Raw genomic sequence first — 54,463 nt, 5'->3', positions numbered from 1 at the left:
GAACGCGGCGGTCGCGGCACTCTGGAGCTGCGGATAGTCCGGGTAGGAGGAGCCGATCATGTACTCGTCGGCGCCCATGTGCCAGGTGCGGGTGTCCCACACCTCCAGGGCCTCGTCCACCATCGAGGTGTAGTACGCCAGCGCCTCGGGCCGCGAGATGTCCAGCCGGGGCGGGGACGCGACCCCGTCCCTGTCCTTGAGCTGGAGCTCCGGGTGATTCTCCAGGTACGTGTCCATGTGGCCGGGGGAGTTGATCTCCGGCACCAGGTCGATGTGGTACTTCTTCGCCATCGCGACCAGCGCGCGGACCTGCGGCTTCGTGTAGTAGCCCCAGAACGCCGACTCCGGGTCGGTGTCGCTTCGGACCTTCGCCTCGATCCAGAGCTGGTTGAGCTTCTGGGAGGCCATGTCCTTCATCAGCCGCTCGAACCAGGGCAGCGAGACGTTGATGTAGCACGCGCACACCCCGACCCCGCGCTCGCGGTACGCGGGCACGTCGGTCGCCGAACCGCGCGCGGCCCGGCCGTCGTCGTTGAGCAGCTGGAGCACCGTGCGCGAGCCGTAGAACACACCGGTCGACGTCGCGGCGGTGACCGTGACCCGGTCGCCGACGTCCAGGCGGTAGCCCTCCGCGCCCAGCGAGCCCTTCAGCGACGGGTCCTGGCGCAGCACGATGTCACCGGAGCGGGCCCTGCCCCGCGACACCGGGGCCTTCCCGGCCAGCTCGCCCGCGAACCGTGCCGCGTCGGCCGCTGTGCGCTGCTCCCGCACCCCGTCCAGCACGATCCTGGCCCGGTCGGTGAGCGTGAACTCCCCCTCGCCGGGCTGCCACTGACGCAGGGAGGGCAGCACCTCGGGCGGCGGGGCCGCGGCGGCTCCGTCCCGCGCCGCGGCGCTCTGCAGGGGGAGCAGGGTGGCGGCGAGCGCCGCCACCACGGCCCCGATGGTCCTTCGTCCAGTCATCCGGATGTCCATGCGCCCGACCCTGGCGTGCGCTCCTCGGCCCGGTCCATGGACAGGAGAGGACAGAGCTTGGACGAATCATCCGACGTCGGATCCTCGGACGGTCAGGCGACTTCGCCCAGTTCGGCCGGGCCCCGGAAGGTCCGCCGGTACGCGTTCGGCGTGGTGCCCAGCGAACGTACGAACTGGTGGCGGAGCGCGGCGGCGTTCCCGAAGCCGGTCCGGCCGGCGATCGTGTCCATCGTTTCGTCGGATGTCTCCAGCAGATTCTGCGCCAGCAGGACCCGCTGGCGCAGCAGCCAGCGGTAGGGCGTGGTGCCCGTCTCCTGCTGGAAGCGGCGGGCGAAGGTGCGCGGGGACATGTGCGCCTGGGCGGCCAGCTGCTCGACGGTCGTCTCCTGGTCGAGGTGGCGCTCCATCCACGCGAGCGTGTCACCGACCGTGTCGCAGCGGTTGCGGGGCAGCGGGCGCTGGATGTACTGCGCCTGCCCGCCGTCGCGGTGCGGCGGCACCACCATGCGGCGGGCGATGGTGTTGGCCGCGGCGATCCCGTACTCCTGGCGTACCAGGTGCAGACAGGCGTCGATCCCTGCGGCCGTGCCCGCCGACGTGATGACCGCGCCGTCGTCCACGTACAGCACGTCCGGCTCGACGATCGCCTGCGGGAAGCGGCGGGCCAGCTCGGTGGCGTGGCGCCAGTGCGTGGTGCAGCGCCGGCCGTCCAGGAGGCCGGCCGCGCCCAGGACGTACGCCCCCGAGCAGACGCTCAGCACCCTGGCCCCCCGGTCCACGGCCCTGCGCAACGCGTCCAGGACCTCCTCGGGATACTCCCGGTCCATGAAGTGGCTGCCCGCCGGGACGGCGATGAGGTCGGCCTCCTCCAGGCGGTCGAGGCCGTGGGGGGTGCTGAGGGTGAACCCGGCGTGGGTCCGCAGGACCGGACCTTCGGCGGAGACCACGGCGAAATCGTGCACCGGCAGGCCCTCGTCGCTGCGGTCGAGTCCGAAAACCTCGCACAGGACGCCGAGTTCGAAGGGATGGACCTCGTCGAGCAGCAGGGCGGCGACATTTTTCAGCATGCCTCCAGTATGGCAGTAATTCGATGCTCTATGACAGTCCTGCCACTGCCGGGGCCGGCCGGAACCGACGACAGTAGAGGCATGAACACATTCCTGAACGGCCTGGGCATATCCGTTGTTATCGCACTCGTGCTGCTGCCGGCGCTGCTCGGCATCGCACGCGAACGCCGCATCGACCGCGAGCTCCGGGAAGCGGAATACGCCCGGAGCGCCGAACCCCCGCAAGCGGCGGACGCCGCGCAGCCCGCGAGGGCCGCACGGCGTCCGTACGTCAGAAGCTGGGCGAGGGTCTGAGGACGCCGCCCGGGGGAGTCTCCTCAGAAGTCGTCGTCGAAGCCGACGGTGCCCTCGACGGCCACCTGGTAGGCGGACGGGCGGCGCTCGAAGAAGTTCGTGAGTTCCTGGACACCCTGGAGCTCCATGAACGAGAACGGGTTCTCCGATCCGTACACCGCGGGGAAGCCCAGCCGGGTGAGCCGCTGGTCGGCGACGCACTCCAGGTACTGGCGCATCGACTCGGTGTTCATACCGGGCAGGCCCTCGCCGCACAGGTCGCGGCCGAACTGCAGCTCCGCCTCGACGGCCTCCTTCAGCATGTCGGTGACCTGCTGCTGGAGGGCGTCGTCGAAGAGCTCCGGTTCCTCCTTGCGGACGGTGTCCACGACCTCGAACGCGAAGTTCATGTGCATCGTCTCGTCACGGAACACCCAGTTGGTGCCCGTGGCGAGGCCGTGCAGCAGACCGCGCGAGCGGAACCAGTAGACGTACGCGAACGCGCCGTAGAAGAACAGCCCCTCGATGCACGCCGCGAAGCAGATCAGGTTCAGCAGGAAGCGGCGGCGGTCGGCCTTCGTCTCCAGCCGGTCGATCTTCTCGACCGAGTCCATCCACTTGAAGCAGAACTGCGCCTTCTCGCGGATCGACGGGATCTCCTCGACCGCGTCGAACGCGGCCGCCCGGTCGTCCGGGTCGGGCAGATAGGTGTCGAGCAGCGTCAGATAGAACTGGACGTGCACGGCCTCCTCGAAGAGCTGCCGCGACAGGTACAGCCGCGCCTCGGGGGAGTTGATGTGCTTGTACAGCGTCAGCACGAGGTTGTTGGAGACGATCGAGTCGCCCGTCGCGAAGAACGCGACCAGCCGGCCGATCATGTGCTGCTCGCCCGGCGAGAGCTTGGCGAGGTCGGCGACGTCGGAGTGGAGATCGACCTCCTCCACCGTCCAGGTGTTCTTGATCGCGTCCCGGTAGCGCTCGTAGAAGTCCGGGTAGCGCATCGGCCGCAGGGTCAGTTCGAAGCCCGGGTCCAGCAGGTTCTTCTCAGGGGTGGAGCTCATTACTGGCATGCCTCGCAGGACTCGGGGTTTTCGAGGGAACAGGCGATCGCGTCCGCGTCGGGCGCGGGTGCCTGCTCCGGGATCGGGGCGGCGGACGCCGCACGGGCGATCCGGGTCGCCGGGCGGGAACGCAGGTAGTACGTCGTCTTGAGTCCCTGCTTCCAGGCGTACGCGTACATCGAGGAGAGCTTGCCGATGGTCGGCGTCTCCAGGAACAGGTTCAGCGACTGGCTCTGGTCGAGGAACGGCGTACGGGCCGCCGCCATGTCGATCAGGCCGCGCTGCGGGATCTCCCACGCCGTGCGGTACAGCGCCCGCACCTCCTCGGGGATCCAGGCGAAGCCCTGCACGGAGCCGCTGGCCTCGCGCAGCGCCTCCCGGGTGCGCGCGTCCCACACGCCGAGCTTCTTCAGCTCGTCCACCAGATACGCGTTGACCTGGAGGAACTCACCGCTGAGCGTCTCGCGCTTGAAGAGGTTGGAGACCTGCGGCTCGATGCACTCGTACACACCGGCGATCGAGGCGATCGTCGCCGTCGGCGCGATGGCCAGGAGCAGCGAGTTGCGCATCCCGGTCGTCGCGACCCGGGCCCGCAGCGCGTCCCAGCGCTCCGGCCAGTTCAGCTCGGTGTCGTAGTGGTCGGGGTGCAGCACGCCTCGGGCGGCACGCGTCTCGGACCACGCCGGCAGCGGGCCCGAGCGCTCCGCGAGGTCGCAGGACGCCTCGTACGCCGCGAGCATGATGCGCTCGGAGATCTTCGTGGACAGGGCGCGGGCCTCGGGGGAGTCGAACGGCAGCCGCAGCTGGAAGAAGACGTCCTGGAGACCCATGGCGCCCAGCCCCACCGGACGCCAGCGGGCGTTGGACCGGCCGGCCTGCTCGGTCGGGTAGAAGTTGATGTCGACGACCCGGTCGAGGAACGTCACGGCGGTACGGACGGTGGCGTCGAGGCGCTCCCAGTCCATCGTGCCGCCCCCGACGAACGCGCCGAGGTTGACCGAGCCGAGGTTGCAGACGGCCGTCTCGCCGTCGTCCGTGACTTCCAGGATCTCGGTGCACAGGTTCGAGGAGTGCACGACGCGGCCCGGCTCGGCGGTCTGGTTCGCGGTCCGGTTGGAGGCGTCCTTGAACGTCATCCAGCCCTGGCCGGTCTGGGCCAGCGTCCGCATCATCCGGCCGTACAGCTCACGGGCCGGCAGGGTCTTGCGGGCCAGGCCCCTGGCCTCGGCCGCACGGTAGACGGCGTCGAACTCGTCGCCCCACAGGTCGACCAGTTCGGGCACGTCGGCCGGGGAGAACAGCGACCAGGTGCCGTCCGCGTCGACGCGGCGCATGAACTCGTCCGGGATCCAGTGCGCCAGGTTGAGGTTGTGCGTACGCCGCTGGTCCTCGCCCGTGTTGTCGCGCAGCTCCAGGAACTCCTCGATGTCCGCGTGCCACGTCTCCAGGTAGACGGCGGCCGCGCCCTTGCGCCGGCCGCCCTGGTTGACCGCCGCGACGGAGGCGTCGAGCGTCTTCAGGAACGGCACGATGCCGTTGGAGTGCCCGTTGGTCCCCCGGATCAGCGAACCGCGCGCACGGACACGGGAGTACGAGAGACCGATGCCGCCCGCGTGCTTGGAGAGGCGCGCCACCTGGTGGTAGCGGTCGTAGATCGAGTCCAGTTCGTCCAGCGGCGAGTCCAGCAGGTAGCAGGAGGACATCTGCGGGTGACGGGTGCCGGAGTTGAAGAGGGTGGGGGAGGAGGGCAGGTAGTCCAGCCGGCTCATCAGCCCGTACAGCGCGGCGACCTCGTCCAGGGCGCGCGCGGAGGTGTCCTCGGCCAGTCCGGAGGCGACGCGGAGCATGAAGTGCTGCGGCGTCTCGATGACCTGGCGGGTGATCGGGTGGCGCAGCAGGTAGCGGCTGTGCAGGGTGCGCAGGCCGAAGTAGCCGAAGCGGTCGTCGGCGCCGTCGGTGAGCGACCGCTCCACCAGGGCGTCCAGCGCGGCGGCGTGGAGGGTCACGAACTCGGCGGTGCGGTCCGCGATCAGGCCCTCGCGGTGTCCGACGGCGACCGACGCGGAGAACGATGTCGCGCCCTGCCCGGCCGCCTCGTCCGCGATGGTGCGGGTGAGGAGACGGGCGGCGAGCCGGGAGTAGGCGGGGTCCTCGGAGATCAGACCCGCTGCGGCCTCGGTGGCCAGCGAGCGCAGCTCCGCCTCGTCCGACCGGGCGTTGCGGCCGCGCAGCGCGGCGGCGGCGACGCGCCCGGGGTCGGTGTCGGGCAGATCGGCGGTGAGGTCGGTCAGGGTCCGCAGCAGTACGGTTCCCGGTCCGTCGCTCGCGGTTCCCGTTGATGCGGCCGCTGAAACCGGATCGGCTGGCGCGATGGTCACGGTGGTGCTCTCCCTCGCTCGGCTCGGGGCCTTCGGGGAGCGGGGCAGCCGGGCGGGGCGGGGCCCGGGGCAGGGCGGCACTCCGTGCGGCGTCCACCGGCCCATCCACGAGGCCCGGACGTCTGGGCATCCGGATCGGTCGAGCCGGATGCGCTGTCGGCAGGAGCTCGGACTCCGGGTGCGCAAAAGCGCACCGAACACACCGTTGCGGGACAGTTCCGGATTCGCACCGGATTTCCCTGCGGCGACAGCGAGCATGAGCATACATGTGGGGGCTGCCGGATGAGGCAGCCCCCACATGTTGTGTCGTGCTTGCTCTCACACCGGAGGATGCAGCTCCAGGCGGTACGTCAGCAGCTTCAGGCCGGCGATCGGGTTCCAGTCCTTCTCGGGGGTCCGTACGAAGCCGAGGCGCCCGTAGATCCTATGGGCGCCGAGCATCGCCGGCTGCGTCGAGAGAACGATCCCCGTGACGCCCCTGGTGCTCCGCGCGCGGTCGATACAGGCCCGTACGAGCGCCTCGCCCGCCCCGGCGCTACGGGCCTCGCGGGAGACCGCCAGCATCCGGAACTCGGCCTCGTCCGCCGAGGCGATGTCGGCCCACGGGTTGCCGGGCGGGGCGTAGGTGACCCCGCCCAGGACGCGGCCCCGCGCGTCGGCGGCCACCAGCACCTCGGCCTCGGCGGCCCGGCGGGGTACGTCGCGCAGTCGCACGAGGTACGGGTCGTCGGCGCCGTAGTCCAGGAGCCCGTCGCCGAGGTAGGCCTCGGCGGTGATCTCTCCGAGGAGCGCGTGCTCGGCGGGCTCGACCGGCCGGATCGTCATGTCCATGGGCGGCAGTCTCCCGCATCCACGGGCCGGGGCCGCAAGGGGTTTTCGGCGGCACGCGCGAAGAGGCCGCCGCATCCCCCGGGGAGGGCGCGCGAAGGGCCGCCGTACCCCTCCGGCAGGGGAGTACGGCGGCCCGTTCGCGTACGCGGCGGTCAGTGGCCGCCGGGTGCACCGGCGGTGGCCGGCGGGAGCTCCGTCTTCACACCCGGGTCGCCCGCGTCCGCCGTGTAGTCGCCCGGAGCGGTCTCGTCTGCCCCGGCAGGCGCTTTCATGGCGTTCAGGACGAAGGTGAGGACGACGGTCACCACGAGGTTCAGCACGAAGGCCGTCAGACCGATGTAGCCGATCTCCCCGAGGCCCGGGATCTCCTTGGAGGAACCGCCGAAGTGCTCCTGGGTCGGGCTGGCGACTCCGTACGCGGCGGCCGTTCCGTAGACCATGCCGACGGCCCAGCCCCCGAGCAGTGCCCAGCGGTGGAACCACCGGGTGAACAGCCCGCCGACCAGGGCGGGCATGGTCTGGAGGATCCAGATTCCGCCGAGCAGCTGGAAGTTGATCGCGACCGTCTTGTCCATGGTGAGGACGAAGGCGAGCGCGCCGACCTTCACCAGCAGCGACACCAGCTTGGAGATCTTGGTCTCCTGCTCGGGTGTCGCGTCGGGCTTCAGGAAGTCCTTGTAGATGTTCCGGGTGAACAGGTTCGCCGCCGCGATCGACATGATCGCGGCGGGCACCAGCGCGCCGATGCCGATGGCGGCGAACGCCACGCCCGCGAACCAGTCGGGGAACATGTTCTCGAACAGCTGCGGGATCGCCAGCTGGCCGTTGTCCACCTTGATGCCGGCGGCGATCGCCATGAAGCCGAGCAGCGCGAGCAGCCCCAGCATCAGCGAGTACAGCGGCAGGATCGTCGTGTTGCGGCGGATCACGTCACGGCTGCGGCTGGAGAGCGTCGCCGTGATCGAGTGCGGATACATGAAGAGCGCCAGCGCCGAACCCAGGGCCAGGGTGGCGTAACCCCACTGACCGGCCGCCGCGGGTGCGAGCGCACCGGTCGGTTTGCCTCCCGGCGGACCGGCGAACTTCTCCTGTGCGGCGGCGAAGATGTCGTCGAAGCCGCCGAGCTTGATTGGGATGTAGATGATCGCCACGGCGATGACCAGATAGATCAGACCGTCCTTGACGAAGGCGATCAGCGCGGGCGCGCGCAGCCCGGAGGAGTACGTGTACGCCGCGAGCACCGCGAACGCGATCAGCAGCGGCAGGTCCTTGATGAACCAGTGGGTGTTCTCGCCGCCGCCGACGCCCATCACGTCCAGCACCGCCTGGATGCCGACGAGTTGCAGCGCGATGTACGGCATCGTGGCGAGGATGCCGGTGACGGCGACCGCGAGCGAGAGCCCCTTGGAGCCGAAGCGGCCGCGTACGAAGTCCGAGGTGGTGACGTAGCCGTGCTTGTGCGACACCGACCACAGCCGCGGCAGGAAGGTGAAGATCAGCGGATACACCAGGATGGTGTAGGGCACCGCGAAGAAGCCGGCCGCGCCCGCCGCGTAGATCGCCGCGGGAACGGCGACGAAGGTGTACGCGGTGTAGAGGTCGCCGCCGAGCAGGAACCAGGTGACCCAGGTGCCGAACGACCGTCCGCCCAGCCCCCATTCGTCGAGGCTGGCCTCGTTCTCGGCCTTGCGCCACCGGGCGGCCATGAAGCCGATGACCGTGACGGCCAGGAAGAAGAAGATGAAGACGCCGAGCGCGACGCCGTTCACGCCGTCCTTCATGCTGACGCACCCCCCTTGCGGGCGCGCTGGTCACGCTGCCACAGCTTGTACGCGATCATCGTGAGCGCCGTGGAGATCAGTACCCAGAGCATCTGGTACCAGTAGAAGAACGGGATGCCGATGAAGGCCGGGTCGACCTTGGCGTACGAACTCACCCACAGCATCGCCACGAACGGCGCGATGAGACAGAGGGCGATGACCACCCGCGTCGGTGTGACGGTGGGTGGCTTTCCTTCTGGTTCTTCCGGCATGGCGGCGACTCCGTCCCCTCGCTGATCACCTCTTGCGATGCGCAGGAAATCTAGGCGAGGGTTCCGCCCACCGTCACCCCCCGTCCGCATTGCGGTCTGGCAACGGTGTTGCGTTATCGGACAGTTGGTCGCAATGGCGTCAAACATCGGGACGTTGGTCCGGACCAGCGGGGGAAGGGCGGCGAACAGCCCCCGCGGGAAGGGTTCCACGGGGGCTGCGAGGCCGAGAGGTGATGCGGGCGGTTCAGTCCAGCGGTCGCTTCAGGCGGGCCACGAACTTGTAGCGGTCGCCCCGGTAGACCGAGCGCACCCACTCGACCGGCTCGCCCTGTCCGTCCAGTGAGTGCCGGGACAGCATGAGCATCGGCAGGCCCACGTCCGTACCGAGCAGACCGGCCTCGCGGGGGGTGGCGAGGGAGGTCTCGATGGTCTCCTCGGCCTCGGCCAGCCGTACGTCGTACACCTCGGCCAGGGCCGTGTAGAGGGATGTGTACTTCACCAGCGAACGCCGCAGCGCGGGGAAGCGCTTGGCCGAGAGGTGGGTGGTCTCGATCGCCATCGGCTCACCGCTCGCCAGTCGCAGCCGCTCGATCCGCAGCACGCGGCCGCCGGTGCTGATGTCGAGGAGTCCGGCGAGCATGTCGTCGGCGGTGACATAGCCGATGTCCAGGAGCTGGGACGTCGGTTCCAGTCCCTGGGCGCGCATGTCCTCGGTGTACGAGGTGAGCTGAAGGGCCTGCGAGACCTTCGGCTTCGCGACGAAGGTGCCCTTCCCCTGGATGCGCTCCAGCCGGCCCTCGACCACCAGCTCCTGGAGTGCCTGGCGCACGGTGGTGCGCGAGGTGTCGAACTCGGCGGCCAGAGTCCGCTCCGGGGGTACAGGGGTGCCCGGCGGCATCGTGTCCGTCATGTCGAGGAGGTGTCGCTTCAGCCGGTAGTACTTCGGGACGCGGGCGGTACGCGTACCCGCGCCCGTCTCGTTCCCCGTACTGCCCCCGTCGGCACCCATGGCCCGCCTTCCCGACTGCTGCGTTGCTGCCGTCACCGGCTCCTCCGTCTGTCGCGGCTCACATGGTGGCACGGTCCGGTCACGGCTCGTCGACCTCTCTCAGGTGTCGGTCCTATAACGGACGCGAGTGCACTTCTTATACACCCTTGACACCCATAAAGGTCTAGGCCAAGCTCCCGGTACTGGTCTAAACCATTAAAGACCAGGTCCCAGCCCCAGTAGTACTCGTCGACGAATTTGGCGCGGTGGGCGGGGTTGCAGCATCCCTGAGGAGGGTGGCGTGAAGCGCAAGCTCATCGCGGCGATCGGCGTCGCGGGCATGGTGTTCGGCATGGCAGCGTGTGGTTCGGATGACGACGGCGACGGCAAGAAGGCCGGAGCCGAGGGTTATGCCGGCCAGACCCTGACTGTCTGGACGATGTCCGGCTCGAACCCCCCCGGTTGGACCAAGACGGTCACCGAGGAGTTCGAGAAGAAGACCAAGGCCAAGCTGAAGATCGAAGTCCAGGAATGGAACGGCATTCAGCAGAAGGTCACCACGGCCCTCTCCGAGTCCAACCCGCCCGACGTTCTGGAGATCGGCAACACCCAGACTCCGGCGTACGCGAAGACCGGCGGCCTCGCCGAGCTCGGTGACGTGAAGAAGGAGATCGGCAGCGCCTGGGCCGACGCGGTCAACGCGCCCTCCGTCTACGAGGGCAAGCAGTACGCGCTGCCCTGGTACTTCGGCAACCGCGTCGTGATGTACAACAAGAAGGTCTTCAAGGACGCCGGTATCACCGAGACGCCGAAGACCCGCGCCGACCTCTTCAAGGCCTTCGACGCCATCAAGGCCAAGGGCGACGCCGAGCCGATCTACCTGCCCGGCCAGAACTGGTACTTCTTCGACGGTCTGCTCGTCGGTCAGGGCGTCGAGCCGGTCAAGAAGGAAGGCGACAAGTACGTCTCCAACCTGTCCGACCCGAAGGTCGGCGCGGCGATGGACGTGTACAAGCAGTACCAGGCCTACTCCAAGGCCCCCAAGGACAAGGACGAGGCCACCCCGCAGCAGGCCGAGGTCTTCGCCAAGGGCAAGACCGGCGCCATCATCGCGATGGGCTACGAGGCCGGCACCGCGATCAAGGCCAACCCGAAGCTCAAGGACGACATCGGCTTCTTCACCATCCCCGGTGAGACCGCCGACAAGCCCGAGGGCGTCTTCCTGGGCGGTTCCAACTTCGCCGTTGCCGCAGGCAGCAAGAAGCAGGACCTCGCCAAGGAGTTCCTGAAGATCGCGCTCAGCGAGGCGAACGACGGTGCTCTCGTCAAGGAGGCCGGCTGGACCCCGAAGTCCGAGGCCGGGCAGAAGTACGCCGTCGGCCAGCCCGCCGCCGAGGCCGCAGGCCCCGCCGCCGCCAAGTCCGGTGGCACGACGCCGCTGATCCCGGAGTGGGCGCCGGTGGAGAACCCGCCGAACCCGATCAAGACCTACATGACGCTGGTTCTGCAGGGTAAGTCGTCGGCCGACGCCGCCAAGCAGGTCGAGGGCGAGCTCAACAAGCGCCTCTCCCAGCAGCAGTAGTAGATGTAGCGCGATACGTGCCGGGGCAGCGGGTCCACCCGCCGCCCCGGCCGTACGCACCGTTCCGGTAGGGCTCTGTTGGAAGTGATGGCGAGCATGGCAGTGCACACCAATCCGTCGGACGTGGCGAAGTCGGCCACAGCCAGCGGACAGGGCGGGAAACCACCCGCCGCTCGGGGCGGGGGACGCAAGCAGAAGCCGGGTCTGGGGATCGCCCCCTACCTGCTCCTGGTACCCGCACTCGCCGTGACGGCGGTTCTCCTCGGCTATCCCCTGGTGAAGAACGGCATGCTGTCGTTCCAGAACCTCAACATGGGACAGCTGATCCAGCACGTCACCGAATGGAACGGGTTCAAGAACTACGAGGAGATCCTCGGCGGTGAGGACTTCTGGCGCGTCACCGTCCGGACGATCGTCTTCACCGGTGTCAACGTCGCACTGATCATGCTGCTCGGCACGCTGATCGGGCTGCTGCTCGCCCGTCTCGGCAAGAAGATGCGGCTGACCCTGATGCTGGGCCTCGTGCTCGCCTGGGCCATGCCCGTCATCGCGGCGTCCACGGTCTACCAGTGGCTCTTCGCCTCACGCTTCGGCGTCGTGAACTACGTGCTCGACAAGGTCGGCTTCCACTCCATGGCCGACTACAACTGGACGGGTTCACAGCTCTCGACCTTCTTCGTGGTCACGCTGCTCATCGTGTGGCAGTCGATCCCGTTCGTGGCGATCAACCTCTACGCCGCCACCACGACCATCCCCAAGGAACTGTACGAAGCCGCCTCGCTCGACGGAGCCGGCGTCTGGAAGAGCTTCACCTCGGTGACCTTCCCCTTCATGCGGCCCTTCCTCTACGCCACGACCTTCCTCGAAGTCATCTGGGTGTTCAAGGCGTTCCCGCAGATCTTCACCATCAATGAGGGCGGCCCCAACCGCCTCACGGAGACGTTGCCGATCTACGCCTTCGTCGAAGGGGTCGGCAACCAGCACTACGGTATGGGCGCCGCCATCTCGCTGCTCACCATCCTGATCATGCTGGGGCTGACTTCGTACTACCTCCGCATCGTTCTCAAGCAAGAGGAGGACGAGCTGTGAAGCGCTCCCTGCTCGGCCGCATCTGGCCCAACGCAACGGCGATCGTCCTCTTCGCCGCCCTGGTCTTCCCCGTCTACTGGATGTTCACCACGGCGTTCAAGCCGACCGGCGACATCATCACCGAGACACCGGTCTGGTTCCCGACCGACGTCACGTTCGAGCACTTCAAGACCGCGTACAACGCGCCGGACTTCCTCACTCTGGTCAGGAACTCGCTGACCGTCACGGTGTGCGCCGTCGTGTTCTCGCTGATCATCGCGCTCTTCGCGTCGTTCGCGCTCGCGCGGATGCGGTTCAAGGGCCGCAAGAGCATGATCCTGGTCTTCATGATCGCGCAGATGGCCCCGTGGGAGGTCATGGTCATCGCGATCTACATGCTGGTCCGCGACGCGGACATGCTCAACAGCCTGGTGCCGCTGACCCTCTTCTACATGGTCATGGTGCTGCCCTTCACCATCCTGACGCTGCGCGGCTATGTCGCCGCCGTGCCCAAGGAGCTGGAGGAGTCCGCCATGGTCGACGGGTGCAGCCGCCCGCAGGCGTTCGTCAAGGTGATCCTGCCGCTGCTCGCCCCCGGTCTGATGGCCACCTCGCTCTTCGGCTTCATCACGGCGTGGAACGAATTCCCGCTCGTCCTGATCCTCAACAAGGATCCCGAGGCCAAGACGCTGCCGCTGTGGCTCTCCCAGTTCCAGAGCCAGTTCGGCGACGACTGGGGTGCCACCATGGCGGCGGCCTCGATCTTCGCGGTCCCGATCCTGATCCTCTTCGTCTTCCTGCAGCGTAAGGCCGTCAGCGGTCTCACCGACGGCGCCGTGAAGGGATAACGCCTCCCATGACCATCCTCACCTCCACCACGGACACCGTCACCCGCGACGCCCTCGCCGTCCTGCAGCCGGGCTTCACCGGCACCACCGCGCCGGACTGGCTGCTGCGCCGGGTCGGCGAAGGCCTCTCCTCCGTCGGTCTCTTCGGCCGCAACATCGTCACGCCCGAGCAGCTTGCCGCGCTCACCGCGCAGCTCCGCGCCGAGCGGGACGACGTACTCGTCGCGATCGACGAGGAGGGCGGCGACGTCACCAGGCTGGAGGTGCGTCACGGCTCGTCCTTCCCCGGCAACCTGGCGCTCGGCCACGTCGACGACGTCGCACTGACCCGCGCCGTCGCCCGGGAGCTGGGCCGACGGCTCGCCGACTGCGGCGTCAACCTCAACTGGGCGCCCTCCGCGGACGTCAACTCCAACCCGGGCAACCCGGTCATCGGGGTCCGGTCCTTCGGCGCCGACCCGCACCTGGTCGCCCGCCACACCGCCGCCTACGTCGAGGGCCTCCAGGCCGCCGGGGTGGCCGCCTGCACCAAGCACTTCCCGGGGCACGGCGACACCGCGGTCGACTCGCACCACGCGCTGCCCCGCATCGATGTGGACCTGGAGACCCTGCACGCCCGTGAGCTGGTGCCCTTCCGGGCGGCCATCGCGGCGGGTTCCAAGTCGGTGATGAGCGCGCACATCCTGCTCGCGGCGCTCGACCCGCACCGCCCGGCGACGCTGAGCCCGCAGATCCTCACTGGTCTGCTGCGCGACGAACTGGGCTACGACGGCCTGATCGTCACGGACGGCATGGAGATGCAGGCCATCTCCGCGACGTACGGAATCGAGCGCGGCTCCGTCCTCGCCATCGCCGCGGGCGCCGACGCGATCTGCGTCGGCGGCGGTCTCGAGGACGAGGCCACCGTGCTGCGGCTGCGCGACGCGCTGGTCGCGGCGGTCCGTACCGGTGAACTGCCCGAGGAGCGGCTGGCGGACGCCGCCGCCCGGGTACGGGCCCTCGCGTCCTGGACGCAGCGGGCCAGGGGGGCTGTCACGGAGCCGGGCGCGGCAGTGCAGGAGGGGATCGCGCCCGGCACCGGAGACAGCACGGGCATCGGCTCGGACGTCGGTCTGACCGCCGCACGCCGTGCGGTGAAGGTGACCGGTACGGCCGGCCCCCTCACCGGGCCCGCCTACGTCGCCGCGCTCACCCCGGTCGCGAACATCGCGGTCGGCGACGAGACCCCGTGGGGCGTCGCCGCCGAACTGGCCCGGCTGGTGCCCGGAACCGGGACCGACACCTACAGCGGCGAGACCGAGGCGCCCGCGGCCGCCGTGCTGCGGGCCGCGGGGGAGCGGCGCATCGTCGCGGTCGTCCGCGACGCGCACCGCCACCCGTGGATGACCGAGGCCCTCGACGAGGTGCTCGCGGCGCGTCCGGACACGATCGTGGTCGAGATGGGCGTCCCCCAGGCCGAACCCAGGGGCGCCCTGCACATCGCCACCCACGGCGCGGCCAGGGTCTGCGGCCTGGCAGCGGCAGAGGTCATCGCCGGCCACTGACGCGCCCCTCCCGGGCCGGCCCGCTCCCGGCCCGGGAAAACCCGTCGGCCCGGGCCCGGTCGAGCCCGTCCGGGCCCATCCCCGGCCCGGTCGGGCCCGTCCGGCGATCGAGGACGGACACGTCCGGCGGGACGGCCCCGCACACATGAGGGGCCCCGCACACGCGGGAGGGCCGGGACACCACACGGTGTCCCGGCCCTCCCGCGTACGTACGGAGACTAAATGCCCTGCCACAGCGGCTTCGCCGCATACGTGGCGCGGAAGTAGTCCGCCAGCTTCAGCTTGGACGCGGCGGCCTCGTCGACCACGACCGTCGCGTGCGGGTGCAGTTGCAGCGCCGACGCGGGCACGATCGAGGCGATCGGGCCCTCGACCGTCTGCGCCACGGCGTCGGCCTTGCCCTCGCCCGTCGCGAGCAGGATCGGGTGGCGGGACTCCAGGATCGTGCCGATGCCCTGGGTGATGACGTGGTGCGGCACCTGCGCGATGTCGTCGTCGAAGAAGCGCGCGTTGTCGACCCGGGTCTGCTCGGTCAGCGTCTTGATCCGGGTGCGCGAGGCGAGCGAGGAGCACGGCTCGTTGAAGCCGATGTGCCCGTCCGTGCCGATGCCGAGCAGCTGGAGGTCCACGCCGCCGGCCTCGGCGAGCGCCTTGTCGTACGCCTCGCAGGCGGCCTGGACGTCCTCGGCGGAGCCGTCGGGGCCCATGAACGACGCCTCGGAGAGCCCGAGCGGTTCGACGACCTCGCGCAGCACCACGGAGCGGTACGACTCCGGGTGGCCCGCCGGCAGCCCCACGTACTCGTCGAGCTGGCAGATGCGGGCGCGCGAGGCGTCCACGGCGCCGGAGCGGACCTTGTCCGCCAGCGCCTGGTAGATGGGCAGCGGGGTCGAGCCGGTGGCAACGCCGAGAAGGGCGTCGGGCTTACGGCTGAGCAGGGCGCCGATGGCCCCTGCGATCAGTTCGCCGCCTGCCTTGGCGTCCGGGACGATGACAACTTCCACGCGGGGCCTGCCGATCTGAAGTGAAGATATGTGGTATAGACCAATCTAAGGTCAATCTAGCAGACGCCGCGCCCCCGGACACGGCCCACGGCTGCCCATCGGGGACACGTTTCCGGAAGCGCGGGTGCGGCGGGGCCGGGAGGCTGTCCGCTGGCGGGTCCCCGGTGCGCCGTGTTCGACTTGACCGACGCATCGTGACACCCCCGGGAGGCTCCAGACATGTCCGCCACGTACCCGGCCGGCGAGGGTGAGCAGCGGGGCCGGATCATGTCCGGCGAGATGGCCGAGCAGCCCGGAATGCTCCGCCGCATCCTCGACCGGGGGGCGCCCGCCGTCCGGGCGGTTGCCGCCGAGATCGCCGCCAGGAAGCCGCGCTTCGTCCTGCTCACGGCCCGGGGCACGTCGGACAACGCCGCGCTCTACGCGAAGTACCTGCTGGAGATCACGATGGGCCTGCCCTGCGGTCTGGCCTCGATGTCCACGACCACCGCGTACGGGGCGAAGCCGGACCTCAGGGACGTCCTGGTCATCACCGTGAGCCAGTCCGGCGGATCGCCCGACCTGGTGGCGTCGACCAGGGCGGCCAGGGAGGCCGGGGCCGTGACGCTGGCGGTGACCAACAGCCCGGACTCGCCGCTCGCCGCGGTCTCCGAGTACCACATCGACATCCTGGCGGGGCCGGAGAAGGCCCTGCCCGCCACCAAGACGTACACCGCCTCGCTGCTGTCGCTGTACCTCTTCGTGGAGGGCCTGCGTGGCGGCGACGGCGCGGCGGCGGCGATCCTGCCGGAGCTCGCCGAGGCGGTCCTGGCCCGCAGGGGCGAGGTCAGGGCCCTGGCGTCCCGCTACCGCTTCGCCGAGCGGATGGTCATCACCTCGCGCGGCTACGGCTATCCCACGGCCAAGGAAGCCGCCCTGAAGCTGATGGAGACGAGCTACATCCCCGCTCTGGCCTACTCGGGAGCCGATCTGCTGCACGGTCCGCTCGCCATGGTCGACAACATCTCCCCGGTGATCGCCGTGGTCACCGACGGCCGGGGCGGCGAGGCCCTCCAGCCGGTGCTGGACCGGCTGCGGGGGCGAGGGGCGGACCTCTTCGTGGTCGGCCCCAAGGCCCAGGTGGAAGCGGCCTCCGCGGGCTTCGTGCTGCCGACGGCCGGCGTCGCGGAGGAGGTGCAGCCGATCCTGGAGATCCTGCCGCTGCAGATGCTGGCGTACGAGGTGACCATCGCCCGGGGCCAGGACCCGGACGCGCCGCGCGCGCTCGCGAAGGTCACCGAAACCCACTGAGGGGCGTGTGGTCCGCCCCGGAAAAACCCGCGGGCCGCGGCGCCGGGCCGGGACCCTCAGCCCGACCAGCACCGCAGCCCGGAGCAGGACCGCCCGCTACGGGCGATCGTTCCGGCCGGCGGTGTGCGGTGCCCCCGGCCGGGGGAGAGACACCGGCGCAGTCAGGGCAGAGAGCGCGGGTATCTCGTTCCGCTCTCCTGTGCGGGGAGAGCGGAGGCTCTGTACTGAGCATTGTGGACTAGACCATTCACCGTGTCCATCCATGGCGCCCGGTGAATTCCAGCCCTTCTTCCTGCACGTGCGGGTGGGACGTCCGGTTCGAAACCTGCGCACATCCACAGGTACGCTCGCACCCGTGCCCTCCATGAACGACCTCGTCCGCCAGCACACCGCCCTGAGCGACACCGACCTCGAGTGGCTTCATCTGCTGGTCTCGGAGTGGCAACTGCTCTCCGACCTGTCCTTCGCCGACCTCGTCCTGTGGGTTCCCACGCGTGACGGTACCCGTTACGTGTCCGTGGCCCAGATGCGCCCCAACACCGGCCCCACCTCCTACCAGGACGACATGGTCGGCCACCTCGTCCCGCGCGGCCGCCGTCCGCTGCTGGACGCGGCGCTGGACGAGGGCCGGATCGTGCGCGAGGGCGACCCGGAGTGGCGCGAGGAGGTTCCCGTACGGGTCGAGTCGATCCCCGTACGCAGGGAGGGCCGCGTCCTGGGCGTCATCGCGCGCAACACCAACCTGCTCACGGTCCGCACGCCGTCCCGGCTGGAGCTCACCTACCTCCAGTCGGCCTCCGACCTGGCCCAGATGATCGCGGCCGGCGCCTTCCCGTTCCCCGGCCAGCAGGTCGACATGGACGCTTCGCCCCGGGTCGGCGACGGGCTGGTCCGTCTCGACGCCGACGGGGTCGTCCAGTACGCCAGCCCCAACGGCCTCTCCGCCTACCACCGCCTCGGCCTCGCCTCCGACCTGGTCGGACAGCACCTCGGCGGGATCACCGCCGAACTCGCGCCCTCCCGGGGCCCGGTGGACGAAGCACTCGTCAAACTCGCCAGCGGATACGCCCCCCGTGAGTTCGAGGTGGAGTGCGCGGGCGGGGTGATCCAGCTCCGGGCGATCCCGCTCAAGCCCAAGGGGGTCCGCATCGGCTCCCTGGTGCTGCTGCGTGATGTCACCGAACTGCGCCGCCGTGAGCGCGAGTTGATCACCAAGGACGCCACCATCCGGGAGATCCACCACCGGGTGAAGAACAACCTCCAGACGGTTGCCGCCCTGTTGCGCCTGCAAGCGCGCCGGATGGATTCCCCGCAGGGCCGCGAGGCGCTCAACGAGGCGGTGCGGCGCGTCGGTTCGATCGCCATCGTCCATGAGACGCTGTCCCAGAATCTGGACGAGCGGGTGGAGTTCGACGAGATCGCCGACCGTGTCATCGCCATGGTCGCCGAGATCTCGCCGGGCAAGGTCACCTGTCGGCGCACGGGACGCTTCGGCATTCTCGACGCCGAAGTGGCCACACCGCTGGCGATGGTCCTCACCGAGGTGCTGCAGAACGCCCTGGAGCACGCGTTCGGCGTGGCCGAGACGGGCACGGTCGAGGTGTCCGCGGTGCGTGGCGGTTCGCCCACCGAGGGCCGGCTGCTGATCACCGTGCAGGACGACGGCTGCGGTCTGCCCGAGGGGTTCGATCCCCAGCGTGCCGGAAATCTGGGACTCCAGATCGTACGGACGCTGGTCGCGGGCGAGCTGGGCGGCTCGTTCGGCATGGTGCCGGCACCCGAGCGGGGTACTCAGGTCGTCCTCGACATCCCGGTCCGCGCCGACAAGTAGGACCTGCGTACAGCAGAGAGCCCGGACCGTTGGTGAACGGTCCGGGCTCTCTGGTCAAGCATGCGCTTCGGGGGTACTGCGCGCTGCGACTCGGGGGGCGGGGTGATGCGTACGCTCTGTACGCGCCGCCTGGCTGAGGTTCGCGGTGGCGTCGGTCAGGCGCTTGCGTTACGCGCCCGGTTGCGAGCGGCGCGGCGCTTCATTGCGCGGCGCTCGTCCTCGCTGAGGCCACCCCAGACGCCGGAGTCCTGGCCGGACTCGAGCGCCCACTGCAGGCACTGCTCCATGACGGGGCAGCGACGGCAGACGGCCTTGGCTTCCTCGATCTGCAGCAGCGCAGGACCGGTGTTGCCGATGGGGAAGAACAGCTCCGGGTCTTCCTCACGACAAACGGCGTTGTGACGCCAGTCCATGGCTGCTACCTCTCCTTGGTATACGTACTGTGGCTTGTGAATGTGAACGCTTTCACGAATCCCCCCGCAGATGTCGGGCCTACGCCCAGATGAACTGGTTGTGGTCCTGTGCAGTGAGGAGGGGTTCTGGCTCTCAGTGGAGGCCGTTGTTGCGGGCCGTCCCGATCGCCATGTAGAGATTCGCAAACCTCGGCGACGGATACAACCCCTTCTGGAAAGTTTTTTTTGATTCCTCGGTGTCGGCTAGGTCACAGCCGTACTTCTAGAGGGTGGAAGCCAGTCCAAACGTTCGAGTTAAAGGACTTTGGTCCCTTCCACTCACACAATCACACGCAGTGCACGGCGTACGCCTGTGAACGTCACACTCGTACGCAGCCCCAGGTGGTCACCGTCCATCTGGAAGGGCAGTGGAGCCTTTGAATGCAAGGTGAAGTCCGTGAGGTCATGCAGTGAAACGGCGTGCTTGCCGCGAGGGCCCTTCTCGGGGCTGGAAGTGAGCAGCTGGGTGGCGTACCGGGTGACGGCCGCGGTGGACAGTCGCTGCAGGCCGAGGACGTCCAGGCCGGTGTCGAACGATGCCTTCGGGGAGGCGTACATCGGCCGGTTTCCCAGGTAGGTCCAGGGGGCCGTGTTGCAGATTATGGAGAGCGCGAGGTCGGTGACCGGGTCCTGGCCGGGTACGTCGAGCGTGATCAGCCCCTGTCGCCGGTGCGGCTCCTCCAGGAACTGGCGCATCACCTGGCGTACGTACAGCGCATGGGTCGAACGCTTGCCGCGCTCGCGCTGCTGTTCGACGCGGCCGATCACTCCGGCATCGAATCCGAGGCCGGCGCAGAAGGTGAACCAGCGCTCCGGCACCGATTCGTCCTCCGTGCCGGGGGTGCCGGCCGCCAGGCCCAGCCCCACGGTGCGCTCGGTGCGGTTGGCCAGCGCGTCCAGGATGGCGCCGGTCGCCTCCACCGCGTCGTTCGGCAGGCCGAGGGCGCGCGCGAAGACATTGGTGGAGCCGCCGGGAACCACCGCGAGCTTCGGCAGGTTGTCGATGTCGGGGCCGTTGTGGAGCAGGCCGTTCACGACCTCGTTGACCGTGCCGTCACCACCGAGCGCGACCACGAGATCGATGTCGTCGCTGTCGGCGGCCCGCCGGCCCAGATCACGGGCGTGTCCGCGGTACTCGGTGGACACGGCCTCCAGCTTCATCTCGCTGGCCAGTGCATGAATCAGCACGTCACGGGTCCGCGCACTGGTGGTGGTGGCAGCTGGATTGACCACAAGAAGTGCGCGCATGACCGCCAGACTACCTACCGCGAGGTATCGGCCTGAAGTCCTGCCCGGTCACCTTCACGCTGGGTGATGGGACCGGTGCGGTGCGATGGGCTGCGCGCCGGCCGGGGCGGTCCTGCGGTGTTCCGACCCCGGCTTCCCTTTCGTGCGCCGGGGATGCCAACCTGCAAGGGTGAGTACTCAGCAGAACGCGCCCTCGTCGACGCCCCTGGCCGAACCGCCGAAGCCGGCCAGGATCACGCTCGTGGCCGGACTCAGCGCCCTCGAAGGCGCGGCCCTGGTCATCGGTGGTGTCTACATGCTGGTCATGGGACTGCTCGGCCGCCCCGACAGTCCCACCCAGGCCGAAATGGGCGGCCTGACGGTGATCGCGCTGGGGCTGATCCCGCTCTTCGCCGCCCGCGGGCTGCTTCGGCGGCGCAGCTGGAGCCGCGGGCCCGCGCTCATCACGCAGATCATCGCGCTCCCGGTGGCCTGGACTCTGCTGCGGTCCCACGGGGTGCTGATCCCCGCCGGGATCGTGCTCGCCGCGGTGTCGCTGACCGCGCTCTACCAGCTGGCGCGGCCGGCGACCATCGAGGCGCTCGGCATCCGCCGGCCGGGCGCGAAGCCCGACGCGGAGACCGGCGACACGGGGAGTGCCGACGCCTGAGAGGCCGACGGGGCAGCCGACAGCCGTCGCCCGGCCAGGGGCGAAGGCGGTCCGCCGGTCCGGTGAGGGGTGCGGTCCGTCCGGCCGGTCACGGGGAAGGGGACCGTCCGGACGGTCCGGATGAACGCGGTCCGGCCGTCCGCGGCCTCGCCTACTCCTCGACGAGCAGCCGCTCGCGCAGCTGCGCCAGCGTGCGGGCCAGCAGCCGCGAGACGTGCATCTGCGAGATGCCGACCTCCTGCGCGATCTGCGACTGGGTCATGTTGCCGAAGAACCGGAGCAGCAGGATCCGTTTCTCCCTGGGGGGCAGGTCCTCCAGCAGCGGTTTGAGCGACTCCCGGTACTCGACGCCCTCAAGTGCCTCGTCCTCGGAGCCGAGCGTGTCCGCGACCGCGGGGGACTCGTCGTCCGTGTCCGGCACGTCCAGCGAGAGCGTGCTGTACGCGTTGGCCGATTCCAGGCCCTCCAGGACCTCTTCCTCGGAGATGCCGAGCCGCTCCGCCAGTTCGTGCACCGTGGGTGAGCGGCCGTGCTGCTGGGAGAGCTCCGCGGTCGCCGTGGTCAGCGACAGCCGCAGCTCCTGGAGCCGGCGCGGCACACGCACCGCCCAGCCCTTGTCGCGGAAGTGCCGCTTGATCTCGCCGACGACGGTGGGTGTCGCGTACGTCGAGAACTCGACGCCGCGCTCCGGGTCGAAGCGGTCCACCGACTTGATCAGACCGATCGTGGCGACCTGGGTCAGATCGTCCAGCGGCTCGCCGCGGTTGCGGAAGCGCCGGGCCAGATGCTCCACGAGCGGCAGGTGCATGCGCACCAGCCGGTTGCGCAGCTCCGCCTTCTCGGGCGAGCCGTCCGGGAGCTTGCCCAGCTCGATGAACAACGCCCGCGCCCCGCTGCGGTCGTGTGGATCGTGGTGCCTGTGCTCGCTCATCTGGCCTGCCCGCTCCGCCTGCGACTGCTCCACCGCGACCGTAATGCCGGCAGGCCCGCCCGCCCCGTCCACCGGATGAGGCAGGGCCTGCTGTTCCGGGATGCCTGCTGAGCGCACCACCTCTGGTCGGATCGTCTCGTCCCGCACAGGACCGTCCCCGTTCCCGTTGCTCACGCCGGCCCGGGTCCCGCGCCGCGCTGTTTGTACAGGCTGATGCTGACCGTACGGTCAGCGGCGACCGAGGAGTCGACCTTTCCGGCCAGTGCGGAGAGCACCGTCCAGGCGAACGTGTCGCGCTCCGGCGCCCGGCCGTCCGTCGTGGGGGCCGAAACCGTCACCTCGAGAGAATCGTCGACGAGCCGGAACACGCAGCTGAGGACGGAGCCGGGCACGGCCTGCTGGAGCAGGATCGCGCAGGCCTCGTCGACCGCGATGCGAAGATCCTCGATCTCGTCGAGAGTGAAGTCCAAACGCGCTGCGAGGCCGGCCGTGGCCGTACGCAGCACCGACAGGTAGGCACCCGCAGCGGGCAGCCGGACCTCTACGAAGTCCTGATTCCCGGGCTCGCCTGCGATCTGGGACACCCTCACCTCCAAGGTGGCACAAACTCTTCGAGGATCCGGGAAGGGGCACCCGGAGCCATGTGGTACGTCTTCGGTTCTTGGTCCGGCGACGCTATCGCGATCCATGATGCCGTGTCGCCGGGACCCCAACCCATGACTGTCACTCATGGTAAACCCATGAGTACACACAGTGGCTAGAGGTCTGTGGCTGTCAATTACGAACAACAGGCGCCGGTTTGACGTACCCAGACGTCAGACGATCGAACCGTCCTCGAAGCACCAGCGCCAGCTCTCGCCGGCCTCGAAGCTCCGCATCACCGGATGGCCGGTCTCCTCGAAGTGCCCCGTGGCGTGCCGCATGGGCGACGAATCGCAGCAGCCGACATGGCCGCAGGTCAGGCAGAGTCGCAGTTGCACGGGGTTGGTGCCCGCCGCCAGACATTCGGTACAGGTCCCGGAGAGGGCTGCGGGTTCGGGGCGCGGCAGGTCCGGTACATGCGGGCACTCGCTCATGATGGCCAGGTTACGACGGATGCGAGGACCGTGAGATGGACGCATTGCCACTGGTGGCACTGGTCGCGGCCAGTGCGGCGACAGCCGGTCTGGCCCGCAGGACGCCGGTGCCGGCCCCCCTGCTGCTGGTGGCCCTCGGGCTGATCGGCGCCTACCTGCCGGGGGTGCCGGACTACACGCTGGACGCGCACATCGTGCTGCCGCTCCTGCTGCCGCCACTGCTCTACACGGCGGCCGTGGACAGTTCGTACCTGGACCTGCGGGCCAATATCCGTCCGGTCGCCCTGCTCTCGGTCGGCTACGTGCTGTTCGCCACCGTCGCGGTCGGCTGGCTGGCGTACCGGCTGGTGCCGGACCTGCCGCTCACCGCGGCACTGGTGCTGGGCGCCGTGATCGCCCCTCCGGACGCCGTGACCGCCGCGGCCATCGCCCGCCGGGTCGGCCTGCCCGCCCGGGTCACCACGATCCTCCAGGGCGAATCCCTGGTGAACGACGCGACCGCGATCACCGCCTACAAGGTGGCGCTCGCCGCGGCCGTGGGCGAGGGCATGAGCTGGGGCGCCGGGATCGGCGAGTTCCTGCTGGCCTCGGTGGGCGGTGTCGGGGTCGGCCTGGTGCTCATGGTTCCGCTGCACTGGCTCCGTACGCACCTGAAGGAGCCGCTGCTCCAGAACACCCTGTCGCTCCTGATCCCGTTCGTGGCCTACGCCGCCGCCGAGCACGTGCACGCCTCCGGAGTGCTCGCCGTGGTCGTCGTCGCGCTCTATCTGGGCCACCGTTCCTGGCAGGTCGACTTCGCCACCAGGCTCCAGGAGGCCGCCGTCTGGAAGATGGTCGCCTTCATCCTGGAGTCTGCCGTCTTCGCTCTGATCGGCCTCCAGCTGCCCTTCGTGCTGAAGGGGCTCGGTACGTACGCCGTGACCGAGGCGCTCTGGTACGCGGTGGCGGTGTTCCTGGTGGTCGTCGTGGTCCGGTTCATCTGGGTCTACCCGGCGACCTATGTGCCGCGCCTGCTGTCGCAACGCATCAGGGAACGCGAACCCGAGACCAACTGGACCTCTCCGCTGATCGTCGGCTGGGCCGGGATGCGCGGCGTCGTCTCGCTCGCCATCGCCTTCTCCATCCCGATGGTCACGAGCGACGGCGAGGCGTTCCCCGCGCGCAACCTGGTGCTGTTCCTGACGTTCACCACGGTCATCGGCACCCTGGTCGTCCAGGGGCTCACGCTGCCCGTCATGGTGAAGGTCCTGAAGCTTCCGGGCCGCGACCGGCACGCCGAGACGCTTGCCGAGGCGCAGGCCCAGAGCACGGCGTCCGCGGCCGCCGAGGCGCGCCTGGAGGAGCTGCTGGCCGACCGGCGCAACAGCCTGCCCCAGCCGCTCACCGACCGGCTGCGCACCGTCCTGGAGCGGCGCCGCAACGCCGTATGGGAACGGCTCGGTGCGGCCAATCCGGTGACGGGGGAATCGGCGGACGAGACCTACCGGCGGCTGGCCGGCGAGATGATCGAGGCCGAGCGCGAGGTCTTCGTGCGGCTGCGGGACGAGCGCAGCATCGACGACGAGATGATGCGGACCCTGCTCAGGCGTCTCGACCTGGAGGAGGCGGCCGCCTACCGGGAGGAGTCGGACGGCTGATCCCGAGGGGGTTCGTCCGGGCGCCCCGTGACGACGGCCGCGAGGGTGGTCCCGGCGGGGAACGCGCCCTCCTGGGCCAGTGCGGTCAGCGCGTACAGGAGTTTGGCCACATAGAGCCGTTCGACCGGCAGTCCGTGGCGGTCCTCGAAGTCGTCGGCGAAGGCGTGGAGCGCGGGGGTGGTGCGGGCGTACCCGCCGAAGTGGAAGCGGTCGTCGAGCGACCAGGTGCCGGCCGGGCCGCCGAACGCCTCCCGCTGGAGGTTTCGCACGGTGTCCCCCAGAAAGCCGCCGCGCAGGACCGGGATGCCGAGGGCGCGCTGTCCCGTCGCCAGCCCCGCGGCGAGACCGGCGAGGGTGCCGCCGGTACCGCAGGCCACGGCCGCCACGTCGGCGGCTCCGCGCAGCTCGTGCCCGAGCGCTGTGCAGCCGTGTGCGGCCGGAGCGTTGCTGCCGCCCTCCGGGATCACCTCGCACTCCCCGTAGGTGCTCAGCAGGCCCGCCAGGACCTGGGGATCGGCCTTGGCGCGGTACGTCCGCCGGTCCATGAAGTGCAGCCGCATGCCGTCGGCCGCGCACCGGGCGAGCGAGGGGTTGAGCGGGCGGTGGGCGAGTTCGTCACCCCGGACGACGCCGACGGTGCGGAAGCCCAGCAGCCGGCCCGCCGCCGCGGTGGCCCGCAGATGGTTGGAGTACGCGCCGCCGAAGGTCAGCACGGGGCGGCCGGCGGCGGCGCGGAGGTTCGGGGCGAGCTTGCGCCATTTGTTGCCCGGCAGGTCCGGGTGGATCAGGTCGTCGCGCTTGAGGAGCAGCGTCACGCCGTGACGGGCGAAGCGCTCGTCCTCGGCCGGCCGCAGGGGCGAGGGGAGTACCGGCCGCAGGCGGGAGAGGCCGAGCGCGTCGGCGGGCGTGGAGGACATGGCTCCATTGTGGCCGCGCTCCGGGCGGGTGCGGGGCGCGGCCCGGGTCAGGGCCGCGCTGGGGCCGGTGCGGGTCCCGGACTACTTCAGGCGGTCCTGGATCCGTGCCCGCATGGAGGTCATCGAGAAGCCGAGCGGATCGATCTTGCCCGGCTGCCACTCCCGGTGGCCGATGACGGACCTGGAGTTCCACTTGTGGTGGCGGCAGACCGCGGCCGCGGCCTTCTCGATGGCTTCGAGCTGGGCGGCGGGCCAGGGGTCCTCGCCGTCGCCGAGGTTCTCGCACTCGAAGCCGTAGAAGTGCCGGTTCCCGTCGGTGTTGGCCTCGTTGTCCGACGGGAGGCGTTTCTCGGCGATGACGGCGCGCAGCACGTCGTCGTCGCCCATTCCGGCGTGGTTGGCCCGTCCGTGGCCGACGAGGTGGACCCGGCCGTCCTTGGCGATGACGCCGTGACACAGCGGCCCCGGCAGCGCGGTGTGGCCGTCGCGGCACATCCGGACGGTCGCGGCGGTGCCCCTGGTGGCGGTGTGATGGATCATCACGCCGTTGACCGGTCCCCAGGGGCCCTTGTGGTTGCGGTTGTGAGTACGCCAGTCGCCGACCTGGACGACGGTGAGGCCTTCGTCCTTGAGGGCGTCGAGAAAGGCGCTCGCGGACATGGGTGAGGACATGACCGACTCCTTCGTGCGTGGGGGGAGTACGTCCGTACAGCGCTTGTACCCGACGCACGGGGCCCCGGACCAGTCACGGAGTGATTCCGGGGCCCTGTTCGGGCGCTGTGCGAGCCGATTCGGTCAAATCCCGGCCAGCGACGGGCAGGTTCAGTCCTGGGCGAGCCACAGGTCGGGGCCGAACACCTCGTAGTGGATGTCGGCCGCGGGTACCCCCTTGGCGAGCAGCTGGGTGCGCACGGCCCGCATGAAGGGCAGCGGGCCGCAGAGGTAGGCGTGGGTGCCGGACGGGATCACCACTCCGGTCAGGTCGACCAGGCCGGTGCGGTCCGCCGGGTGGCCGGGTGCGGGGGTCTCGTACCAGAAGTGCGCCTCGGCGTCGGGGAGTCCGGCGGTGAACCTGACATGCTCGGCGCGCAGCGCGTGGTCGGCGGGGGAGCGGTCGCCGTGCACCACGGTCACCGGTGCGCGGTGCCCGGAGTCCGCGAGGTGCTCCAGCATCGACAGCATCGGGGTGCAGCCGATGCCCGCGGACGCGAGCAGGAGCGGGGCGTCGGTGGACTTGAGTACGAGGTCGCCGTACGGGGCCGAGACCCGGAGCCGGTCGCCGGCCCCGACCCGGGCGTGCAGGTGCCGTGAGACCTCGCCGTCGGGGGCGCCGTCGCCGTGCACCCGCTTGACGGTGAACGAGCGAACCGCCGAACCGGGGGCGGAGGAGAGGCTGTACTGGCGTATCTGGTGGGCGCCGTCGGGGAGTTCCACCTGTACGGACACGTACTGGCCGGGGCGGAAGGCGGGGGCGGGCGAGCCGTCGGCGGGGCGGATCCGGAACGTGGCGACGTCCGCCGTCTCCTCGGTACGGGAGACCACCTCCCACGCGCGCCACACGTCACCGGCGACGACACCCTGCTGCGCGTACAGCCGCTCCTCGATGGCGATCAGCGCGTTGGCCATCAGCCAGTAGACCTCGTCCCAGGCGGCGGCGACCTCGGGGGTCACCGCGTCGCCGAGCACTTCGGCGATGGCGGCGAACAGATGGGTGTGCACGACGTCGTACTGGGCAGCCGTGACGCCGAGCGAGGCGTGCTTGTGCGCGATGCGGTCGAGCATGACGTCGGGGCGGGTGCCGGGGTGCTCGACCAGCTGGGTCGCGAACGCGGCGATGGAGCCCGCGAGCGCCTGACGCTGGGCGCCGGAGGCCTGGTTGCCGCGGTTGAACAGGTCGCGCAGCAGCTCCGGGTGGGCGTCGAAGAGCTTGCGGTAGAAGAGATCGGCGATGTCCCCGATGGCCGCGCCGACGGCGGGCAGGGTGGCACGGACGGTGGCGGTCGACGGCTCGGAGAGCATCGTTAACTCCTCGGATTCATAATTGGCATCTGAGATGCGCATTTAAGAGCAGTGTAGGAACCGGGCCGTGGGCCCGGTGCGGCGGGGGGTGGTTCAGTCGTCGGCCGGCGGTCCGCTGCTGATGCCGAGCAGCAGGGGGCCGGTGGGCGAGGAGACCAGTGTGGCGACGGTCAGCGGGTCCAGCGAGGCGTAGAAGGCCTCCGACGCCGCGCGCAGGGCGTTGCGCAGCCGGCAGGCCGACCGCAGCGGGCACGGGGTGGCGCCCTCGCACTCGACGACGTCGCCGGGGCCCTCCAGCTCGCGGACGAGCCCGCCGATGGAGGCGGAGCGTCCGGCGGTGGTGAGGGAGAGTCCGCCGCCCCGGCCCCGTCGCGCCTCGACCAGGCCGAGGTGCTGGAGGCGGGCCACGACCTTGGCGGCGTGTGTGTACGGCACCCGCATGGTCGCCGCCACCTCCCGGGTGGTCGGCGGATCCTCGCTCTCCACGACGGCGAGACGCATCAGTACACGCAGGGCCACGTCCGTGAATTTCGTGAGCCGCATGACGGTCACGGTAAGTGAATGCGCATTCCGTATGCAAATTATTCGGGCTGATGCGCATCGCACAACGTGGTGCCCAACCCAAAGCCTGATTAGTCACACTCTTTTGTGTAATGGCGTGCCGAGCGCGCGTGCTGAAAGGTTCCTCTCGCAGGTCAGTCGATGAATCGAGAGGACGACAGATGTCCGTTGGTGAAGAGGTTCAGGACGCGCAGGTGCCGCCGAGGCAGAGTCTGGGCACGGCAGCCGCGCGGAACCTCGCGACGACCACCAAGTCCGCTCCGCAGATGCAGGAGATCAGCTCACGGTGGCTGCTGAAGATGCTTCCGTGGGTCCAGGTGCAGGGCGGCACCTACCGTGTGAACCGCCGGCTGAGCTACTCGGTCGGGGACGGCAGGGTGACCTTCGTGCAGACCGGCGACCGGGTCTCGGTCATCCCTGCCGAGCTCGGCGAACTTCCGGCCCTGAGGGACTTCGGGGACGAGGAGGTGCTGGCCGAGCTGGCCAGGCGGTGCGAGCAGCGCGAGATTCCCGCCGGGCAGCTCCTGGCGACGGCGGGAGAGGCGGCGGACCGGGTCTTTCTGCTGGCGCACGGGAAGGTCGAGAAGGTCGGCACCGGGCCCTACGGGGACGAGACGGTGCTCGGGGTCCACGCGGACGGGGCCTACTTCGGTGACCACTCCCTGACCGAGGGCGATGCCCTCTGGGAGTACACGGCCCGCGCCGTCACGGCGTGCACGGTGCTGACGCTTTCGCGGTCGGATGTACTCAACCTCGCCGAGCGGGCCGAATCGCTGAGCACCCATCTTGCCGGGCTGCTCGCGATTCCGCAGCAGCGCACCAACAGGTACGGCGAGGCGGAGATCGACCTGTCCGCCGGCCATGTGGGCGAGGCCGTCGTCCCGCACACGTACGTGGACTACGAGTCCGCGCCCCGCGAGTACGAACTGAGCGTCGCCCAGACCGTGCTGAAGGTCCACAGCAGGGTCGCCGACCTCTACAACCAGCCGATGAACCAGACCGAGCAGCAGTTGCGGCTCACGGTCGAGGCGCTGCGCGAGCGCCAGGAGCACGAGCTCATCAACAACCGGGAGTTCGGGCTGCTCAACAACTGCGACTACGGGCAGCGGCTCCAGCCGCACGACGGGGCGCCCACCCCGGACGACATGGACGAACTGCTGTCGCGCCGCCGTGGATCGAAGCTCTTCCTCGCCCACCCCCGGGCGATCGCCGCCTTCGGCCGCGAATGCAACAAGCGCGGTCTGGTGCCGGAGAGCGTGGACGTCGGCGGTCACCATGTGCCGGCCTGGCGCGGGGTCCCGATCTTCCCGTCCAACAAGATCCCGGTCACCGAGGCCCGCACCACGTCGATCATCTGCATGAGGACCGGCGAGGACGAACAAGGCGTCATCGGCCTCCAGCAGACGGGCATCCCGGACGAGATCGAACCCAGCCTGTCGGTCCGCTTCATGGGGATCGACGAGCAGGCGATCATCTCCTATCTCGTGACGGCCTACTACTCCGCGGCCGTGCTGGTCCCGGACGCCCTCGGTGTCCTGGAGAACGTCGAGGTCAGCCGCTGGCGGTGAGTCCACGGGGTCCCGGGCCCGCCGGGTCCGGGACCCCTCCGGCCGCGACCGGCGCACACAGAGCGACCACCCACGTCCCCGGCCCCGGGGCGACAGCCACCGGGGCCGGGAACGGCAACGACCGGGGTGACCCCTTGACCATGACCCATACCGACGCCGCCGCCACCGAGGGCAATGAGGCCGCGGCGCTCCTGGAGTACACCCGGACCCTCGTCGATCCGCATCTGCGGGCCGCGGTCGCCTCGCTGCCGGGGTCGATCCGGCGCGTGGCGATGTACCACTTCGGCTGGCAGCACGCCGACGGCAGACCTGCCGAGGGCGGGGCCGGAAAGGCGATCAGGCCCGCACTCGTCCTCGCCACCGCCAGGGCGCTCGGCGGCGACCCCAAGGAGGCCGTGCGGGCGGCCGTCGCCGTGGAACTGGCCCACAACTTCACCCTGCTGCACGACGATGTCATCGACGAGGACCGCACCCGCCGCCACCGGGCCACGGCCTGGACGGTCTTCGGCATCCCGGACGCGGTCATCGCGGGCGATGCCATGCTCGCCCTCGCGCAGCGGCTCCTCGCCGAGGACGCTCGCGCGGTGTCGGCCCGTGCCTCGGCCCGGCTCTCCACCTGTGTCATCGAGCTGTGCGCGGGTCAGCAGGCGGACTGCGCGTTCGAGGAACTCGGGCCGGACGAAGTCTCGTTGGACGAGTGCCTCACCATGGCGATGGCGAAGACGGGTGCGCTGCTGGGCTGTGCCTGCGCGCTGGGCGCGCTCTACGCGGGCGCGGACGAGCGTGCGGTCGGCGCGATGGACGGCTTCGGCAGGGAGGCCGGAATCGCCTTCCAGCTCATCGACGATCTGATCGGTATCTGGGGCGACCCCGCCCGGACCGGGAAGCCGGTCGGCGCCGACCTCCTCGCGCACAAGAAGTCGCTGCCCGTGGTCGCGGCGCTGACCTCGGGGACCCCGGCGGCGGCGGAGCTCGCCGCTCTCTACCGGGGCCCCATGAACACGTCCCGTGAGGTGGTCCGCGCATCCGACGCCGTGGACCGGGCGGGCGGCCGCGACTGGGCCCAGGCCGGTGCCGCGGACCGGATGGCACGCGCGGTGCACCACCTGTCCCGGGCCGTGCCCGACCTGTCGGCGGCGGGCGATCTCCTGGCGCTGGCGGAGTTCGTCACGCGCCGGACGCACTGAACGCGGGTTCCGCGCCGTCGGAACGCCGGCCGGTGAGGGAGGGCGGGAGCCGGGCGGGGGAGGACGGGGGAGGGGGCGGGACGGGGGGAGGGGGAGAGTCGGGAGGGGGGCGGAGAGGAGCCGGGCGGGAGCGGAGGGAGCCGGGCGGGAGTGGAGCGGAGATCGGCCGAGGTCACAGGGGCGGGGCGGCGAAGTGGAGGGCGGCACGGGGAGTGTCCGAGCCACGGGCTACAGTCCGTGCCCATGACAGATGAGTCGTGGGCAGGGTGGTACCGGGACCGACAGGGCTCCGATGCCGTCATCCTCACCACCGACGGACAGCAACTCCGGCTTCGCGTCAGGGGCGTCGACTTCGAGGGCGAGAGCTTCGACGGACTGCGCCCGGCGGCGGGTGCGCGGCCGGAGAGCGGAGTGTTCGCCCTCGTGGACGGGGCGCTCAACGACTGCGTCCTGGAATGGGACCTGCCGTTCCCCGTCACCGCGGACGGCGCGGTCCATCAGGCCACGCTGAGCTGCCTGTTGTCGCTGCGCAGGCCCGACCCGTATCTCTATCTGGAGCTGCGGTACGGCGGTGCGGCCTTCCGGTCGCACCGGGCGGAGAGCGACTTCGGGTCCGCGCTCGCCACCATCCAGCGGTCCCTTCCGCCCGGAATCCGGCTCCGGACGTGCATCGCGTGCGCCTTCTCGGACTACTTCCCGGCACCCGGTCGTGGGCTCTCCGGCGGCCTCGCCTGCTTCCGGGGGGCCAAGGAGGCCTACCGCGGGGCGGCAGGTGAGGGCGATGTCCTCGACCTGTGGGACCGGCGCAGCGGATTCGTCCAGGAGATCTGGAGCTGCCGCGAGTTCGAACCGCGCCCGGAGGCGGGCGCGGGCACCGGCCACCGAGGCGCGTTCCCGCTCGAAACGGCCTGACCGGCCGACGGGCTGACTGGGCCGGCCGGCCGGAGCGCCGGCCCGCTCCGGAGCACATGAACCCGGCCCACCCGGTACCCCGCCCACCCGATATCCGAACCGGCCCGACGGAGCGACACCGTCGGGCCGGTTCCTCTCTGTTGCCACCTCGGCGCCCCGTCGCCCCGTCGCCCCATCGGGCCCGTCACCCCCTCACACCCCTCACACCCCTCACCTCGGCGGTGCGTTGCCGGGAGACGGCTTTGCCGCAGCCTCATTGTTCTACTAGCATGCGAACAAGGAGGTTTTAATGAACCGTAAGAACATGGGCCGCGCGGGTCTCACCGCCCTGCCGTTCCTGCTCGCCCTCGGCGTCGACCTGATCCTTTTCGCCACGCGTCGTGACCGTCTGCCCGCCCAGCTGGCCAGCCACTTCTCCGGCAGCGGCCGGGCCGACGACTACATGAGCCGGACCGCGTACGTCGTCGTCACCGCGGTGCTGCTCGTCGGCATCGGCACACTGTGGACCCTGATGACCGCCAGGGGACGGTTCTACGGCCGCGAGCTCAGGAGGATGGTCGCCGGCGGGTATGCCGTCGCCGGGTTCCTCGGCTACCTGATGGCGGTGGTCATGCTCATCAACGTCGACGCCGTCCAGGACGCGCAGGGCCGCACCCAGGACGTCTCGTTGCCGATGTGGCACCTCGCCGCCGCGCTGGGGGTCGCCGCGCTCGCCTTCGGGGTGGGGCTGCTGCCTGCCGCACTCCTTCCCGTACCGGACCCGCCGACGACGGACGGTGTGGACGGGGACGGCGAGCGGATCGCGCTGGCCGACGGGGAGGTCGCGGGGTGGGCGCGCAGTGCCGGGAACCGGTGGCTGTTGCTGCTGGCGGTCCTGGTCTGTGCGGGAGGGGTGGTCCTGCTGTTCGCCGTGGGCTGGGCAGCCGCGGTTCCGGCTCTCCTGGTCGGCCTGTTCCTGATGAGCTTCGCTCGTCCGTCCGTGGCCGTGGACCGGCGGGGGATCACCGTCTCCGGGATGCTGCCGTGGCCGCGTGTCCACGTTCCGCTCGCCCGGATCGAGGCGGCGTCCAGCCGGGACATCAGGCCGCTCGCCGAGTACGGGGGCTGGGGGTACCGGATCCGGCCGGGACGTACCGGCGTCATGATCCGTACCGGTGAGGGGATCGTGGCGCGGCTGGCCGGCGGCCGGGACTTCGCGGTGACGGTCGACGACTCGGCCACCGCAGCCGCGCTCCTCAACACCCTGATCGACCAGCGCCGAACGGAACACTGACCATGCTCTTCAGGGTCGACCCCACCTCCACCGTGCCGCTCGGCGACCAGATCGCGGCCTGTGTGCGCCGAGCTGTCGCCGACGGGGCGGTGGCCCCCGGCGAACGCCTGCCCGCGGCCCGCGTCCTCGCCGAATCGCTCGGGGTCAATGTGCACACCGTCCTGCGCGGCTATCAGCGGCTGCGCGAGGAAGGGCTGATCGAACTGCGTCGCGGCCGGGGCGCGGTCGTCGCCGACGGCGCCTCCCCGCACCGGGCCCGGCTGCTGGAGCGCGTGCGCGAGATGGTCGGGGAGGCGCGCGGACTCGGTATGACGGAGGACGAGATCCTGACCCTCGTACGTACCGAGTTCGCCGCCGGATGACGGCCTGCGGTGTGTGCCAACGGTGTGTGCCAAGGGCGTGTGCCCAGGGGCGTGTGCCCAGGGCGTGTGCCGCCGGAGGGCGCCGCCGAGGCCGGTCGCGGCTGCGCGCCATCGGGTGGCTCCGGCCGGTGTCCGCCGCCTGATGACGTGGGCCGGGGCGTGCGGTGGTGCGGTGGGGCCACCCCGTCCTGCGAGGCGGCCCCACCGTTCGGTCAGGACCCGCTGCGGGCGAGCGCGGCCGCGAAGCCGTTCTGCCAGAGGTAGTTCACCTGGCTCCGCTCATTGGCGTCCGGGTAGGGGTTGGTGCACGAGGTGCCGGGGCCCCCGCCGGACATGAGCTCGCTGCACGGGCCCGAGTAGTGGTCCGGCAGGCCGAGGACGTGCCCGGTCTCGTGCGTGGTGACGCGGGTGGAGTCGTACTGCTGGTTCTGCGCGTAGTCCAGGAAGATGTAGCCGTTGCCGTGACCGTCGGTGCTCGCGTACGAGCCGCTCGGGTCGTTGCCCTCGTAGTAGGCGAAGTCGGCGTTGGAGCCTTCCTGCAGCCGGACGTTGGAGACCGAGCTGTTCCAGATCTGCGCGCTGTTGGATATCTGCGTACGGAAGCTCGGCGCGTTGGTGGTGCTGTAGACGATGGTGACGGCCTGCACGCCCGGGTTGGCGGCCCGCTTCTCGGCCACCGACTTCGTTACCGCCTCGAAGAACGCCTTGTTGGCGGCCGCGCTCTCGTGCGACCCGGAGTGCGAGGTGTACGCGGAGTGGGCGGCCGAGGCGGATGCGGGGGGAGCGACGGGCGCCGGGGCGGCGGTGGCGATCGCCGGGGCGGTGCCCAGCGCGGCGGCGAGGCCGAAGCCGAGGCCGATCACGGCCGACATGACGGTCCTGGGGTGTCTCATGGGGGGTCTCCTGCCGGTTGCCTGCCAGGGGGACCCCGTCCGGTCAGCGGACGCGGACGGGGTTGGTACGCAGCGAGTCTCGGCGAACACGGCTCCGCGCGGATGATGTCAACCGGTGATAGCGCCGCCCTATCGCCGCCCCGGAGACCGCGAGCGCACCCCGGATGTCCATCACCCCAACAGCCGGTGAATTGACGTGATTTGATGGCGTTCGGGCGTCTGGTGCGGCGTGACTCCGCCGCCATACCCTCGGCGGTATGGAGCTTGAGGTGAGGCACCTCAGGGCGCTTTGCGCCATCGCCGAGACCGGCAGCCTGCACCGGGCGGCCCGCAGACTGGGCGTCAGTCAGCCCTCGCTCACCACCCAGCTGCGCCGCATCGAGAACGCCCTGGGCGCCGAACTGTTCAGCCGCGAACGCACCGGCTGCCGCCCCACCCCGCTGGGCAGCGCCGTCCTGAGCAGGGCCCGCCCCCTGGTCGAGGGCATGAGCGCGCTGGTCACCGACGCGAAGGCGGAGGCGGACGCGGCCCGGTCCGGCGGGCCGCACCTGCGGATCGGCTGCACCGCCAGCCGGGTCATCGGCAGCTGGCTGCGCGGGCTGCGGCTCCGGCTGCCCGGTACGGACATCTCGCTGCGGGTCGACGTCTCGGCCCGCGCGCTCCTGCGCGCGGTCGCGGAGGGGAGGCTCGACGTCGCCTTCGTGCATGAGGTGGAGGGCTGCCCGCTGCCCGTGCCCGACGGTCTGGAACAGCGCGTTCTGCTGGACCGTGAGCCGCAGTTCGTCTCCATGGCGCGCGACCATCCGGCGGCCGCGCTGCCCGTCGTCGACCTGGCCGACCTGGCCTCCGACCGGTGGATGGTCGACCCCACGGTGGATGGTGAATGGGACGGTCTGCGCCGGGTGTTCGGCGCCGCGGGCGTCGCGCCGACCGTGCTGCACGGCGACTACCTCACCGCCGCCTCACTCGTCGTCCTCGGCGAGGCCGTGGCGCCCTGCCAGCCCACCTCGGGCCCCCGCGACGACATGGCGATCCGCCCGCTGCGCGACGACCCGCTCGCCGTCCGGCTGCTCCTGGTCTCCCGTCCGGGCGCCGACATGACGGTGGTGTACGGGGAACTGGAGGCGGCCTACCGCGAGGCGGCCCGGCGGGCGGGCTGCTACCACCAGTGGCTGGTGCGCCACCGCAGCCCGCTCGCCCGGGCCTGAGCGCCGATCCGGCCGTCCGGGTCCGAGTGCCGAGGCCGTCCGGGCCTGATCACCGATCCGGCCGTCCGGGCCCGCGGTATCCGGTCGTCCGGGCCCGCGGCGGGGACGGGCTCCGTCGTCCGGTGGTGCCGGCGCGCCCGGGAACGCCCGAGCCGGGCCCAACTCCTCAGCCCCGAGCCGCTCCGGGGTGATTTCAGCCGAGAGCGAGGGCCGTCCCGGAACGGGGCGCGGGCGGGCAGAGTCGGGGCATGAGGCTTCTGATGCTGGGTGGTACGGAATTCGTCGGCAGGGCTGTCACCGAGGCCGCGCTCGCACGCGGCTGGGAGGTCACGGTGTTCCACCGCGGCCGTCACGCGCCCCCGCCCGGAGTGGCCGAGCTGTTCGGCGACCGCACCGCGGAGGGCGGCCTTGCCGCGCTTGCCGGGGCCGCGGGGCCGGACGACGGATCCTTCGCCTGGGACCTGGTGGTCGACACCTGGAGCGGCGCGCCCTCGGCGGTACGGGACGCGGCGCGCCTGCTGTCCGGCCGGGCCGCGCGGTACACGTACGTCTCCAGCCGTTCGGTGTACGACTACCCGGCACCGGCGGGCCAGTCCGAGGACGGTCCGCTGGTGGAGGGCGCCTCGCCGGACGCCGGCGGTGACGTCCCGTACGCCCTGGCCAAGCGCGGCGGCGAACTGGCCGCGCTGGACGCCTTCGGGGACCGGGCGCTCCTCGTCCGCGCCGGGTTGATCATCGGCCCCTGGGAGAACGTCGGCAGGCTGCCGTGGTGGCTGACCCGGATCGGCCGCGGCGGCCTCGTGCTCGCGCCCGGCACACCGGACCTGGCCCTCCAGTACATCGACGTGCGCGACCTCGCCGCCTGGCTGCTGGACGCCTCCGGAAGAGGGCTGAGCGGCCCGTACAACCTGATCAGCCGCCCCGGCCACACCACGATGGGCGAACTGCTGAACGCCTGTGTGCGCGCCACCGGTTCCCATGCCGAGCTGCGCTGGACCGACGCCGGACGGATCCTCGCGGCGGGCGTTGAACCCTGGACCGATCTGCCGGTCTGGCTCCCGCCGGGGGAGCTGTACGACTCCACCCACCGGAGCGGTTGCGAGAAGGCGTACGGAACAGGGCTGCGCTGTCGGCCGGTCGAGGAGACGGTCGCCGACACCTGGGCATGGCTGTGTGAACTCGGCGGTACGGCGCCGCAGCGCGCCGACCGGCCGCGGACGGGGATCGATCCGGTGACCGAGGCAGAGCTGCTGGCGGGCTGACGGAGGGCTGCTGACGGGCCGTCGCCAGGCTGGCGGCGAGCGCTGCCGTCGAGCGGGCGGCGGCTGTGGGGGAAGGATGGCATCCGGCCGAAGGCAGTCGACGGATCCGGGGCGATTCCCCGGCGTGGCACGACCGATGGGCACCCGATTAAGCTGCATATTGCGCTGTATGGGATCAAATGAGCGTAGAAGCCATAAAAATCACCGCGCGGCGGTGACGGTGGTGATGGCGGCGGTCATGGTGGGGGCGTTCGCTCCCGCTGCCGCTGCCGCTGCCGCTGCCGCTGCCGCTGCCGCCGCCGACCCGCTGCCCGGCGGTCTGGGCCCATGCCTCGGGGAGGACTGCCCTCCCGGCTGGCTGGATCCGAACAGCGGCACCGTCACCCACCACGACAGCAACATCAACATCTTCGTCGGTGGTGACTACCTGGTCAGGGAGGCCGCGGCGGAGGCCGAGGGCAAGATCGTCACCCTCGGGAAGTTCGACATGATGAAGCGGGAAGGCGCCTCGCAGATCTACAACGTCGGCGTCGCGGGCGTGGGATCCCGGGTGCCGCCGCCCAACGGCTCCGACTACCTGACGGTGGGCGGTGACCTGACGGTCCAGGACGGGAAGAGGCTTCTTTCCGAGGAGGGGGACAACCAGGGGGTGGTTCGCTACGCCCAGGGGCTCAGCGGGACGGTGATCCCCGACCCGGTCCACGACGCGGACGCCATCGAGCCGTACGCCGCGCTGCGCGACCAGCTGACGGCGGCCAGCCACTGCTACGCGTACGACGACAACGAGGCTCACCGGCGCCCGGCGAACGGCACGGTGGAGAAGGACGACGCCGACACCTACTTCACCGGCGACAATTCCTCCGCCCTCCAGGTCTTCGCGGTGGACGCCGACCTGACCACGGAGGCGGGCGGGCAGGCCGGCATCTTCTTCCGGGACATCCCGGACGGCGCGACCGTGCTGATCAACGTGTACGGAAGTACGAGCAACATCAGCACGTACATGGACTCGTTGCCGCAGTCCGGACTCCGCGAGAACCTGATGTGGAACTTCCCCGACGCGACCACGATCGGGCTGAAGGGCACCGGCCAGTTCCAGGGCAGCGTGCTCATCGGGCAGCAGTCCAGCATGACGACCCTCGCCATCAGCGGCACCAACGGCCGTTTCTACAGCGCCGGTTCGCTGACCCACACCTCGGAGGGCGAGTCGGGCGGGCAGGAGCTGCACGCGTATCCGTTCAACGGTGATCTGCCGGACTGCGATGCCGAACCGTCGCCGTCGCCGTCGCCGACGGACTCGCCGTCCCCGACCCCGACGGACTCGCCCACACCGACCCCGACGGACTCGCCCACACCGACCCCGAGGGACTCACCGACCCCCACTCCCTCCGACAGCCCGGGGCCGTCCCCCTCGGAGTCGACGCCGGCGCCGCACCCCACCCCCACGCACAGCCGGCCGCCCCACCCCGGCGGGCAGCTGCCCGACACGGGTTCGCGCGGCGGTGAATGGGTGATCGGCGGAATCGCGGCCGCTCTGCTGGTCGCCGGCTCGGCAGCCACACTGATGGCCCGCAGGACGCGTCGACGCGGCTAGCTTTGGCCCATGGCCGAACTGCTGCACCTGACCGAACGCCCGTTGTGGGAGGCGGCCCGCGGGACCGGGACGTACGAGATGTCCACCCGCGGCCGCACCCTGCACGAAGAGGGCTTCATCCACTGCTCGCTGCCGCACCAGCTCGCCGGTGTGGCCGCACTGCTGTACGGCGCCGGGAGCCGGGCCGGGGCCGGTGACCAGAACCTGGTGGTGCTGGTCATCGACACCGAACGGCTCCCGGCACCCGTGCGGTACGAGTCGCTCTCGCCCGGAGGCGAGGAGTTCCCGCACATCTACGGACCGGTTCCGGTCGAGGCGGTCGTGGAGGTGCGCCCCTGGCCGCACAAGGAAGGCACCCCTACATGAACCCCACAGACCCCACTGACTCCACTGACCCCACGCGGAACTCCGAAGGCGTCACGAACGGCCCCCTCACCGCCGTCACCGGTGCGAGCGGCGCGCTCGGCGGCCGTGTCGCGAAGCGACTGACCCGGGCCGGCGTTCCCGTGAGGCTTCTGGGCCGCGACCCGTCCCGGCTGCCCGAACTCCCCGGCGCCGACACCGCACCGGCCGCTCCCTACGGCGACGGGGAGGCCATGCGGCGCGCCCTGGCAGGGGCGCACACCCTGTTCCTCGTCTCGGCGCACGAGAGCCCGGACCGGGTGCGCGAGCACACGACGGCCGTGGACGCGGCGGTCGCGGCGGGCGTCGAACGGATCGTGTACGTGTCGTTCCTCGGCGCCGCACCCGACGCGACGTTCACCTTCGCCCGCGACCACTGGGACACCGAGGCCCACATCCGGGTCTCCGGTGTTCGGCACACCTTCCTGCGCGACAGCTGGTACCTGGCGGGAATCCCGGCGATGACCGGCACCGACGGTGTCCTGCGCGGCCCGGCGGGCGACGGCAGGGTCGCGGCGGTGGCCCACGAGGACATCGCCGACGCGGCGACCGCCGTACTGCTGGCCGGCTCCGATTCCACCGGCCCGACGCACGACGGGGAGACGTACGACCTGACCGGGCCCGAGGCGTTCACCCTCGCCGAGGCCGCCGAAGAGCTGAGCCGGGTCACCGGACGGACCATCACCTATGTGCCGGAGACCCGCGAGGAGGCCTATGCCTCGCGGTCCCACTACGGAGCACAGGACTGGGAGGTGGCCGGCTGGGTGACCTCGTACGAGGCCATCGCGGCAGGGGAGATGTCGGAGGTCTCGGACGCCGTGGCCTCCCTCACGGGCCGGCCGCCCATGAGCCTGGCCGCGTATCTCCGCGAGCACCCCGACAGCTACCGCCACCTCCTCACCGCGGGCTGACCCGGGATGCGCACGGAAACCCCCTGGGGTCCCTGGGACCCGATGCCTCTGGCCGACGCAGTGCGCCTGCTGTCCCCCCTGCGTACGCCGTGGTGGATCGCGGGAGGGTACGCGGTCGAGCTGGCGGTGGGCCGCGCCTACCGGGACCACAGCGACGTCGACGTACTCATGCTGCGCCGCGACCAGCTCGCGATCCAGCGGATCCTGCCGGACTGGCAGTGGTGGGCCGCCGATCCGCCCGGCACGCTGCGGCCCTGGCTCCCCGGCGAGACCCTGCCCCCGGAGGTCCACGACATCTGGTGCCGGCCGGGCGCCGGCGAACCGTGGCGGGTGCAGTTCATGCTCGACGACGCGGAGGGCGGCGACTGGGTGTTCCGCCGCGACCCGAGGATCCGTCTTCCGCTGGACCGGCTCGGCAGGGTCTCGGCGGACGGCGTCCCCTGCCTCGCCCCCGAGGTCCAGCTCCTCTACAAGTCCCGGTCCCGGCGGCCCAAGGACGAGCGTGACTTCGAGGCCGCGCTGCCCGTGCTCGACGAGGGCCGGCGCGCCTGGCTGACCGAGACGATCACCCTGGCCGAGGGCGCCGGCCACCCCTGGGCGGCCCGGCTGCGGACGGACTGACGGCTTCCCCGGAAGGCGGGGCGGGGCCGGTTCAGACCACGTACGTACCCGCCTTCGCCGCCACGACCGCGGCTTCGGCGGCGCGGTCGGCGGCAGCCTCGTCGAGCGGGTCGCCGCTGGCCAGCAGGCGGTAGTAGAGGGGGGCCGAGACGGCGCGGATCACCTCGTCCGGATCGGTGCCGGCGGGGAGCTCGCCGCGCTCGACGGCCTCGGTGACACAGCCCGACCACTCCTTGATGCGGACCGCGTAGAACCGGTGCAGCGCCTGTGCCGTGCGCGTGTCACAGGTCGCCGCGGCGATCACGGACCGGAACAGCGCGCCCTGGCGCGGGTCGGTGAGCGTGGAGAGCACGAGCCGGGCGTTGGCCCTGAGGTCCTCGGCCAGTGAGCCGGTGCGGGCGCGCGGCAGGGACTGATCGGCCATGTCGTCGAGAAGGTCGGCGATGAGGCCGGTGGTGGAGGACCAGCGCCGGTAGACGGTCGTCTTGCCGACCTCCGCGCGGCGTGCGACATCGGCGAGGTCGAGCCGGTCGAATCCGTGCTCGGCCAGCGCGTCACCTGCCGCGCGAAGGACGGATTCGCGGACCCGGGCGGTGCGCCCCCCGGGCCGGACAGTGCCGGGTTCCACGCGATCGGCTGTCATAACGGTTCTCCAGTTCCATTAATGGTCGCCCCTCTGTTACGGTCATCCCCATCTTAACGGAACCATAGAACCGTTAATGCTCCGTCCGAGGAAGGACGCCCATGTCCGCACCCAGTCAGACCCCGCAACGCGACGCCACAGCCACGGCGACCGCCGCCGCCACCACTACCGCCGCCACCGCCGGAACCATGGACACCACCGGAACCATGGAAACCACGGGCGTTACCGGAACCACGGGCACCGCCGGAGTCGCCGCGGCGTCGGTGTCCCCTCGTATGACCGGGCGGCAGAAGCTCGTCCTCGCCCTTCTCCTCGGCGCCCAGTTCATGATCGCCGTGGACTTCTCGATCCTGAACGTCGCACTGCCCGTCGTCGGTGAAGGGCTCGGCTTCTCCCTTCCGGACCTTCAGTGGATCGCCACCTCCTTCGCCCTGGCCGCCGCCGGATTCACCCTCCTGTTCGGCCGTATCGCCGACCTCGTGGGCCGCAAGCGCCTCTTCGTGGGCGGGATGGTCGTCCTCGGCCTCTCGTCGGCGCTCGGCGGACTGGCGACCTCCCCCGAGGTCCTGCTCATCGCGCGGGTCCTCCAGGGCCTTGCCACCGCGGCCGTCACCCCGGCCGGCCTCGCCCTGCTGACCACTGCCTTCAAGGAGGGCCCACTGCGCGAGCGTGCCCTCGGCCTCAACGGAGCGCTGATGTCCGCGGGCTTCACGGCGGGCGCGATCCTCGGCGGACTCCTCACCGACCTGCTCTCCTGGCGCTGGGCCTTCTTCGTCAACGTCCCCGTCACCGCCCTCGTCGTCGCCCTGGCCCCGTCCGTCATCACCGACTCGCGCCCGGCCGTACGGCCCAAGCTCGATGTCCCCGGTGCCGCGACCGTCACCGGCGGACTGCTGCTCCTGGTCTTCGGCCTGACCCAGGCCGGTGCGACCGGCTGGACCACGCCCACCACACTCGTCGCACTTCTCGCCGGCGTCGCCCTGCTCATCGGCTTCTGGTTCGTCGAGAAGCGGGCGGCCGCACCGCTCGTTCCCGTACACATCCTCAAGCGCCGCAGCGTCATCTGGGGCAACACCACCGGCCTGATCGCCTTCGTCACCGAGACCTCGCTGGTCTTCCTGCTGACGCTCTACCTCCAGGAAGTCCTCGGCTACTCGCCGCTCGCGACGGGCCTCGCCTTCGGGGTCCTGGGCATCGGCACGGTGATCGGCGGCACGCTCGGCGGCCGGGCCGTGGGCCGGTTCGGCAACCGGACGACCATCGTCGCCGGTGGCGTCATCCAGGCCGTCGCCACGCTCTCGCTGGTGGCGCTCGGCACCTCCGGGGCATGGATCTGGCTTCTGCTGGCAGCCACGTTCATCGGCGGCATCGGCAACATGCTGATGATCGTCGGCTTCATGGTCACCGCGACCTCCGGCCTCCCCGACGGTGAGCAGGGCCTGGCCACCGGCCTCGCCACGATGACCCAGCAGGTCGGCATCACCCTGGGTATCCCGGTCATGAGCGCCGTCGCCACCGCCCGGATGTCCGCGCTCGGCGAGGCGGGACCCGGGGGCGTCCTCTCCGGGGTCTCCCTCGCCATCCTGGTCAACTCGGCCCTGGTCCTGGCGGGAGCCCTGCTGGCCGGAGCCTTTCTCGGGCCTCGGCGGGAGAAGACCGGCGCACGGGGGTGACGGTGCGCGGAGCGCGCTGTAAGCCGACGACCGACCGCGGACGCGGGGCCCCGCGGTCGGTCGTCAGCGGTCGGTCGTCTGCTCCCCGGCAGGTCTCGGCGGGAGCACGCACCGACACGCTACGAGCGTCGGGCGCAGTCGGGCGCAGTCAGGCGCGGACCAGTAGTACGACACCTGCGCTCATGAACGCGAGTCCCAAGGCGGAGAGCGCTCCGCCCCAGATCCGTACGAGCCGCCGCTGGAGTGGGGCGAGACGGAGGAAGTCCATCCCCGGCTGGTCGAAGCCCATCCGGCCGAGCTTCTTCAGGGTTCTGGCATCGGCGTAGGCGGGATTGAAGTACGTGTCCACGACCCTGCCGGCGAAACCGCGGTGGTCCGTCGCCAACGCAAGCCCGAACAGCATCAGCCCGAGGCCCAGGGCCAGGGGTACCAGAAACATCCGTTCCTCCTGTGCGGTGGCTGCCCGACAGGCGCACAGTACGCGGGTTTCCGGGCAGGCCGTCATGCCGGGATCAGGCAGTCCGAGGCACGGTTCCCCTGCCGGTTCCGATGCGACGGACGCCGGCCCCCTGCTGATTCCGATGCAACGACCGGCGGCCCCACCGCTGGTCAGGCATCGACAGCCGACTGGCAGCCCTCAGGTCTCCATCGAGTCCTGGGGGCCGTCCTTGCTCCCGCCCAACACCCTGGCGCCGACGAACACCGCTCCCAGGACGAGCGCGCCACTGGCGGTGACTGCCACCGTCCTGAGCCCCCTGTCCAGGAAACGCTTGGACTCGCTGTCCTTCTGCGACTCCATCGATACGTTTCGCTGGAAACTCTCATGCAGGGATTGCCGCTGTTCCCAGCTGAGATCGTCTCTGTTGAGTTCGTTCGTGAGCATGTCCCTTTGCTGCTGGGAGGCTCGATGAAAATGTTCCTGGCTCTTCTCGTTCGCCGAGAGCGTGGACTCGTGTGCCGTCCTGACCGAATCCACGGAATTCTTGGCGAGATCCTTGAAGGCGGGGAACTGCTCAACGATCTTCAGACGCACCTCGGTTGCCATTTCGGGCATGGTGGCCGCGAACTTGATCACCTTGTCCCTGGAGAGATTCCTCCAGGTCTGGATCCCGAGCGCCCGCTTGATCTTGGCGTCGTTCCTGTCGTCCATGCCCGGGCCCCGTCCGCCTCACGTCGTGACCTACGGATCCTAGCGGCGGCCCCGGACCCTCCGGCCGGGTTGGCTGAATCCGGCGTCGCGCTGCCGACCGGATCCTCCCGCCCCGGAGCCGCACCTGCCGCCCGACCAGTCCTCCCGGGCATAGCCGCCGAGTAGCTCTGCGAGAAGCACTGTTCCTCCAGCCACCCGGGTATGCACAGGACCTGGGAGACGGCGGATTCCGTTCCTCCGGCGACGAGCAAACCCGTTGGCCGGCATTCGGCGAACTGCGAAGATGTGCCTGATTCCCCAGTGGAGGAAAGTTTGTACGTCTTCGTATGTGCGGGATGTGGTGCCGAGTTGACCACCGCGCTGTCCCAGGTCGCACTGCCGCTCCACGCCCGCCAGTCATACGGAAACGGGGCCCAGCTCCCGGTTCTCATGCGGCCGGGAACATTCGCCGTCGACCCGGACCCCTGGGGCGGGCCGTGGCGGAAGTGGGACGAGATCGATCCGGCCGAGGCGGAGACACGCGGCATCTACGCGCCGGTCCGCGCCCTCTCCGACGGCACGCCCGGAGCGTCCGTCATCGCACCCGGTGATATCCGTGGAACCCGGCTGATCCCTGAGCGGCGCGGTGGCGCCTGCTGCGGCCTCGACGGAGCCGACGGGCCCAACATGGCCTGCGAGGCATGCGATCTCCCCGTGGCGACCAGAGTCGACGACTGCTCACTCTGGCAAGCGGTACGGCTCAGCCCTGACACCGTGCACCGCACCCCCGTCGACGGCACCCGTACTGTGCCCCTCTCCTGGGCGGAACTGGCGGAACAGGGGGAGGAAACGCCCCTGTTGGAGCCGATTTCCACGTGGGGAGGGCCGCTGGGGCCGAGCCACTACTGGTCGTGGAGTCCGCAGTGGGAAGCGGCGGCCGGCCATGCGCTCGCCCATCTGCTGGTGGCCTCCCTCGGGCAGCCGGTGAAGGTCCCCGACGGTGCGGCCACGGAGGTGTTCCAGCGCGCGCTCGACACCCTGCTGCCCACGGGCGCCCCGAAGCGGCATGCCGTCCTGGCCGGACCGGGACGGCCTTCCCCCGGCGCGGACGCCGACATCCTCCTCGTACCGATCCATCCGCGGACGGGCCGGACCTGGACCCCTGGGGACGGCCCGGCTTCGGCCGCGTACCCGGTACCACTGCCGCTGGGGGTGTGGCTGCGGCTGGTCTCGCCACAGCCGTACCTGCCGGTGCCCGCGTCGGGCCGCATACCCCAGGACGTACTCCGCGACGACCCGCTCCCCATGCTGCCCCACTCTCTCTTCCGGGCCGACCGGGAAACGTTCCTGCACACCCTGGTCCGGCTGCCTGCCGTTCGCAGCCCGTGGCTGCGCGCGATCCTCGACAACCACACGCACGGCCCTTCGGCGTACCTCATCCAGGAGAGTGCGCCCTGGGGTCTTTGCCGCGCCTCGGCGCTCGGCGTCCGCGGGGCACCGCGTATCCCAGCGGATCCGGATGATCATCGACCGCCACCGACCCCGTACCGCGACGCGTGACTTGAGGCAGACCCCTGCCGTCGTCGTCCCTATCCATGTCCCGGACGTCTACCCGTTCCGCCATCCGCAGGGCCTGACGGCCACGCACCGCTCGGGACCCGAGCGGTGCGTCACAACGCCAGGGCCTGCCACCACCGATCCGAGCGTGCTCGGGTCACTTCGCCGTCGTACTGACCGGCATCGCAGTGAAGCGTCGGCGGACGCACTTGGTCGGCGGGCACCTCCCAGCAGGAGCACTCGACGACGCCACCGTCCCCCTGCGCGAACACCGACAGGGCATGCCCTCTTCGGTGAGACGGGGCGCATGGTCACGCGGCGGCACCCTGGGGTTCGGCGATGCGGTTGCGAAAGCGGCCCAGCCGTATCTTCCGGGACCCGGCCGCTCCCTCACGCCCCAGCGGTCGGCGGTCGCGGCAACGGCCAGTGGGCTCGGCCGGCTTCGATGAGCTGTTCCGGGTGGTGCCGACGACCGGTCAGGCGTTCCAGGGGCTGCTTCCGGAGGCAGCCGACGGCCTTCTCCGTGGTCGTGGCTACGGCGTGAACGGCCTGGGTGCCGTGACGTCGACGTCAGGCTCTTCCTCGACGAAGTACGACCAGAAGTCGACGGTCGAGTGAGCGAGAAGGTCGCTCGGCCGACCGCCGAATTCATGCTGGATGTAGTCGGTGAGGTCGTTTCCGTACAAAATGACGTCGGTCTGGTAGACGGACAGAACGGGATGTCCGCGCTCGCCCGCCGTGCCGGGCAGATAGCGGTGTCCGTAGACCGGAACCAGTTGCGGCACGCTTTCCAGGGCGGTCCTCGCGACGCCCAGTGCCTCGGCCTTCTCCGCCGGCTTCGACGGCCAGGCGGGATGCCAGAACGCGTTGTGCTCCACGTCGAAGAGCACGCCCTCCACCGGCCGTGCCAGCCGCCCGGCCAGGTCCTCGTGGTCGCCGTAGCGCCAGTCCGGCCACCGCGACGAGCCGCGCGGGAGCCCGGCGGCGAGGAAGACCCGGTGGTCCGCCGAGAAAGTGAAGCCGAACCGCGTCTCGACCGCGTCGAGTTCCTGTTCGGTGAGCCCCGGCCCGATCTCGGTTCGGAGCACGTTCTGCAGGGCGCGGGCGGCGTTCAGGGTCAGTCGGGGGGTCGACGGCGTGTTCACGCCGGCCAGCGTAGTGCGCAGCGAGCGGTACGACACGAACCGGTGGGCCGGCGTTCCGGATCCGGTGCAGGGTGCGCCCGGGATCTCCCGGGGCTTCTGGTCCTGCTTCGACCGGCGGGAGCCCTGTCCGCGAGCCCGCTTCGGGTTTCACGCAGACCGGCAGGCACCCACCGTGCCGGCCGGCGGCGCGAAGCATCCGGGTGTCTCTCATTTCTGCGCTGACCTGCGGTCCGGCCAGGGGCCGACCGGCCGGCCGATCAAGCCTTTTTGGTCTCCCAGTAATGGCCAGGTCGGCGACCTGCGGGGATCTTCCCTGCGGGTCGCCGGCCCGGCCTTTTGCTGATGGCTGGCGATGGGGTGCGACGGTCCTGATCTGGCGTCTTGCGGACACGTCCAGTTTGAGCCTTTTATCCCAAGCTCCACCCGGGTGCGCGAACTCGGCTTCCTATCCCCAGCCGTCGAGAGAGAGTTCCGGGCCATCTGCGAGGTAATGGTGTAGGGCGCTGGAGGTTGTTGCCACGAAGACGTCAGGGATGGCGTCGGCGTCGACCCAGCGGACTTGGGAGTGCTTGTGAGGCTCGCGGTTTTCGGGTTCGCCGGCCCATTCATGGGTGGCGAATACGACCGTGAGGAATCCATTGGGGGACTCAACGCCCCAGGCTCCGTGAATGATGTGCGCAACCTTAAGGGACTCGGGCTTCACCGTGAGGCCGGTCTCTTCGTAGAGCTCGCGAACTGCCGTTTCAGTGATGGGCTCGCCCGGTTCGCTCTTGCCGACGGGCAGATCCCACATCCCTTGGGCGAACTTCGCATTCTCGCTGCGCTGGAGAAGCACGACGCGGTTGGTGGTCTTGTCGTAGACGATGACGGCCGCAACCAGCAGCGTCATCGAGTCGAGCGCCGGATCGAGGGCTGGAGGACGATTGTCGGTCTGCTGAGCCACGGGGTTTCCTTCGTCGGGCAGGTTGTTGGGCATGTTAGGCGAGGGCTTCGCGGGCTCGGCGGGCAAGGTCTGCTGCACCTGGGACGCGGCGGCGCTGGTACACCGCGAGCGTGGAGCGGATCGAGGTGATCGCCTTGTGTGTGCGGTCGGAGGTCATGCCCTCCATGAGCACGGGGCCTGTGTCCAGGCCGCGACCGCTTCGTCGGTGCGGGCATGCGTGATGCGGAGGAGCGCTTCCGTCTGGCCGTCGAAGTTGCCGAGGCCGCGGGTGAGGGCGCCTTTGACGAGGTCCACGCAGTGGTGGGGTTGCTTGAGGCTGAGGGATTGATGGGCGAGGGCGCGCATCATCCAGGCGGCATGGCCGTGGGGCCGGCTTCGCAGGCAAGTTGGTAGCCGCTGCACCACGCGCCGCCTGGCGGCTGCTGTCCTCGCGGCAGCGGGCAGTGACGGCAGCGCGTGAGCCCCGTGAATGTTGTTGGGGAACGTCTCGTCACGTGAGGTGGAACGCAGCATAAATACTGATGTACTTGAACAGATGTTGGACGAGACCTTCGATCACGCGGTCGTGCACCACGGATACATCAACTACATGCGCGACTGCGAGGTCGTCCACGCAACGGCTGATCCCTGTACCGGTATCGCGTCGCCACACCTCCGGTATCTCTCTTTCGGTACTGCGTGGGGGACGGTGCGAGACGTCGAAGGCCGTCGGATCGGATTCCATGAGGTCCCCATTGGGGCGAACGCGCATCAGCTGACCTTGATCTTCCCTACCTTCAGGTCAGTGAGGTCCCGGCTGGATACGCCCCCTTCGTCGCCGATTAGGGATCACGGGGCGTGTGATCACGCGACCGGTTGTTGGCCGGATCGCTCAGGATCTGGCCCCACGCACGTTCTCGTCATCAGCCCGCACTGCCCGCGTCCGCGCCCGGACGAAGAAGACCGCACCCGGTCCGTGACGTACGCCGTTGCGGGCGTCCTGCGGACCGGGTGCGGTCAGATAGCCGAATGACCGGCGAAATTTCAGGTCAGACGGCCGGGCCGAAGATCAAGCCTTCTTGGTCTCCCAGAAGATCTTGTCGATCTCGGCGATCAGGTCGAGCGCCTTCTGGCCCGTGGCCGGGTCCGTGGAGCCCTTCGCGGCCGACAGCGCCTTGAGGGCGTCGTTGACCAGCTGGTGCAGCTGCGGGTACTTCTCGAAGTGCGGGGGCTTGAAGTAGTCGCTCCACAGCACCGAGACGTGGTGCTTGGCGAGCTCGGCGCGCTGCTCCTTGATGACCACCGCACGGGCCCGGAAGTGCGGGTCCTCGTTGGCCTGGTACTTCTCCTGGACGGCCTTGACGGACTCCGCCTCGATGCGGGCCTGGGCCGGGTCGTACACGCCGCAGGGCAGGTCGCAGTGGGCGCTGACCTTCACCTTGGGGGCAAACAGGCGGGAAAGCATGGGGCTGTCCTTCCTCGTGATCGTCTTCTCAGGTGGGACATTACTCCGTGAGAAGCCTGATTTTGCGGGTGCCCCCATGGGCTTAGGCCAAAAGTCCAGGGTGAGGATGGGACCAGTGGCCGAATGTACGGAACCCTGTGGGGGACCGTGTACGGGACGGACCTGGGAGGTGCCGGAGAGATGCGGGAGGTGCCGGAGGTGCCGGAGCTGACCGATGAGCAGCCCGGACGGGGGCTGGCGGCGCGAGTGCCGTTCCAGGTGGTGGAGGTGACGGGCCCTTCGATGGTGCCCACCCTCTACCACGGGGACTGGCTCCTCGTGCAGTACGGGGCGCCGGTGCGCCCCGGTGACGTGGTGATTCTGCGCCATCCGTTCCAGCAGGACCTGCTGGTGGTCAAGCGGGCCGTGGAGCGGCGGGCCGGCGGCTGGTGGGTGCTGGGCGACAACAGCTTCGCGGGCGGTGACAGCACGGACTACGGGACCGTGCCCGAGGAACTCGTGCTGGCCAGGGTCCGGGCCCGCTACCGGCCGCTGGCGAAGGATCAGCGCTCGGTGCGCGGTGTGGTCGTCTGGGCCGTCTCCGCGCTGCGGCCGGTCTCCGCCGCGCGCTCCGTCTCCAAGCGCTTCCGGGCCCGGTAGGCGGCCACGTTGGCGCGGGTCGCGCAGCGGTCCGAGCAGTAGCGGCGGGAACGGTTGGTCGAGGTGTCGAGGTAGGCGTTGCGGCAGGGCGCCGCCTCGCACAGGCCGAGCCGGTCCACGCCGTACGAGGTGAGGTGGAAGGCGAGGCCCATCGCGGCGATCGCGGTGTAGCCGGCCGTGGCGTTGGACGGGTGGTCGGCGAGATGCATGTGCCAGTCCGGCTTGCCGTCCGCGTCCCGGAAATCGTGACCGGAGATCTGCGGGCTGACCGGGAACTCCAGCAGCAGTGAGTTGAGCAGGTCGACCGCGAGCGTCTCGTCGCCGCCGTCGGCCGCCTCGAAGACCGCGCGCAGCCGGGCCCGTACGGACCGGAAACGGGTCACGTCCGCGTCGGTCGCCCGCCGGGCCGCCTGCCCGTTGGCGCCGAAGAGTTCGCGCACCGCGACTACCGAGGTGAGGGCGTCCTTGTTGCGGGCCGGCTCCTCGGTGTTGACCAGGCGTACGGCGTAGTCCGAGTAATAGGCCAGTTCCACTTGTAGTCCTTACGGCGTCGGTCTAAGGTCGATGCGACGATGATGTAATGGTCTGATCCGGTTCCAGGGTATTACATGGAGGTTCTCGCGTGACGGAGGAAGCGATGACGGGGACAGCGACGGGCGCCGACTGGCAGGCCTGGCAGAACAGCTGGGACCGGCAGCAGGAGTGGTACATGCCCGACCGCGAGGAACGTTTTCGGTGATGCTCGACATGGTCGAGGCTTTCGTCGGCCCCGAACCGCAGGTGCTCGACCTCGCGTGCGGTACGGGAAGTATTACGGACCGGCTGCTGCGACGGTTCCCGAAGGCCACCAGTACCGGTGTCGACCTCGATCCGGCACTGCTCGCCATCGCCCGCGGCTCCTTCGCCGGCGACGAGCGCGTCACCTTCGTGACCGCCGACCTGAAGGACCTGCGGTGGACGGAGCGGCTGCCCCACGGCTCGTACGACGCGGTCCTCACCAGGAGATCCCTCTAAACACACACCCTGCTGCGCCACCGATGATCTAGTAAGTCGAACGTCCAAACAGCCGTGAGCCCCGCCCACCTGCCAGACGAGACGGCAGACGAACGGGGCCTTTTTGCTGTTCAGCGCCACGTTCCAGACTCGGGCGGCTGATGCCCGTGAGACGGTCCTAACGGAGCACTGCGGCGACACGAGCGCGCAGTGTCTCGTCTGCGATGGTCTCCTCGCTGCGCCACGCGTAGCCGCCTACTTCTTCCTCCTGGAGCGTCACGGCCTGGTCGCCGGTCACGCGTAACACGAACCGGAAGTCCGCGTGCCAGTGGGCGCCCTCGCCCTTGCTGTCGTTCGCGGGGATCGGGTGCACGTCGATGTGTACGGGCGTGGGCCGGACAGGGGCAAGGCTGAGCGTCACTCCCGTTTCCTCGACCAGTTCGCGGAGCGCAGCGCCCAAAAGGGTCGCGTCCTCGGGCTCAAGGTGCCCGCCCGGGGTCAGCCACTTGTCGAGCGCCTTGTGATGGATGAACAGCGCCTCGCCCCGGTCGTTGACGAGCACCGCACCTGCGGTGACGTGTCCACGGAGCTCCTTCCGGCTGGTCACGTCCGCGCCCTGGTCCAGTAGCTCGGCCAGAGGGGCGAGAGCGTGCTTGTCCTCGGGGTGCGCGTCGGCGTACTCGGTGAGCGTCGTGCGGATGTGGTCTGCGGTGATGGGCATGGGTTCACCTGTTGTAGTAGTGGAGCCAGGTAGCCGCGATGGCTGCCCGGTCTTTGGCGGGGACCTCGTGCATGGCCGCATCGAGACCGCCGCGAGCGAGCATGGCCGCGCCCGCGAGGATTTCGGACTGAACGAGGAAGATGAACGGTCCAACGCTCGCGCCGTGGATGAAGTTGACCGCCTCGCCCCCATTCAGCCGATAGAAGTAGTGCCCGGTCGTGCTGTACCGGCTCAGCTCACGTGCTCACCGGCACTGTCACGGACATAGCCCGAGGGCAGTCCGCTCAGCTCCAACTCGTCTTCCGAGCTGGTCACGGTCGCCACGTACGCACCGTTCTTGAGCTGCGGGAAGTCCTCGCCGCGCAGTGACAGCGCTCCCGTCGCGCACAGCACCAGTCCGGCCGTGGCTATTGCCTGGTCTCGGTCCCGGGCAACCTCGAACCCTTGTGACATGGCCTGTGCGCGCCGCACGGGGTCGATGTCGTAGACGATGACCCGGACGCCCTTGACGTGCAGCAGACGAGCGATGCTGGACCCGAGCTTGCCGAAACCTAGGACCAGGGCGGGACGCCCGTGCAGGATGTCCTTGCGCTGCCGTAACAGGGCCTCGGCAGAGAACACGACCGACTGACCGACCAAGAAGTCTTCCGGGTCCTTCAGCGGGCTCCGGGCCACCGAGACGACGGGACAAGGCAGCTTGTCCCGCTCCGCGTAGCGCTTGTGGCCGTTCTCGGTGTCCTCGACCACGCCGAGGATGGTTCCCGAGAACTGTTCACAGAGCGCGTCCAGCGAGGGAGTGAAGTACCCGCCCACGTCGAGCAAGACGACGTTCTCGCCGGCTGCCCTGGTCTCCAGGTAGGACACGGCAGTATCCGGATCACTGAACATGCCGCGGGACAGCTCGTCGCACGCCACGGTCTGCTCGATTTCCCGGCGTGCACCCGCGTGGATGGACTTGGGCTTGGGCAGTACAGCCCGCAGGTTCGTCACGTTGCCCACCGCACCGACGAATGCGGGGCGCTCGATCAGCAGATGAGTGATCAGCAGCGAGGACGGAAGTTCGGTCGGTGCGAACGTCTCGGCGATCTTGCCGAAGTACGTGTCGAGCCGCGCGCGGTCGGATGACTCCATGAATGCCCCTCTCGATCAGTGGCGGAACTCGGTCCAGACGGCTTTGCCGGCGTTCCGCGCCCGCACGCCCCATGCGTCCGAGAGCGAGGCCACCAGCAGCAGCCCGCGCCCGGTCGTCGCATCGGTGCCCACGTTGGTCCGCGGGAGCTGCGGCATGCGCCTTCCGCTGTCGTGCACCTCGATACGCAGGCCGTCTTCGACACACACCAGCCGAAGCAGAAAGCCACGCCCCGGCGGTACTCCGTGCAGGACGGCGTTCGCGGACAGCTCACTGACGCACTGGACGATGTCGTCCGCGCGACGGTCCAGCCTCCATTTCTGCAAGGTGGCCTGCGTGAAGGCCCGCGCCCCGGCCACCGCCCGGATCGCTCGCGGATAGAAGCGGTCCCGTGAGAGCGGATTGACCCGTGGTGTCTCCTGCTGCGCTGCCGTCGCCATGCCGCACCCTCCGCGTTGTCTTCCGGACGACGACAACGCTAGGAACAGCGGCGGAGGGCTAGCTACGTTGTTACACGAGATTGCGCGCGAGTTACCCGAGCGAGGTAATGGCGTCGGTCACCAGTGCGCGGGCGCGTCCACCGTAGACAGCCATCTCAGCGAGTTCACCGAAAGCCCTTACATACAGAGCAACTTCGGACGGTGCCGTGACCGTCACGTCTGCCGAGAGCAGTTCGACAGCCGCCCGCTCGTCGTCGAACACCATGAACGTCTCGATCGGCCACATGCGGCGAGGGGCGGTGCGCGGGATGATCCCCAGCGAGACGGAAGGCAGCGACATGACGGCCAACAGATAACCGAGCTGACCAGCCATAACCTCAGCATCGCCGAAACCGTAGTACAGGACGTCTTCCTCTATGAACAGCCCGAAGCGGTGGTCACCCTCGCGAATCACGTGGGATCGAGCCATGCGCGCCTCGACTGCCTGTTCAACATCGTTCGGAATCTGCCGAAACTCTGTGATCGAGGTCAGGAGCGCCCGTGCGTACCCGTCTGTCTGGATGAGCCCAGGGACGACGTTGGAGCAGTAGACCCGGAAGTGCCGTGTTCGCTCGAACAGAGGCACCGCGGATTCTTGCAGCCTGCGCAGCCCCGTTCGCTGCTTCCGGCGCCAGTCGACGTACATGGAGTCGGCGGAACGGTTCGCCGCGATCAGGTCGGCAGTCTGGTCGTCCGCACCGCAAGCCGCGCACCATGCCCGGATGTCTGCGTCTGACGGTGGGGTCTTGGCGTTCTCGATCCGTGATGCCTTGGCCGTGCTCCAGCCGGCCCGGGTAGCTAGCTCGCGCCCTGTGAATCCCGCGTCCAAGCGCAGGTCCCTGAGGCGTGCGGCAAGTGCCTCACGGGCAGCCTGCGCGCTGGACGATGGAGATACGGACATGAGCTAGCTATCCAGGGGGTGGGAATCGAGTCGTCAGACCTTGAAGTCCTCGTGCGGCGTGGCACGCCGCCACACCGCTTCGAAGGCCGACGAGCAAAGGTCAGCAACGGCGGGATCTTCCGTCCACTGCTCGCCCAGGTACTCGCCGTCTCCTGAGAAGTGGCCAAAGCGAACGACCCCGTCGTCGAACACCCAGAAGTCGTTGCCGGGCAACGCCAGCTCGGACGCCTGCCGTCGCGGGAGCCAGCGCACGAGCTCACCCGCCGCCACGTTCATGAACGTACCGTCGTACTCGAACCGGATGTACTCCGAAACCGGCTCGGAGACGATGCGAGCCCGACGCACCACGACACCTCGGGCCACGGTCTCAGTGACGAGCGAGTGCCAAGGGCGCCACCACGACGAGCGGTCATCCGGATCGTGACGCTTACCCGCCTTCCACTCGGCGTAGCGGCCAGTCTTGTTGTCGACCGCGTAGGAGTCTCGCATCTCAAGATGCACAGCGGAGCGGGTGCTACGGGCTATTGATCAGAAACTCATTGGGTTCACTCGTCGAGGACGTATCGGACGTGCGGGGCTTTGAAGTAGCCGGTGACGATGTGGGGCTGGCGCTGT

The 54,463-nt window shown here is 69.9% G+C and carries 54 protein-coding genes, 3 pseudogenes and 1 riboswitch (1 of these 58 cut by a window edge); of the genes and pseudogenes, 25 read left to right on the top strand and 32 right to left on the bottom strand.

The annotated features are described in order from the left end of the window. Together ACZ4LX_RS25550 and ACZ4LX_RS25545 are read right to left on the bottom strand one after the other, a co-directional pair. Nucleotides 1-963, bottom strand: partial view of a family 20 glycosylhydrolase gene (locus tag ACZ4LX_RS25550; RefSeq protein WP_467649009.1) — the 5' portion only. Its footprint begins 942 nt before the window's first position; only the first 963 of its 1,905 coding nucleotides appear in the window; it begins with the start codon at nucleotides 961-963; the stop codon falls past the left edge of the window. Nucleotides 964-1,067: 104 nt separating this feature from the next. Beyond that, on the bottom strand, nucleotides 1,068-2,042 hold the full coding sequence (locus ACZ4LX_RS25545; protein WP_467649012.1) for a GlxA family transcriptional regulator: 975 nt from the start codon (nucleotides 2,040-2,042) through the stop codon (nucleotides 1,068-1,070). Between the two features lie 81 nt (nucleotides 2,043-2,123). On the opposite strand from ACZ4LX_RS25545, the gene ACZ4LX_RS25540 reads away from it, so the two are divergent. Beyond that, on the top strand, nucleotides 2,124-2,336 hold the full coding sequence (locus ACZ4LX_RS25540; protein WP_467649016.1) for a hypothetical protein: 213 nt from the start codon (nucleotides 2,124-2,126) through the stop codon (nucleotides 2,334-2,336). A gap of 23 nt (nucleotides 2,337-2,359) precedes the next feature. On the opposite strand, the gene ACZ4LX_RS25535 is transcribed toward ACZ4LX_RS25540, so the two are convergent. The 6 genes from ACZ4LX_RS25535 to ACZ4LX_RS25510 form a co-directional block, all read right to left on the bottom strand. After that, nucleotides 2,360-3,376 (bottom strand): ribonucleotide-diphosphate reductase subunit beta, encoded by a 1,017-nt coding sequence (locus tag ACZ4LX_RS25535; RefSeq protein WP_467649019.1) that lies wholly within the window; start codon nucleotides 3,374-3,376, stop codon nucleotides 2,360-2,362. Continuing rightward, complete coding sequence (locus tag ACZ4LX_RS25530) at nucleotides 3,376-5,754, bottom strand: ribonucleoside-diphosphate reductase subunit alpha (RefSeq protein ID WP_467649022.1); 2,379 nt, start codon at nucleotides 5,752-5,754, stop codon at nucleotides 3,376-3,378. The genes ACZ4LX_RS25535 and ACZ4LX_RS25530 overlap by 1 nt, the downstream gene beginning before the upstream one ends. A gap of 153 nt (nucleotides 5,755-5,907) precedes the next feature. Further along, nucleotides 5,908-6,005, bottom strand: a riboswitch (adenosylcobalamin-variant (AdoCbl-variant) riboswitch). A 67-nt stretch (nucleotides 6,006-6,072) separates the two neighbouring features. Continuing rightward, a complete protein-coding gene (locus ACZ4LX_RS25525) occupies nucleotides 6,073-6,585 on the bottom strand; it encodes a GNAT family N-acetyltransferase (protein ID WP_467649026.1) in 513 nt (170 codons plus the stop codon). Between the two features lie 152 nt (nucleotides 6,586-6,737). Continuing rightward, the gene (gene mctP / locus ACZ4LX_RS25520) at nucleotides 6,738-8,366 is read right to left on the bottom strand and encodes a monocarboxylate uptake permease MctP (RefSeq protein WP_467649030.1); all 1,629 of its coding nucleotides are present in this window, start codon (nucleotides 8,364-8,366) and stop codon (nucleotides 6,738-6,740) included. Next, nucleotides 8,363-8,617 carry a DUF3311 domain-containing protein gene (locus ACZ4LX_RS25515; RefSeq protein WP_467649033.1) on the bottom strand — a complete coding sequence of 85 codons (255 nt, stop codon included), beginning with the start codon at nucleotides 8,615-8,617 and terminating at the stop codon, nucleotides 8,363-8,365. Before ACZ4LX_RS25515 ends, mctP begins: the two co-directional genes overlap by 4 nt. A gap of 244 nt (nucleotides 8,618-8,861) precedes the next feature. After that, nucleotides 8,862-9,626, bottom strand: a complete 765-nt coding sequence (locus tag ACZ4LX_RS25510; protein ID WP_467649155.1) for a GntR family transcriptional regulator — start codon at nucleotides 9,624-9,626, stop codon at nucleotides 8,862-8,864. A gap of 280 nt (nucleotides 9,627-9,906) precedes the next feature. Here ACZ4LX_RS25510 and ACZ4LX_RS25505 point away from each other — a divergent pair, with 280 nt between their 5' ends. The 4 genes from ACZ4LX_RS25505 (at nucleotide 9,907) to ACZ4LX_RS25490 (ending at nucleotide 14,647) form a co-directional block, all read left to right on the top strand. Then, nucleotides 9,907-11,187: an extracellular solute-binding protein gene (locus ACZ4LX_RS25505; protein WP_467649036.1), complete on the top strand. Its 1,281-nt coding sequence runs from the start codon at nucleotides 9,907-9,909 to the stop codon at nucleotides 11,185-11,187. Nucleotides 11,188-11,283: 96 nt separating this feature from the next. Beyond that, nucleotides 11,284-12,276, top strand: coding sequence for a carbohydrate ABC transporter permease (locus tag ACZ4LX_RS25500; protein WP_467649039.1), 993 nt, complete (start codon nucleotides 11,284-11,286; stop codon nucleotides 12,274-12,276). Next, complete coding sequence (locus ACZ4LX_RS25495) at nucleotides 12,273-13,103, top strand: carbohydrate ABC transporter permease (RefSeq protein ID WP_467649042.1); 831 nt, start codon at nucleotides 12,273-12,275, stop codon at nucleotides 13,101-13,103. The genes ACZ4LX_RS25500 and ACZ4LX_RS25495 overlap by 4 nt, the downstream gene beginning before the upstream one ends. 8 nt (nucleotides 13,104-13,111) lie before the next feature. After that, a complete protein-coding gene (locus tag ACZ4LX_RS25490) occupies nucleotides 13,112-14,647 on the top strand; it encodes a glycoside hydrolase family 3 protein (RefSeq protein ID WP_467649045.1) in 1,536 nt (511 codons plus the stop codon). Nucleotides 14,648-14,865: 218 nt separating this feature from the next. On the opposite strand, the gene nagB is transcribed toward ACZ4LX_RS25490, so the two are convergent. Continuing rightward, nucleotides 14,866-15,651, bottom strand: a complete 786-nt coding sequence (gene nagB, locus ACZ4LX_RS25485) for a glucosamine-6-phosphate deaminase (RefSeq protein WP_467649048.1) — start codon at nucleotides 15,649-15,651, stop codon at nucleotides 14,866-14,868. Nucleotides 15,652-15,870: 219 nt separating this feature from the next. On the opposite strand from nagB, the gene ACZ4LX_RS25480 reads away from it, so the two are divergent. Together ACZ4LX_RS25480 and ACZ4LX_RS25475 are read left to right on the top strand one after the other, a co-directional pair. After that, nucleotides 15,871-16,941, top strand: a complete 1,071-nt coding sequence (locus ACZ4LX_RS25480) for an SIS domain-containing protein (RefSeq protein WP_467649051.1) — start codon at nucleotides 15,871-15,873, stop codon at nucleotides 16,939-16,941. Between the two features lie 364 nt (nucleotides 16,942-17,305). Further along, nucleotides 17,306-18,772 carry a sensor histidine kinase gene (locus ACZ4LX_RS25475; RefSeq protein WP_467649158.1) on the top strand — a complete coding sequence of 489 codons (1,467 nt, stop codon included), beginning with the start codon at nucleotides 17,306-17,308 and terminating at the stop codon, nucleotides 18,770-18,772. A 155-nt stretch (nucleotides 18,773-18,927) separates the two neighbouring features. On the opposite strand, the gene ACZ4LX_RS25470 is transcribed toward ACZ4LX_RS25475, so the two are convergent. Both ACZ4LX_RS25470 and ACZ4LX_RS25465 read right to left on the bottom strand, forming a co-directional pair. Next, nucleotides 18,928-19,185, bottom strand: a complete 258-nt coding sequence (locus tag ACZ4LX_RS25470) for a WhiB family transcriptional regulator (protein ID WP_003953983.1) — start codon at nucleotides 19,183-19,185, stop codon at nucleotides 18,928-18,930. 318 nt (nucleotides 19,186-19,503) lie between these two features. After that, nucleotides 19,504-20,472, bottom strand: coding sequence for a diacylglycerol/lipid kinase family protein (locus ACZ4LX_RS25465; RefSeq protein WP_467649055.1), 969 nt, complete (start codon nucleotides 20,470-20,472; stop codon nucleotides 19,504-19,506). 241 nt (nucleotides 20,473-20,713) lie between these two features. On the opposite strand from ACZ4LX_RS25465, the gene ACZ4LX_RS25460 reads away from it, so the two are divergent. Next, nucleotides 20,714-21,121, top strand: a complete 408-nt coding sequence (locus ACZ4LX_RS25460; RefSeq protein WP_467649160.1) for a hypothetical protein — start codon at nucleotides 20,714-20,716, stop codon at nucleotides 21,119-21,121. Nucleotides 21,122-21,272: 151 nt separating this feature from the next. Here the strand turns inward: ACZ4LX_RS25460 and ACZ4LX_RS25455 are convergent, their stop codons facing one another. The 3 genes from ACZ4LX_RS25455 to ACZ4LX_RS25445 all read right to left on the bottom strand — a co-directional run bounded on the left by ACZ4LX_RS25455 (nucleotide 21,273) and on the right by ACZ4LX_RS25445 (nucleotide 23,128). Next, complete coding sequence (locus tag ACZ4LX_RS25455; protein WP_467649058.1) at nucleotides 21,273-22,226, bottom strand: RNA polymerase sigma factor SigF; 954 nt, start codon at nucleotides 22,224-22,226, stop codon at nucleotides 21,273-21,275. Next, nucleotides 22,223-22,636, bottom strand: a complete 414-nt coding sequence (locus tag ACZ4LX_RS25450) for an ATP-binding protein (protein ID WP_275537014.1) — start codon at nucleotides 22,634-22,636, stop codon at nucleotides 22,223-22,225. Before ACZ4LX_RS25450 ends, ACZ4LX_RS25455 begins: the two co-directional genes overlap by 4 nt. A 231-nt stretch (nucleotides 22,637-22,867) precedes the next feature. Beyond that, nucleotides 22,868-23,128, bottom strand: coding sequence for a UBP-type zinc finger domain-containing protein (locus ACZ4LX_RS25445; RefSeq protein ID WP_467649062.1), 261 nt, complete (start codon nucleotides 23,126-23,128; stop codon nucleotides 22,868-22,870). Between the two features lie 35 nt (nucleotides 23,129-23,163). On the opposite strand from ACZ4LX_RS25445, the gene ACZ4LX_RS25440 reads away from it, so the two are divergent. Further along, nucleotides 23,164-24,765 carry a Na+/H+ antiporter gene (locus tag ACZ4LX_RS25440; RefSeq protein ID WP_467649065.1) on the top strand — a complete coding sequence of 534 codons (1,602 nt, stop codon included), beginning with the start codon at nucleotides 23,164-23,166 and terminating at the stop codon, nucleotides 24,763-24,765. Here ACZ4LX_RS25440 and ACZ4LX_RS25435 read toward each other — a convergent pair. From ACZ4LX_RS25435 to ACZ4LX_RS25420, 4 genes are all read right to left on the bottom strand, one after another. Further along, entirely contained in the window at nucleotides 24,741-25,682 is a 942-nt protein-coding gene (locus ACZ4LX_RS25435) for a 1-aminocyclopropane-1-carboxylate deaminase/D-cysteine desulfhydrase (RefSeq protein WP_467649068.1), read from the bottom strand. The two genes, ACZ4LX_RS25440 and ACZ4LX_RS25435, sit on opposite strands and share 25 nt — an antisense overlap. Before the next feature lie 81 nt (nucleotides 25,683-25,763). Continuing rightward, complete coding sequence (locus ACZ4LX_RS25430; RefSeq protein WP_467649071.1) at nucleotides 25,764-26,354, bottom strand: N-acetylmuramoyl-L-alanine amidase; 591 nt, start codon at nucleotides 26,352-26,354, stop codon at nucleotides 25,764-25,766. Nucleotides 26,355-26,504: 150 nt separating this feature from the next. Continuing rightward, nucleotides 26,505-27,701 (bottom strand): globin domain-containing protein, encoded by a 1,197-nt coding sequence (locus tag ACZ4LX_RS25425; RefSeq protein WP_467649163.1) that lies wholly within the window; start codon nucleotides 27,699-27,701, stop codon nucleotides 26,505-26,507. A 93-nt stretch (nucleotides 27,702-27,794) separates the two neighbouring features. Next, on the bottom strand, nucleotides 27,795-28,244 hold the full coding sequence (locus ACZ4LX_RS25420; RefSeq protein WP_467649074.1) for an RrF2 family transcriptional regulator: 450 nt from the start codon (nucleotides 28,242-28,244) through the stop codon (nucleotides 27,795-27,797). Nucleotides 28,245-28,423: 179 nt separating this feature from the next. On the opposite strand from ACZ4LX_RS25420, the gene ACZ4LX_RS25415 reads away from it, so the two are divergent. From ACZ4LX_RS25415 to ACZ4LX_RS25395, 5 genes are all read left to right on the top strand, one after another. Next, on the top strand, nucleotides 28,424-29,830 hold the full coding sequence (locus ACZ4LX_RS25415; protein ID WP_467649077.1) for a family 2B encapsulin nanocompartment shell protein: 1,407 nt from the start codon (nucleotides 28,424-28,426) through the stop codon (nucleotides 29,828-29,830). A 140-nt stretch (nucleotides 29,831-29,970) separates the two neighbouring features. Then, entirely contained in the window at nucleotides 29,971-31,017 is a 1,047-nt protein-coding gene (locus ACZ4LX_RS25410) for a family 2 encapsulin nanocompartment cargo protein polyprenyl transferase (protein WP_467649080.1), read from the top strand. Between the two features lie 243 nt (nucleotides 31,018-31,260). Then, the gene (locus tag ACZ4LX_RS25405) at nucleotides 31,261-31,929 is read left to right on the top strand and encodes a DUF6304 family protein (protein WP_467649085.1); all 669 of its coding nucleotides are present in this window, start codon (nucleotides 31,261-31,263) and stop codon (nucleotides 31,927-31,929) included. Between the two features lie 289 nt (nucleotides 31,930-32,218). Next, nucleotides 32,219-33,202, top strand: a complete 984-nt coding sequence (locus ACZ4LX_RS25400; RefSeq protein ID WP_467649088.1) for a DUF1648 domain-containing protein — start codon at nucleotides 32,219-32,221, stop codon at nucleotides 33,200-33,202. Nucleotides 33,203-33,204: 2 nt separating this feature from the next. Beyond that, entirely contained in the window at nucleotides 33,205-33,564 is a 360-nt protein-coding gene (locus ACZ4LX_RS25395; RefSeq protein WP_467649091.1) for a GntR family transcriptional regulator, read from the top strand. Nucleotides 33,565-33,776: 212 nt separating this feature from the next. Here the strand turns inward: ACZ4LX_RS25395 and snpA are convergent, their stop codons facing one another. Then, nucleotides 33,777-34,457, bottom strand: coding sequence for a snapalysin (gene snpA, locus ACZ4LX_RS25390; protein ID WP_467649095.1), 681 nt, complete (start codon nucleotides 34,455-34,457; stop codon nucleotides 33,777-33,779). Nucleotides 34,458-34,714: 257 nt separating this feature from the next. Between snpA and ACZ4LX_RS25385 the strand changes: the two genes are divergently transcribed. The 6 genes from ACZ4LX_RS25385 (at nucleotide 34,715) to ACZ4LX_RS25360 (ending at nucleotide 40,452) form a co-directional block, all read left to right on the top strand. Beyond that, nucleotides 34,715-35,665, top strand: a complete 951-nt coding sequence (locus ACZ4LX_RS25385) for a LysR family transcriptional regulator (RefSeq protein ID WP_467649098.1) — start codon at nucleotides 34,715-34,717, stop codon at nucleotides 35,663-35,665. Nucleotides 35,666-35,925: 260 nt separating this feature from the next. Next, on the top strand, nucleotides 35,926-36,927 hold the full coding sequence (locus ACZ4LX_RS25380; RefSeq protein ID WP_467649166.1) for an NAD-dependent epimerase/dehydratase family protein: 1,002 nt from the start codon (nucleotides 35,926-35,928) through the stop codon (nucleotides 36,925-36,927). A gap of 214 nt (nucleotides 36,928-37,141) precedes the next feature. After that, nucleotides 37,142-38,518, top strand: coding sequence for a choice-of-anchor A family protein (locus tag ACZ4LX_RS25375; RefSeq protein WP_467649100.1), 1,377 nt, complete (start codon nucleotides 37,142-37,144; stop codon nucleotides 38,516-38,518). A gap of 9 nt (nucleotides 38,519-38,527) precedes the next feature. Next, nucleotides 38,528-38,884 (top strand): DUF952 domain-containing protein, encoded by a 357-nt coding sequence (locus ACZ4LX_RS25370; protein WP_467649103.1) that lies wholly within the window; start codon nucleotides 38,528-38,530, stop codon nucleotides 38,882-38,884. Further along, nucleotides 38,881-39,831: an SDR family oxidoreductase gene (locus ACZ4LX_RS25365; RefSeq protein WP_467649108.1), complete on the top strand. Its 951-nt coding sequence runs from the start codon at nucleotides 38,881-38,883 to the stop codon at nucleotides 39,829-39,831. Before ACZ4LX_RS25370 ends, ACZ4LX_RS25365 begins: the two co-directional genes overlap by 4 nt. A 6-nt stretch (nucleotides 39,832-39,837) precedes the next feature. Continuing rightward, a complete protein-coding gene (locus tag ACZ4LX_RS25360; protein ID WP_467649111.1) occupies nucleotides 39,838-40,452 on the top strand; it encodes a nucleotidyltransferase domain-containing protein in 615 nt (204 codons plus the stop codon). A gap of 31 nt (nucleotides 40,453-40,483) precedes the next feature. Here the strand turns inward: ACZ4LX_RS25360 and ACZ4LX_RS25355 are convergent, their stop codons facing one another. After that, nucleotides 40,484-41,095 (bottom strand): TetR/AcrR family transcriptional regulator, encoded by a 612-nt coding sequence (locus tag ACZ4LX_RS25355; protein ID WP_467649115.1) that lies wholly within the window; start codon nucleotides 41,093-41,095, stop codon nucleotides 40,484-40,486. 275 nt (nucleotides 41,096-41,370) lie between these two features. On the opposite strand from ACZ4LX_RS25355, the gene ACZ4LX_RS25350 reads away from it, so the two are divergent. Next, nucleotides 41,371-42,768: an MFS transporter gene (locus ACZ4LX_RS25350; RefSeq protein ID WP_467649169.1), complete on the top strand. Its 1,398-nt coding sequence runs from the start codon at nucleotides 41,371-41,373 to the stop codon at nucleotides 42,766-42,768. A 148-nt stretch (nucleotides 42,769-42,916) separates the two neighbouring features. Here ACZ4LX_RS25350 and ACZ4LX_RS25345 read toward each other — a convergent pair whose 3' ends face one another. Both ACZ4LX_RS25345 and ACZ4LX_RS25340 read right to left on the bottom strand, forming a co-directional pair. Beyond that, nucleotides 42,917-43,207 (bottom strand): hypothetical protein, encoded by a 291-nt coding sequence (locus tag ACZ4LX_RS25345; protein ID WP_467649117.1) that lies wholly within the window; start codon nucleotides 43,205-43,207, stop codon nucleotides 42,917-42,919. Nucleotides 43,208-43,405: 198 nt separating this feature from the next. Continuing rightward, entirely contained in the window at nucleotides 43,406-43,918 is a 513-nt protein-coding gene (locus ACZ4LX_RS25340) for a hypothetical protein (protein WP_467649119.1), read from the bottom strand. Between the two features lie 312 nt (nucleotides 43,919-44,230). Between ACZ4LX_RS25340 and ACZ4LX_RS25335 the strand changes: the two genes are divergently transcribed. Continuing rightward, on the top strand, nucleotides 44,231-45,457 hold the full coding sequence (locus tag ACZ4LX_RS25335; protein ID WP_467649122.1) for a hypothetical protein: 1,227 nt from the start codon (nucleotides 44,231-44,233) through the stop codon (nucleotides 45,455-45,457). 530 nt (nucleotides 45,458-45,987) lie between these two features. Here ACZ4LX_RS25335 and ACZ4LX_RS25330 read toward each other — a convergent pair. From ACZ4LX_RS25330 to ACZ4LX_RS25320, 3 genes and pseudogenes are all read right to left on the bottom strand, one after another. Further along, nucleotides 45,988-46,599 (bottom strand): hypothetical protein, encoded by a 612-nt coding sequence (locus ACZ4LX_RS25330; protein ID WP_467649124.1) that lies wholly within the window; start codon nucleotides 46,597-46,599, stop codon nucleotides 45,988-45,990. Nucleotides 46,600-47,044: 445 nt separating this feature from the next. Beyond that, the gene (locus ACZ4LX_RS25325; protein WP_467649127.1) at nucleotides 47,045-47,575 is read right to left on the bottom strand and encodes an NUDIX domain-containing protein; all 531 of its coding nucleotides are present in this window, start codon (nucleotides 47,573-47,575) and stop codon (nucleotides 47,045-47,047) included. 1 nt (nucleotide 47,576) lies between these two features. After that, a pseudogene (locus ACZ4LX_RS25320) lies at nucleotides 47,577-47,937 on the bottom strand (tat (twin-arginine translocation) pathway signal sequence domain-containing protein); the annotation flags it as partial. A gap of 74 nt (nucleotides 47,938-48,011) precedes the next feature. Here ACZ4LX_RS25320 and ACZ4LX_RS25315 point away from each other — a divergent pair. Beyond that, nucleotides 48,012-48,554, top strand: a complete 543-nt coding sequence (locus tag ACZ4LX_RS25315) for a YxiG-like protein (RefSeq protein ID WP_467721282.1) — start codon at nucleotides 48,012-48,014, stop codon at nucleotides 48,552-48,554. A gap of 36 nt (nucleotides 48,555-48,590) precedes the next feature. Here the strand turns inward: ACZ4LX_RS25315 and sodN are convergent, their stop codons facing one another. Beyond that, complete coding sequence (gene sodN, locus ACZ4LX_RS25310) at nucleotides 48,591-48,986, bottom strand: superoxide dismutase, Ni (RefSeq protein ID WP_148020672.1); 396 nt, start codon at nucleotides 48,984-48,986, stop codon at nucleotides 48,591-48,593. Nucleotides 48,987-49,166: 180 nt separating this feature from the next. On the opposite strand from sodN, the gene sodX reads away from it, so the two are divergent. After that, nucleotides 49,167-49,625: a nickel-type superoxide dismutase maturation protease gene (gene sodX / locus ACZ4LX_RS25305; RefSeq protein WP_467649131.1), complete on the top strand. Its 459-nt coding sequence runs from the start codon at nucleotides 49,167-49,169 to the stop codon at nucleotides 49,623-49,625. Here the strand turns inward: sodX and ACZ4LX_RS25300 are convergent. Beyond that, nucleotides 49,529-50,158: a CGNR zinc finger domain-containing protein gene (locus ACZ4LX_RS25300; protein ID WP_467649133.1), complete on the bottom strand. Its 630-nt coding sequence runs from the start codon at nucleotides 50,156-50,158 to the stop codon at nucleotides 49,529-49,531. The genes sodX and ACZ4LX_RS25300 overlap by 97 nt on opposite strands. A 104-nt stretch (nucleotides 50,159-50,262) precedes the next feature. On the opposite strand from ACZ4LX_RS25300, the pseudogene ACZ4LX_RS25295 reads away from it, so the two are divergent. After that, nucleotides 50,263-50,636: pseudogene (locus ACZ4LX_RS25295) on the top strand (class I SAM-dependent methyltransferase); the annotation flags it as partial. A gap of 160 nt (nucleotides 50,637-50,796) precedes the next feature. Here ACZ4LX_RS25295 and ACZ4LX_RS25290 read toward each other — a convergent pair. From ACZ4LX_RS25290 to ACZ4LX_RS25270, 5 genes and pseudogenes are all read right to left on the bottom strand, one after another. Then, nucleotides 50,797-51,339: an NUDIX hydrolase gene (locus ACZ4LX_RS25290; protein ID WP_467649136.1), complete on the bottom strand. Its 543-nt coding sequence runs from the start codon at nucleotides 51,337-51,339 to the stop codon at nucleotides 50,797-50,799. A 4-nt stretch (nucleotides 51,340-51,343) separates the two neighbouring features. Next, a pseudogene (locus tag ACZ4LX_RS25285) lies at nucleotides 51,344-52,470 on the bottom strand (NAD(P)-binding domain-containing protein). Between the two features lie 15 nt (nucleotides 52,471-52,485). Then, nucleotides 52,486-52,908, bottom strand: a complete 423-nt coding sequence (locus ACZ4LX_RS25280) for an ATP-binding protein (protein ID WP_467649139.1) — start codon at nucleotides 52,906-52,908, stop codon at nucleotides 52,486-52,488. Nucleotides 52,909-52,999: 91 nt separating this feature from the next. After that, nucleotides 53,000-53,848: a helix-turn-helix domain-containing protein gene (locus ACZ4LX_RS25275; RefSeq protein WP_467649141.1), complete on the bottom strand. Its 849-nt coding sequence runs from the start codon at nucleotides 53,846-53,848 to the stop codon at nucleotides 53,000-53,002. A 33-nt stretch (nucleotides 53,849-53,881) separates the two neighbouring features. Continuing rightward, complete coding sequence (locus ACZ4LX_RS25270; protein ID WP_467649172.1) at nucleotides 53,882-54,373, bottom strand: DUF6879 family protein; 492 nt, start codon at nucleotides 54,371-54,373, stop codon at nucleotides 53,882-53,884. Nucleotides 54,374-54,463 lie beyond the last annotated feature (90 nt).

Source organism: Streptomyces sp. NPDC026062 (assembly GCF_055568375.1).
This window is presented reverse-complemented; position numbering and strand designations above follow the sequence as displayed.

Bases quoted from the DNA above. Each gene is read 5' to 3' on its own strand.
- ACZ4LX_RS25490 (WP_467649045.1), top strand. From the start codon at position 13,112: ATGACCATCCTCACCTCCACCACGGACACCGTCACCCGCGACGCCCTC.
- ACZ4LX_RS25325 (WP_467649127.1), bottom strand. From the start codon at position 47,575: ATGCCCAACAACCTGCCCGACGAAGGAAACCCCGTGGCTCAGCAGACC.
- ACZ4LX_RS25345 (WP_467649117.1), bottom strand. From the start codon at position 43,207: ATGTTTCTGGTACCCCTGGCCCTGGGCCTCGGGCTGATGCTGTTCGGG.
- ACZ4LX_RS25400 (WP_467649088.1), top strand. From the start codon at position 32,219: ATGAACCGTAAGAACATGGGCCGCGCGGGTCTCACCGCCCTGCCGTTC.
- ACZ4LX_RS25545 (WP_467649012.1), bottom strand. From the start codon at position 2,042: ATGCTGAAAAATGTCGCCGCCCTGCTGCTCGACGAGGTCCATCCCTTC.
- sodX (WP_467649131.1), top strand. From the start codon at position 49,167: ATGCGGGAGGTGCCGGAGGTGCCGGAGCTGACCGATGAGCAGCCCGGA.
- ACZ4LX_RS25525 (WP_467649026.1), bottom strand. From the start codon at position 6,585: ATGGACATGACGATCCGGCCGGTCGAGCCCGCCGAGCACGCGCTCCTC.
- ACZ4LX_RS25430 (WP_467649071.1), bottom strand. From the start codon at position 26,354: ATGTCCTCACCCATGTCCGCGAGCGCCTTTCTCGACGCCCTCAAGGAC.
- ACZ4LX_RS25435 (WP_467649068.1), bottom strand. From the start codon at position 25,682: ATGTCCTCCACGCCCGCCGACGCGCTCGGCCTCTCCCGCCTGCGGCCG.
- ACZ4LX_RS25465 (WP_467649055.1), bottom strand. From the start codon at position 20,472: ATGCGCGCACTTCTTGTGGTCAATCCAGCTGCCACCACCACCAGTGCG.
- ACZ4LX_RS25350 (WP_467649169.1), top strand. From the start codon at position 41,371: ATGACCGGGCGGCAGAAGCTCGTCCTCGCCCTTCTCCTCGGCGCCCAG.
- ACZ4LX_RS25405 (WP_467649085.1), top strand. From the start codon at position 31,261: ATGACAGATGAGTCGTGGGCAGGGTGGTACCGGGACCGACAGGGCTCC.
- ACZ4LX_RS25280 (WP_467649139.1), bottom strand. From the start codon at position 52,908: ATGGCGACGGCAGCGCAGCAGGAGACACCACGGGTCAATCCGCTCTCA.
- ACZ4LX_RS25425 (WP_467649163.1), bottom strand. From the start codon at position 27,701: ATGCTCTCCGAGCCGTCGACCGCCACCGTCCGTGCCACCCTGCCCGCC.
- ACZ4LX_RS25440 (WP_467649065.1), top strand. From the start codon at position 23,164: ATGGACGCATTGCCACTGGTGGCACTGGTCGCGGCCAGTGCGGCGACA.
- snpA (WP_467649095.1), bottom strand. From the start codon at position 34,457: ATGAGACACCCCAGGACCGTCATGTCGGCCGTGATCGGCCTCGGCTTC.
- ACZ4LX_RS25355 (WP_467649115.1), bottom strand. From the start codon at position 41,095: ATGACAGCCGATCGCGTGGAACCCGGCACTGTCCGGCCCGGGGGGCGC.
- ACZ4LX_RS25370 (WP_467649103.1), top strand. From the start codon at position 38,528: ATGGCCGAACTGCTGCACCTGACCGAACGCCCGTTGTGGGAGGCGGCC.
- ACZ4LX_RS25540 (WP_467649016.1), top strand. From the start codon at position 2,124: ATGAACACATTCCTGAACGGCCTGGGCATATCCGTTGTTATCGCACTC.
- ACZ4LX_RS25420 (WP_467649074.1), bottom strand. From the start codon at position 28,244: ATGCGGCTCACGAAATTCACGGACGTGGCCCTGCGTGTACTGATGCGT.
- ACZ4LX_RS25515 (WP_467649033.1), bottom strand. From the start codon at position 8,617: ATGCCGGAAGAACCAGAAGGAAAGCCACCCACCGTCACACCGACGCGG.
- ACZ4LX_RS25385 (WP_467649098.1), top strand. From the start codon at position 34,715: ATGGAGCTTGAGGTGAGGCACCTCAGGGCGCTTTGCGCCATCGCCGAG.
- ACZ4LX_RS25365 (WP_467649108.1), top strand. From the start codon at position 38,881: ATGAACCCCACAGACCCCACTGACTCCACTGACCCCACGCGGAACTCC.
- ACZ4LX_RS25360 (WP_467649111.1), top strand. From the start codon at position 39,838: ATGCGCACGGAAACCCCCTGGGGTCCCTGGGACCCGATGCCTCTGGCC.
- mctP (WP_467649030.1), bottom strand. From the start codon at position 8,366: ATGAAGGACGGCGTGAACGGCGTCGCGCTCGGCGTCTTCATCTTCTTC.
- ACZ4LX_RS25445 (WP_467649062.1), bottom strand. From the start codon at position 23,128: ATGAGCGAGTGCCCGCATGTACCGGACCTGCCGCGCCCCGAACCCGCA.
- ACZ4LX_RS25480 (WP_467649051.1), top strand. From the start codon at position 15,871: ATGTCCGCCACGTACCCGGCCGGCGAGGGTGAGCAGCGGGGCCGGATC.
- ACZ4LX_RS25475 (WP_467649158.1), top strand. From the start codon at position 17,306: ATGAACGACCTCGTCCGCCAGCACACCGCCCTGAGCGACACCGACCTC.
- ACZ4LX_RS25415 (WP_467649077.1), top strand. From the start codon at position 28,424: ATGTCCGTTGGTGAAGAGGTTCAGGACGCGCAGGTGCCGCCGAGGCAG.
- ACZ4LX_RS25290 (WP_467649136.1), bottom strand. From the start codon at position 51,339: ATGCCCATCACCGCAGACCACATCCGCACGACGCTCACCGAGTACGCC.
- ACZ4LX_RS25500 (WP_467649039.1), top strand. From the start codon at position 11,284: ATGGCAGTGCACACCAATCCGTCGGACGTGGCGAAGTCGGCCACAGCC.
- ACZ4LX_RS25470 (WP_003953983.1), bottom strand. From the start codon at position 19,185: ATGGACTGGCGTCACAACGCCGTTTGTCGTGAGGAAGACCCGGAGCTG.
- ACZ4LX_RS25340 (WP_467649119.1), bottom strand. From the start codon at position 43,918: ATGGACGACAGGAACGACGCCAAGATCAAGCGGGCGCTCGGGATCCAG.
- ACZ4LX_RS25410 (WP_467649080.1), top strand. From the start codon at position 29,971: ATGACCCATACCGACGCCGCCGCCACCGAGGGCAATGAGGCCGCGGCG.
- ACZ4LX_RS25510 (WP_467649155.1), bottom strand. From the start codon at position 9,626: ATGGGTGCCGACGGGGGCAGTACGGGGAACGAGACGGGCGCGGGTACG.
- ACZ4LX_RS25380 (WP_467649166.1), top strand. From the start codon at position 35,926: ATGCTGGGTGGTACGGAATTCGTCGGCAGGGCTGTCACCGAGGCCGCG.
- ACZ4LX_RS25275 (WP_467649141.1), bottom strand. From the start codon at position 53,848: ATGTCCGTATCTCCATCGTCCAGCGCGCAGGCTGCCCGTGAGGCACTT.
- ACZ4LX_RS25315 (WP_467721282.1), top strand. From the start codon at position 48,012: ATGTTGTTGGGGAACGTCTCGTCACGTGAGGTGGAACGCAGCATAAAT.
- sodN (WP_148020672.1), bottom strand. From the start codon at position 48,986: ATGCTTTCCCGCCTGTTTGCCCCCAAGGTGAAGGTCAGCGCCCACTGC.
- ACZ4LX_RS25535 (WP_467649019.1), bottom strand. From the start codon at position 3,376: ATGAGCTCCACCCCTGAGAAGAACCTGCTGGACCCGGGCTTCGAACTG.
- ACZ4LX_RS25395 (WP_467649091.1), top strand. From the start codon at position 33,205: ATGCTCTTCAGGGTCGACCCCACCTCCACCGTGCCGCTCGGCGACCAG.